At 41.3% G+C, this 57,671-nt stretch carries 48 protein-coding genes (1 of these 48 running past the window's edge); 19 read left to right on the top strand and 29 right to left on the bottom strand.

Translation table 11 applies throughout. The annotated features are described in order from the left end of the window. The 5 genes from ACM2FC_RS13530 to nspC all read left to right on the top strand — a co-directional run. A protein-coding gene (locus tag ACM2FC_RS13530; protein ID WP_498481468.1) for an ABC transporter permease crosses the window boundary here: on the top strand, positions 1-1,648 show its 3' portion. Its footprint begins 806 nt before the window's first position; the window shows 1,648 of its 2,454 coding nt (coding positions 807-2,454); its start codon lies off the left edge, out of view; the stop codon is at positions 1,646-1,648. A 355-nt stretch (positions 1,649-2,003) separates the two neighbouring features. Then, entirely contained in the window at positions 2,004-3,176 is a 1,173-nt protein-coding gene (nhaA, locus tag ACM2FC_RS13525) for a Na+/H+ antiporter NhaA (RefSeq protein WP_498481467.1), read from the top strand. 518 nt (positions 3,177-3,694) lie between these two features. Continuing rightward, positions 3,695-6,577 (top strand): pyridoxal phosphate-dependent class III aminotransferase, encoded by a 2,883-nt coding sequence (locus ACM2FC_RS13520; RefSeq protein ID WP_498481466.1) that lies wholly within the window; start codon positions 3,695-3,697, stop codon positions 6,575-6,577. Positions 6,578-6,590: 13 nt separating this feature from the next. Further along, entirely contained in the window at positions 6,591-7,835 is a 1,245-nt protein-coding gene (locus ACM2FC_RS13515) for a carboxynorspermidine synthase (protein ID WP_498481465.1), read from the top strand. Positions 7,836-7,897: 62 nt separating this feature from the next. Continuing rightward, positions 7,898-9,031, top strand: a complete 1,134-nt coding sequence (gene nspC, locus ACM2FC_RS13510; RefSeq protein WP_498481464.1) for a carboxynorspermidine decarboxylase — start codon at positions 7,898-7,900, stop codon at positions 9,029-9,031. A gap of 69 nt (positions 9,032-9,100) precedes the next feature. On the opposite strand, the gene ACM2FC_RS13505 is transcribed toward nspC, so the two are convergent. After that, on the bottom strand, positions 9,101-10,000 hold the full coding sequence (locus ACM2FC_RS13505) for a DUF3943 domain-containing protein (protein ID WP_498481463.1): 900 nt from the start codon (positions 9,998-10,000) through the stop codon (positions 9,101-9,103). A gap of 268 nt (positions 10,001-10,268) precedes the next feature. Between ACM2FC_RS13505 and ACM2FC_RS13500 the strand changes: the two genes are divergently transcribed. The 3 genes from ACM2FC_RS13500 (at position 10,269) to ACM2FC_RS13490 (ending at position 13,012) form a co-directional block, all read left to right on the top strand. Beyond that, a complete protein-coding gene (locus ACM2FC_RS13500; protein WP_498481462.1) occupies positions 10,269-11,507 on the top strand; it encodes a CinA family nicotinamide mononucleotide deamidase-related protein in 1,239 nt (412 codons plus the stop codon). A 251-nt stretch (positions 11,508-11,758) separates the two neighbouring features. After that, entirely contained in the window at positions 11,759-11,995 is a 237-nt protein-coding gene (locus tag ACM2FC_RS13495) for a hypothetical protein (RefSeq protein ID WP_498481460.1), read from the top strand. 231 nt (positions 11,996-12,226) lie between these two features. Next, a complete protein-coding gene (locus tag ACM2FC_RS13490) occupies positions 12,227-13,012 on the top strand; it encodes a substrate-binding periplasmic protein (RefSeq protein ID WP_498481459.1) in 786 nt (261 codons plus the stop codon). Positions 13,013-13,042: 30 nt separating this feature from the next. Here the strand turns inward: ACM2FC_RS13490 and yfaE are convergent, their stop codons facing one another. The 4 genes from yfaE to ubiG form a co-directional block, all read right to left on the bottom strand. Continuing rightward, a complete protein-coding gene (gene yfaE / locus ACM2FC_RS13485) occupies positions 13,043-13,321 on the bottom strand; it encodes a class I ribonucleotide reductase maintenance protein YfaE (protein WP_237362230.1) in 279 nt (92 codons plus the stop codon). Further along, entirely contained in the window at positions 13,321-14,454 is a 1,134-nt protein-coding gene (gene nrdB, locus ACM2FC_RS13480) for a class Ia ribonucleoside-diphosphate reductase subunit beta (RefSeq protein ID WP_498481458.1), read from the bottom strand. Before nrdB ends, yfaE begins: the two co-directional genes overlap by 1 nt. A 77-nt stretch (positions 14,455-14,531) precedes the next feature. Then, a complete protein-coding gene (nrdA, locus tag ACM2FC_RS13475) occupies positions 14,532-16,814 on the bottom strand; it encodes a class 1a ribonucleoside-diphosphate reductase subunit alpha (RefSeq protein WP_498481457.1) in 2,283 nt (760 codons plus the stop codon). A gap of 455 nt (positions 16,815-17,269) precedes the next feature. Further along, positions 17,270-17,980 (bottom strand): bifunctional 2-polyprenyl-6-hydroxyphenol methylase/3-demethylubiquinol 3-O-methyltransferase UbiG, encoded by a 711-nt coding sequence (gene ubiG, locus ACM2FC_RS13470; RefSeq protein ID WP_498481456.1) that lies wholly within the window; start codon positions 17,978-17,980, stop codon positions 17,270-17,272. 299 nt (positions 17,981-18,279) lie between these two features. On the opposite strand from ubiG, the gene gyrA reads away from it, so the two are divergent. Then, positions 18,280-20,907, top strand: coding sequence for a DNA topoisomerase (ATP-hydrolyzing) subunit A (gene gyrA, locus ACM2FC_RS13465; RefSeq protein ID WP_498481455.1), 2,628 nt, complete (start codon positions 18,280-18,282; stop codon positions 20,905-20,907). Between the two features lie 251 nt (positions 20,908-21,158). Here gyrA and ACM2FC_RS13460 read toward each other — a convergent pair whose 3' ends face one another. The 6 genes from ACM2FC_RS13460 to ACM2FC_RS13435 all read right to left on the bottom strand — a co-directional run bounded on the left by ACM2FC_RS13460 (position 21,159) and on the right by ACM2FC_RS13435 (position 26,539). Then, a complete protein-coding gene (locus tag ACM2FC_RS13460) occupies positions 21,159-22,262 on the bottom strand; it encodes a phosphoribosylaminoimidazolesuccinocarboxamide synthase (RefSeq protein ID WP_498481454.1) in 1,104 nt (367 codons plus the stop codon). Positions 22,263-22,561: 299 nt separating this feature from the next. Beyond that, entirely contained in the window at positions 22,562-22,921 is a 360-nt protein-coding gene (locus ACM2FC_RS13455) for a SulA-like leucine-rich domain-containing protein (RefSeq protein WP_498481453.1), read from the bottom strand. Between the two features lie 405 nt (positions 22,922-23,326). Further along, positions 23,327-23,518 (bottom strand): hypothetical protein, encoded by a 192-nt coding sequence (locus ACM2FC_RS13450; RefSeq protein ID WP_498481452.1) that lies wholly within the window; start codon positions 23,516-23,518, stop codon positions 23,327-23,329. Positions 23,519-23,712: 194 nt separating this feature from the next. Continuing rightward, entirely contained in the window at positions 23,713-24,771 is a 1,059-nt protein-coding gene (locus ACM2FC_RS13445) for a J domain-containing protein (protein ID WP_498481451.1), read from the bottom strand. A gap of 220 nt (positions 24,772-24,991) precedes the next feature. Further along, complete coding sequence (locus ACM2FC_RS13440) at positions 24,992-25,675, bottom strand: DUF2786 domain-containing protein (protein WP_498481450.1); 684 nt, start codon at positions 25,673-25,675, stop codon at positions 24,992-24,994. A gap of 174 nt (positions 25,676-25,849) precedes the next feature. Beyond that, entirely contained in the window at positions 25,850-26,539 is a 690-nt protein-coding gene (locus ACM2FC_RS13435) for a DUF3334 family protein (protein WP_498481449.1), read from the bottom strand. 212 nt (positions 26,540-26,751) lie between these two features. On the opposite strand from ACM2FC_RS13435, the gene ydiJ reads away from it, so the two are divergent. Both ydiJ and ACM2FC_RS13425 read left to right on the top strand, forming a co-directional pair. After that, positions 26,752-29,787, top strand: coding sequence for a D-2-hydroxyglutarate dehydrogenase YdiJ (gene ydiJ, locus ACM2FC_RS13430; protein ID WP_498481448.1), 3,036 nt, complete (start codon positions 26,752-26,754; stop codon positions 29,785-29,787). A gap of 47 nt (positions 29,788-29,834) precedes the next feature. Beyond that, positions 29,835-30,386: a nucleotidyltransferase family protein gene (locus ACM2FC_RS13425; protein WP_498481446.1), complete on the top strand. Its 552-nt coding sequence runs from the start codon at positions 29,835-29,837 to the stop codon at positions 30,384-30,386. Between the two features lie 526 nt (positions 30,387-30,912). On the opposite strand, the gene ACM2FC_RS13420 is transcribed toward ACM2FC_RS13425, so the two are convergent. The 6 genes from ACM2FC_RS13420 to hutC all read right to left on the bottom strand — a co-directional run bounded on the left by ACM2FC_RS13420 (position 30,913) and on the right by hutC (position 38,180). Next, on the bottom strand, positions 30,913-31,635 hold the full coding sequence (locus ACM2FC_RS13420) for a DUF3581 domain-containing protein (RefSeq protein ID WP_498481445.1): 723 nt from the start codon (positions 31,633-31,635) through the stop codon (positions 30,913-30,915). Positions 31,636-31,810: 175 nt separating this feature from the next. Next, entirely contained in the window at positions 31,811-33,343 is a 1,533-nt protein-coding gene (gene hutH, locus ACM2FC_RS13415) for a histidine ammonia-lyase (RefSeq protein ID WP_498481444.1), read from the bottom strand. 10 nt (positions 33,344-33,353) lie between these two features. After that, positions 33,354-35,051 (bottom strand): urocanate hydratase, encoded by a 1,698-nt coding sequence (hutU, locus tag ACM2FC_RS13410; RefSeq protein ID WP_498481443.1) that lies wholly within the window; start codon positions 35,049-35,051, stop codon positions 33,354-33,356. A gap of 70 nt (positions 35,052-35,121) precedes the next feature. Next, positions 35,122-36,153: a formimidoylglutamase gene (gene hutG, locus ACM2FC_RS13405; protein WP_498481442.1), complete on the bottom strand. Its 1,032-nt coding sequence runs from the start codon at positions 36,151-36,153 to the stop codon at positions 35,122-35,124. Next, positions 36,146-37,363, bottom strand: coding sequence for an imidazolonepropionase (gene hutI / locus ACM2FC_RS13400; RefSeq protein WP_498481441.1), 1,218 nt, complete (start codon positions 37,361-37,363; stop codon positions 36,146-36,148). The genes hutG and hutI overlap by 8 nt, the downstream gene beginning before the upstream one ends. 103 nt (positions 37,364-37,466) lie before the next feature. Further along, a complete protein-coding gene (hutC, locus tag ACM2FC_RS13395; RefSeq protein ID WP_498481440.1) occupies positions 37,467-38,180 on the bottom strand; it encodes a histidine utilization transcriptional repressor HutC in 714 nt (237 codons plus the stop codon). Positions 38,181-38,400: 220 nt separating this feature from the next. On the opposite strand from hutC, the gene ACM2FC_RS13390 reads away from it, so the two are divergent. Continuing rightward, complete coding sequence (locus ACM2FC_RS13390; RefSeq protein ID WP_498481439.1) at positions 38,401-38,715, top strand: hypothetical protein; 315 nt, start codon at positions 38,401-38,403, stop codon at positions 38,713-38,715. Positions 38,716-38,759: 44 nt separating this feature from the next. Here the strand turns inward: ACM2FC_RS13390 and ACM2FC_RS13385 are convergent, their stop codons facing one another. The 3 genes from ACM2FC_RS13385 to ACM2FC_RS13375 form a co-directional block, all read right to left on the bottom strand. Then, a complete protein-coding gene (locus tag ACM2FC_RS13385; RefSeq protein WP_498481438.1) occupies positions 38,760-39,599 on the bottom strand; it encodes a CsgG/HfaB family protein in 840 nt (279 codons plus the stop codon). Positions 39,600-39,695: 96 nt separating this feature from the next. Next, on the bottom strand, positions 39,696-40,106 hold the full coding sequence (locus ACM2FC_RS13380) for a curli assembly protein CsgF (protein ID WP_498481437.1): 411 nt from the start codon (positions 40,104-40,106) through the stop codon (positions 39,696-39,698). A 95-nt stretch (positions 40,107-40,201) separates the two neighbouring features. Next, the gene (locus ACM2FC_RS13375; protein WP_498481436.1) at positions 40,202-40,705 is read right to left on the bottom strand and encodes a CsgE family curli-type amyloid fiber assembly protein; all 504 of its coding nucleotides are present in this window, start codon (positions 40,703-40,705) and stop codon (positions 40,202-40,204) included. Positions 40,706-41,255: 550 nt separating this feature from the next. Here ACM2FC_RS13375 and ACM2FC_RS13370 point away from each other — a divergent pair. The 3 genes from ACM2FC_RS13370 to ACM2FC_RS13360 are packed head-to-tail and all read left to right on the top strand — an operon-like array spanning position 41,256 to position 43,109. Further along, the gene (locus tag ACM2FC_RS13370) at positions 41,256-41,885 is read left to right on the top strand and encodes a curlin subunit CsgB (RefSeq protein WP_498481435.1); all 630 of its coding nucleotides are present in this window, start codon (positions 41,256-41,258) and stop codon (positions 41,883-41,885) included. 48 nt (positions 41,886-41,933) lie between these two features. Further along, a complete protein-coding gene (locus tag ACM2FC_RS13365) occupies positions 41,934-42,794 on the top strand; it encodes a hypothetical protein (RefSeq protein ID WP_498481434.1) in 861 nt (286 codons plus the stop codon). Between the two features lie 3 nt (positions 42,795-42,797). Continuing rightward, entirely contained in the window at positions 42,798-43,109 is a 312-nt protein-coding gene (locus ACM2FC_RS13360; protein WP_498481433.1) for a hypothetical protein, read from the top strand. A gap of 130 nt (positions 43,110-43,239) precedes the next feature. Here the strand turns inward: ACM2FC_RS13360 and ACM2FC_RS13355 are convergent, their stop codons facing one another. The 6 genes from ACM2FC_RS13355 to ACM2FC_RS13330 all read right to left on the bottom strand — a co-directional run bounded on the left by ACM2FC_RS13355 (position 43,240) and on the right by ACM2FC_RS13330 (position 47,892). Then, positions 43,240-43,908 (bottom strand): LuxR C-terminal-related transcriptional regulator, encoded by a 669-nt coding sequence (locus ACM2FC_RS13355; protein WP_498481431.1) that lies wholly within the window; start codon positions 43,906-43,908, stop codon positions 43,240-43,242. A 203-nt stretch (positions 43,909-44,111) separates the two neighbouring features. Continuing rightward, positions 44,112-44,660 carry an RNA polymerase sigma factor SigZ gene (gene sigZ / locus ACM2FC_RS13350; RefSeq protein ID WP_498481430.1) on the bottom strand — a complete coding sequence of 183 codons (549 nt, stop codon included), beginning with the start codon at positions 44,658-44,660 and terminating at the stop codon, positions 44,112-44,114. 29 nt (positions 44,661-44,689) lie between these two features. After that, positions 44,690-45,382: a glutathione S-transferase family protein gene (locus ACM2FC_RS13345; protein WP_498481429.1), complete on the bottom strand. Its 693-nt coding sequence runs from the start codon at positions 45,380-45,382 to the stop codon at positions 44,690-44,692. Between the two features lie 216 nt (positions 45,383-45,598). Beyond that, positions 45,599-45,919, bottom strand: coding sequence for an HI1450 family dsDNA-mimic protein (locus ACM2FC_RS13340; protein ID WP_498481428.1), 321 nt, complete (start codon positions 45,917-45,919; stop codon positions 45,599-45,601). 4 nt (positions 45,920-45,923) lie between these two features. Further along, complete coding sequence (efpL, locus tag ACM2FC_RS13335; RefSeq protein ID WP_498481427.1) at positions 45,924-46,490, bottom strand: elongation factor P-like protein EfpL; 567 nt, start codon at positions 46,488-46,490, stop codon at positions 45,924-45,926. A gap of 22 nt (positions 46,491-46,512) precedes the next feature. After that, on the bottom strand, positions 46,513-47,892 hold the full coding sequence (locus ACM2FC_RS13330; RefSeq protein ID WP_498481426.1) for a D-alanyl-D-alanine carboxypeptidase family protein: 1,380 nt from the start codon (positions 47,890-47,892) through the stop codon (positions 46,513-46,515). 358 nt (positions 47,893-48,250) lie between these two features. On the opposite strand from ACM2FC_RS13330, the gene ACM2FC_RS13325 reads away from it, so the two are divergent. After that, complete coding sequence (locus ACM2FC_RS13325) at positions 48,251-49,018, top strand: nucleotidyltransferase domain-containing protein (protein WP_498481425.1); 768 nt, start codon at positions 48,251-48,253, stop codon at positions 49,016-49,018. Here the strand turns inward: ACM2FC_RS13325 and ACM2FC_RS13320 are convergent. The 3 genes from ACM2FC_RS13320 to ACM2FC_RS13310 all read right to left on the bottom strand — a co-directional run bounded on the left by ACM2FC_RS13320 (position 49,015) and on the right by ACM2FC_RS13310 (position 53,938). Next, a complete protein-coding gene (locus ACM2FC_RS13320; RefSeq protein WP_498481424.1) occupies positions 49,015-51,378 on the bottom strand; it encodes a DNA polymerase II in 2,364 nt (787 codons plus the stop codon). The genes ACM2FC_RS13325 and ACM2FC_RS13320 overlap by 4 nt on opposite strands. Before the next feature lie 70 nt (positions 51,379-51,448). Further along, complete coding sequence (locus tag ACM2FC_RS13315) at positions 51,449-53,302, bottom strand: Lnb N-terminal periplasmic domain-containing protein (RefSeq protein ID WP_498481423.1); 1,854 nt, start codon at positions 53,300-53,302, stop codon at positions 51,449-51,451. Positions 53,303-53,452: 150 nt separating this feature from the next. Then, entirely contained in the window at positions 53,453-53,938 is a 486-nt protein-coding gene (locus ACM2FC_RS13310) for a DUF3015 domain-containing protein (RefSeq protein WP_498481422.1), read from the bottom strand. 363 nt (positions 53,939-54,301) lie between these two features. Between ACM2FC_RS13310 and uvrY the strand changes: the two genes are divergently transcribed. Genes uvrY through pgsA form a run of 3 tightly spaced genes read left to right on the top strand, consistent with a single transcriptional unit; the run spans position 54,302 to position 57,403 of the window. After that, on the top strand, positions 54,302-54,946 hold the full coding sequence (uvrY, locus tag ACM2FC_RS13305) for a UvrY/SirA/GacA family response regulator transcription factor (RefSeq protein ID WP_498481421.1): 645 nt from the start codon (positions 54,302-54,304) through the stop codon (positions 54,944-54,946). Between the two features lie 18 nt (positions 54,947-54,964). Further along, entirely contained in the window at positions 54,965-56,797 is a 1,833-nt protein-coding gene (gene uvrC, locus ACM2FC_RS13300; RefSeq protein ID WP_498481420.1) for an excinuclease ABC subunit UvrC, read from the top strand. 48 nt (positions 56,798-56,845) lie between these two features. Next, positions 56,846-57,403 (top strand): CDP-diacylglycerol--glycerol-3-phosphate 3-phosphatidyltransferase, encoded by a 558-nt coding sequence (gene pgsA, locus ACM2FC_RS13295; RefSeq protein WP_498481419.1) that lies wholly within the window; start codon positions 56,846-56,848, stop codon positions 57,401-57,403. Positions 57,404-57,671: the final 268 nt, after the last annotated feature.

The following is a 57,671-nucleotide window of genomic DNA, read 5'->3' as shown; positions in this document are numbered from 1 at the left end:
TCTTGTTGGCATACTTAGGCAAACAGGTGTTTCAGGGTGGCAGCTTGTTCAAGCACTTCTTCTAGAGCTATTTGCATTAATACTTATCAGTTGGATTTGCGGTAATCTACTAGGCATGTTCCTTTCTTACTACATGATTCCAGCGGTATCTCAAAATATCGGTTTTATTTATAGTGGCAGTGATACCCTCGCGAATGGATGGAGTTGGCAAGCGAGTTGTGTCAGCTTATATATGACGGTTGTTGGCGCATTGCTTGCGTGTATTTGGCCTGCAGTACGTTTGCTTAGAGCTCAGCCAATTCGGTTAGCGAAAAGGTTATCCCTTGTACGATTTGCAAGTGTAGAGTTTGCTATTCAAACACTACTTGCCATTATGTTCGCGTTAATTGCTTTTGTGTTGTACAAAGCGCCTAAAACGGAGCATACAGGGCTTGCGATCATAGTGCTGACTTTGCTCAGTGTTGCACTGTTCACACCATTTGTAATTTGGAAGCTGTTTACTTATCTGTCAAAAACACTAAGTTCTGTGAAAATTCGTTGGTTCTTTTCTGATGCTGCTGCAAGCATGAGTTATCGTGGAATTGCTACGATGGCCTTTATGCTGGCTGTGGCCGCTAATGTAGGTGTTGAAACTACAGTAGGTAGTTTCCGTCATACAACAGACAATTGGTTGTCACAACGATTGGCAGCCGATCTTTACGTTTATCCCGATACTTCGAAAGTAGACTCTATGACCACTTGGCTGGAAAAGCAGCCAGAGGTTTCAGAGGTCTGGCAAAGGTGGGAAAAAGAAATTTTAACGCCTACCGGTCCACTACAGGTTATTAGTACTGGCTTTTCTGCAGGGGAGCTTAAATCCATCCCTCTTAAAGACACCTTACCTAACTTTTGGCATAGTCTAAAAGCGACGAAATCAATATTGATTAGTGAGTCCATGGCCAACAAGTTAGATATTGAGCCCGGTGAAACTGTAGATTTACGAGGTAGCTTAGGTAATAGTTGGCAAGTGGTAGGGGTTTACTACGACTATGGCAACCCATACAACCAAGTCATTATTTCTAAGAGCAATTGGTTGAAGGCTTTCTCGGGAACAGGCAGTGTTTCATTGGGATTGAAGCTACCACAGTGGGTTAATCCAACTATTGTTGAAAAAAATATCGAGGCTAAGTATCACTTTAGTAACGGTCGCGTTTTTGACAATAAGAGTATCCATAAAAAGGCGATGAGCTTATTTGATAGAACGTTTGAAGTTGCCGATACGCTGGGACACATTACGTTGGTGATAGCTATATTTGGTATTTTCTTTGCCACGTTAGCTGGAGAGGTTTCTAGGCAAAGGCACATTTCATTGTTGCGGTGCTTCGGTGTTTCTGGACGAGAAATTATCCTGATTGGTGGATTGCAGCTGCTTTGTTTTGGCCTATTATCCATTATTATCGCAATGCCATTAGGGTTACTTTTGGCAAACTTCATCGTAAATATTGTTATTGAACAATCATTTGGCTGGACTATGCAGCTTCAGTTTATACCATCTCAATATTTTATTACTGTCGTAACAGTTATGCTGGCTTTGATGGTAGCTGGAGCAATTCCAGTGCTGAGAATGATACGTAATACCCCGATGAAGCTTCTTAAAGACGCAATCTAGCATACAAACTGACAACTTTTGAATAGAATCAAACAGGCCCTAGTTTCCCACTAGGGCCTGTCGCTTTTCTACTGAGATCATACAAATTTATCAAAATAAATTACATATTTAGGCTTTTTGAATGGATCAACTATATTTTCTATATGTAGCACGATAAATTATTCAAATTCAATTGGATAATGTGCTCAGATATATGCTATTAATTTAGTATTGAGGTTTGCTTGAGAATGCTGCTTTTATCGGAAAAACCTACAATAATTATCATTAGAAGCGATTTTTCCTTGGTATTGGATGGTATTACACTCGAATGTATTCTTTATTAGGTTGGTTTAGACAATTAGGACAAGGGTTATATATGAGCGAAATGATTCGTGACTTCTTTAAAATGGAATCTGCTGGAGGCATTTTACTTGTCATTGCCGCAGCAATAGCTATGACTGTGGCTAACTCTCCCCTCAACGCTGAATATCAAGGTTTCTTAAACACTTACGTATTTGGTATGTCACTTTCTCATTGGATCAATGATGGTCTGATGGCAGTGTTCTTCCTTTTAATTGGCTTAGAAGTAAAGCGTGAGCTTTTGGAAGGCGCGCTTAAATCAAAAGAAACGGCTATTTTCCCTGCAATTGCAGCAGTCGGTGGTATGGTCGCACCGGCACTGATTTATGTTCTTTTTAACCTAGGTAATCCAGCAGCGATTCAAGGGTGGGCGATCCCAGCAGCAACTGATATTGCTTTTGCCTTAGGTATCATGGCGCTATTAGGCAGCCGAGTCCCAGTTAGCTTAAAAGTGTTTTTGCTGGCCTTAGCAATAATTGATGACTTAGGTGTTGTTGTGATAATTGCTTTGTTCTACAGCAGCGACTTATCTACATTAGCGTTGGTCGTTGGTTTTGTGATGACCGGCGTGCTGTTTTATCTCAATCATAAAAATGTCACTAAATTAACGCCATATATGATAGTTGGGCTTATTTTATGGGCTGCGGTGTTGAAATCAGGTGTTCATGCAACGTTAGCTGGTGTTGTTATCGGATTCGCGATTCCACTAAAAGGCCCTAAAAGTGATTATTCGCCGTTAAAACATATGGAACACTCATTACACAAATATGTGGCATTTGGTATCTTACCTCTGTTCGCATTCGCCAATGCGGGGATCTCTTTGCAAGGTGTCGATATGGCAGGGCTTACATCGATGTTACCTTTGGGTGTGGCGTTAGGATTATTAGTCGGTAAGCCATTGGGTGTCTTTAGCTTTAGCTACGCGGCAGTGAAATTTGGTTATGCTAAATTGCCAGAAGGCATTAACTTCAAACAAATTTTCGCGGTATCAGTACTTTGTGGTATAGGATTTACCATGTCGATATTTATCTCATCTTTAGCGTTTGGTCCAGCAAATGCAGAGTTTGATACTTATGCTCGACTTGGAATACTAATGGGCTCAACAACAGCGGCAGTATTAGGCTATGTATTATTGAGTACCTCGTTACCCAAGAAATTGAAAACACGAGAGCAGCCACAAGAAAATTGATGCATATTCTCAGATTTACAAGGGCAAGCGTAATGCTTGCCCTTTGCTTTTTTGCTAGGGAGAAAAGTGAAATTGGCAGCTAAAAAGTATTGCCATCTAGATCAATTTTATGATAATTTCTCGCGCAATCTCGGAGACTACAAATAACAAGTTTTTCTGGGGGATACGCGTAGTGACCATTCATGCTGATTGTGACACTGCGTAGGGTAGGTATCGTCAAACCTTTAGGCGATAGACGGGATACTATACGTCGCACGAAGCGGCACGTAAATGGGAAACCCAACAGTGAAACATTTTAACTTACACACAATAATCAGCGTCCTACTTCCTCGATGTCCTGTACATCAAACCAGTAGCATTACTGAACCTTGAAACTAAAACTTCTTTAAATCGCCTGTAAAAGGTGATCGATTCCAGATGCATTCTGTATCTCGGAAGTTTTTGCGTTTTCCACACTTAATTACCGTCAATTAACGTGTGTAAGTAAATTAATTATTTGATTTATCAAGGTATTCAAAATGAGCACAGTTTTTGAAGTTGAACAAAACAATATCTCAGCCAATTTCTCTACTGATGTGCCAGTCGTAGAAGGTCTTTACGACTTAACGCCAGATCAAACACTATTGGACCAAGCTGAGCATGAATCCGAAGTCCGTTCTTATCCACGTCGCTTACCAATTGCGATAAAGCGAGCCTATGGCGCTTTGGTAGAAGACACACGTGGCCAAATATTTTTAGATTGCTTAGCTGGGGCAGGTACGCTCGCTCTTGGCTATAATCATCCAGAAATTAATCAAGCGTTAAAAGATCAATTAGATTCAGGTCTTCCATATCAAACTCTTGATATTACGACGAAAGCAAAAGACAAGTTTATTAAGAGTGTTAAAGCTTTTTTACCCGAAGAATTTGCAAACAATTCTGCAATTCAGTTTTGTGGTCCTTCAGGTGCAGATGCCGTAGAAGCAGCAATCAAGCTGGCAAAACAAACCAAAGGCCGTAATACCATGTTCGCTTTTCGCGGTGCGTACCATGGTATGACTAACGGAACTATGGGGATGATGGGTAACCTTGGAACGAAAGAGCGTCGTACAGGGTTGATGTCTGATGTGCATTTCATGCCGTTCCCATACAGCTTGCGCTGTCCGTTTGGTTTAGGCGGTGAAGCCGGAGCAAAAGCGAACATCCGTTATATTGAGCGCCTTTTAGCTGACGATGAAGCGGGCGTTATGAAGCCTGCCGCAATGATCGTGGAACCAGTGCAAGGTGAAGGTGGTGTGATCCCAGCTCCGGTATCTTGGTTGAAAGAACTACGTCGAATCTGCGATGAACACGATATTCTACTTATTTTTGATGAAATCCAGTGTGGTGTAGGTAAAACAGGTTACCGTTTTGCATTTGAAGAAGCTGGCGTGTCTCCAGATATTTTATGCCTTTCAAAAGCTATTGGTGGCGGTATGCCAATGTCACTGCTGGTATTTAAAAAAGATATCGATACTTGGAAAGCAGGGGAACACACTGGAACTTTCCGTGGTAACCAATTAGCGATGGTTTCTGGCGCAAAAGCGTTAGAAATTATTCAACGTGATGAGTTAGTTGATCGAGCAAAAATTGCCGGCCAGTATTTGAGACTTGGCCTAGAGCGTATTCAAGAGCGCGTTAACTGTATTGCGGAAGTACGCGGTAAAGGCTTAATGCTTGGCGTTGAAATTTGTGACCCATCTGGAAAGCGCAATAAATTCGGTGAGCCACACGCTGATGGAGAGTTAACCTTAGCAATTCAGCGAGCGGCTCTAGAGCGCGGTCTGATGGTTGAAAAGGGTGGCAGAGACGGCTCAGTGATTCGTTTTCTACCACCACTTATTATCTCTTTCGAGCAGATTGACTTTGCACTTAAGGTGCTTGAAGAGGCGATGATTTCTGTTGGTGGTGGTGTCAAAGCCCAGCCAAGCGATAACGATAAGTGGCGAAAGCACTTCATTCATACTGGTGAATTTGGTAGTGATGAATTTTCATTAGTAATGAACCGAACCACGGCTGCACTTAAGGAAGTGTTTGAGAGCACGAACTCTCCATATTCTGGATTGAACCCTAAGCAGTTAGAGCATGCGATCAATGCTGTTAATTTGGATAATCGCAATGCGCCGTTGGAAGACATTGTTGGTGAGACAGCAGAGCTTGTCGCTAAAAACTCAATCATCGTTCAACATCCAGATTGTATTGCGCATCTACACACACCGCCGTTAATGCCAGCGGTGGCCGCTGAGGCAATGATTGCAGCGCTAAATCAATCCATGGATTCTTGGGATCAAGCATCAGCAGCAACTTACGTTGAACAGAAAGTTATCAACTGGCTTTGTGGCAAGTACGAACTTGGACAAAATGCAGATGGCATTTTTACTAGTGGCGGGACGCAAAGTAACCAAATGGGTTTGATGCTAGCAAGAGATTGGATAGCTGATAAGTTAAGTAACCATTCTGTACAAAAGCTTGGCTTACCTGACTATGCTGACAAGCTTCGCATTATATGTTCTTCGAACTCACACTTTACGGTTCAGAAGTCCGCTTCATGGATGGGACTTGGTGAGAAAGCGATCATCAGTGTCGACTGCCATTCAGATGGTACGATGGACGTGGACAAGCTGGAGAGCGTCATTGCTGATGCGCAGGCGCAAGGCTTAATACCATTTGCAATTGTTGGTACTGCGGGTACTACCGATCACGGTGCAATAGACGACCTAAGTAGCATTGCAGATGTTGCTGAGAAAAATGACTTATGGATGCATGTTGATGGAGCATACGGCGGCGCATTGATCTTGAGTAGCCACAAGAAGAGATTGAAAGGCATCGAGAAAGCAAGCTCAGTAAGTGTCGATTTCCACAAGTTATTCTATCAAACAATCAGTTGTGGTTCTTTGCTTGTCAAAGACAAAGCAAACTTTAAATTCCTGCTGCATCACGCTGACTACTTAAACCGTGAACACGATGAATTGCCAAACTTGGTGGATAAATCTATTGCGACAACCAAGCGTTTTGATGCATTAAAAGTCTTTATGAGTATGCAGACTGTTGGGCCAGAAGCTTTGGGTGATATGTACGATCATCTTATCCAGCAGACTCTGGAAGTTGCCCAATTAGTTGAAAAGCAAGATAACTTTGAGTTATTGGCTCAGCCTTCACTCTCAACAGTATTGTTTAGAGTGGTTGGCGAAGGTGATATCTGTAAGTTAAACCAAAGAGTTCGAATTGAGGCTTTAACTCGCGGTATCGCTGTGCTCGGAGAGACGGTTGTAGATGGAAAATCTGCGTTAAAACTAACGATATTAAATCCTTGTCTGAAAATTTCAGACTTTGAATCTCTACTATCAAAAATTAATACGCTAGCTTCTGAACTAGCTCAGTAAAGGAATTAGAACAATGGCAATTTTACAAATTGGTGCTGGTGGTGTTGGCTGGGTTGTGGCACACAAAGCGGCTCAGAATAACGATGTATTAGGTGATATTACTTTAGCCTCACGCACAATCAGCAAGTGCGAGAAGATCATTGAATCAATAAAAGGCCGTAATAACCTTAAAGATCCTGCGAAAAAATTAGAAGCTCGTGCGGTCAATGCAGATGATGTGGATGCGCTTGTTGCTCTAATTAACGAAGTAAAACCTGACTTAGTGATTAATGCTGGTCCTCCATGGGTTAATATCAGCATCATGGAAGCTTGCTACCAAGCAAAAGTATCTTACCTAGATACTTCCGTAGCTGTCGATTTGTGTTCTGAAGGTCAGCAAGTACCCCAAGCTTATGATTGGCAATGGGGCTACCGAGAAAAATTCACTGAAGCAGGCATTACAGGTATTTTGGGCGCAGGTTTTGATCCTGGTGTAGTGAGTGTTTTTGCTGCTTATGCTGTGAAACATCTATTTGATGAGATTGATACAATCGACGTGATGGATGTGAATGCAGGTGATCACGGTAAGAAATTCGCAACGAACTTTGACCCAGAAACAAACATGTTGGAAATCCAAGGTGATTCTTTCTACTGGGAAAATGAAGAGTGGAAGCAAGTGCCATGTCACTCGCGCATGCTTGAGTTCGATTTCCCATTGGTGGGCAAGCATAAAGTTTACTCTATGGCTCACGACGAAGTGCGTTCGATGCAAGAGTTTATTCCAGCAAAACGTATCGAGTTTTGGATGGGCTTTGGTGACAAGTACCTAAACTACTTTAACTGTATGAGAGACATTGGCCTATTAAGCCCAGATCCACTCACTCTGCATGATGGAACTGTGGTTCAGCCTCTACATGTTCTAAAAGCTTTGCTACCTGATCCAACTTCTCTAGCGCCAGGCTATACAGGTAAAACCTGTATCGGTACTTGGGTTCAAGGTAAGAAAGAGGGTAAAGAGCGTAGCGTATTTATCTACAATAACGCAGATCACGAAGTCGCTTACGAAGATGTTGAGCATCAAGCTATCTCCTACACTACAGGTGTTCCAGCAATTACCGCTGCGCTGCAATACTTTAGGGGTAAGTGGGCAGAAGCTGGTGTGTTTAATATGGAACAGCTTGACCCAGATCCGTTCTTAGAAACTATGCCCGAGATTGGCCTTGACTGGCATGTGCAAGAGCTGGAAGTCGGCCAACCAGATATAAAAATCTTGAAATAAGATAAACTTCAAAAGGCCGATGTATTATTCATCGGCTTTGTTGTATTTATAGAGTAAATAGAATGCAAGATAGTGCCCTTAAAACCCCATACTTCATGATTGATGAAGTGAAGTTGGTGGAAAACTTAGAGAAAGCCAAACGACTAAAAGAGATTTCTGGTGTCAAACTAGTGCTCGCACTTAAGTGTTTTTCAACGTGGGGTGTGTTTGACATCATAAAGCCTTACTTGGATGGCACGACAAGTAGTGGCCCCTATGAAGTAAAACTAGGCCATGAAACTTTTGGCGGTGAAACTCATGCTTATAGCGTCGGCTACGGTGAAGAAGACGTTGTCGAGGTTGCTGATATTTGCGACAAGATGATTTTTAATTCGCAATCCCAGCTTCAAGCGTATCGTCATCTCGTTGAAGGGAAAGCATCGTTTGGTCTGAGGTTGAACCCGGGTGTAAGCTGTGCTGGTCAAGATTTGGCAGATCCCGCAAGGAAATTTTCTCGTTTAGGAGTTCACGCTGACAAAATTCAGCCGGAGCTGATGGAGCAGATCGAAGGCGTGATGTTCCATATGAATTGTGAAAATAAGTGCGTGGACTCTTTTGTCAGATTGCTTGATGATATCTCAGTTCAATTTGGTGCCTACTTAGACAAAATGGAATGGGTGAGCTTAGGTGGCGGTGTGTTCTTTACGTGGCCGGGGTATGAACTTGAAAGGTTAGGTGAGGCACTTAAAGCATTTTCTGAAAAGCATTCGGTTCAATTATATCTTGAGCCAGGCGAGGCGATCATCACCAAGACAACAGATCTCGTCGTCACAGTGGTTGATATTGTTGAGAATGAAAAGAAGACGGCCATCGTTGATTCAGCTACTGAAGCGCACCGCTTAGATACGCTGATCTATGACGAGCCGGCTTCGATACTAGAAGCATCCGAACAAGGTGAACATGAGTATGTGATTGGTTCGTGTTCTTGCTTAGCTGGCGATCAGTTCTGTGTAGCGAATTTCGATAAGCCCTTGCAAATTGGTCAGCGCCTGCATGTATTGGACAGCGCTGGTTATACTATGGTCAAGCTAAACTGGTTTAACGGTTTAAAGATGCCTTCGATTTACTGCCGCCGTAAAAATGGCGAGGTGCAGAAACTAAATGAATTCGATTATTCGGATTTTAAGCGTTCGCTTTCTCAGTGGAGTGTGAGTTAGTATTTTCTTTACGCCGAATATTTCAATGCCCAAGCATACAACTTGGGCATTTTTCTATTTTTAATGAGTCTAAAAAGTGAATTTTATTTTTCCACCGTAGTAAACGCTATCTGGATGAGCGCCGGCGTTCATTGCATAGACTTTGGCGTCATCGTAGCCATCCCATGTAGAGCTGGTAAATTGAAACTCTGCGTGACCATTCCACATTTGTGACGCCCAAGCATCGATGTGACCGATTGGGTTCAACAAGAACAGTGTTACGTCCCCCATTGTTTTTGACCCCCAAACTTCACCACCTTCAGCGACGATTTCCTGCTCTTTTTCGAACATGTATTCACCTGCGACGGCACCAAAAAAAGGCGTGACGAATAAATCTTGCCAAGACGGAACTTCAGCAAACGCTTCTACGCCATATTCCCAGAAGAAAGTGGAAAGAAATGCAGAGTAGAGAAATGATTGAAATTCGTTATAGCCTGCGTGTCTAGCCGCTGTATAGTAAACGCCACCGAAATAAGGGTGCATAATGTAGTTTAAGTAATGTTCATCCCGGTCCCAAGTAGGTCCAGAAGACACGTTGTCTTTCCACTTGTTGCCCAGTTGGCTGATATCACGACTATCTTCATCCCATTTTGTAATCGAAGATGGGAGGAGGGTCATCAAACCTACGGTCACGACACTTAAACCAAGAGTGGTGTAGGTTTGGGATTTTAGATATTCCCAATCTGGCTCTGTCGATATTCTGAGGTACTTCGGCAAATTTTGCTCACCTTGGTTCTCATTTTCTTTGAGAGCTAACGAATATACGTTGCTTGTTGAATAACTCTCAGGGAAAGCATCAAATTGATCGTCGTTGTAGTTGATAGTGTATAGGTTAGAATTGAAATCGGTACGGCCGATGGAGTTAACATCGTACGCGTTTGCTACAGCTGAAAAAGAAAGCAACAACGCTGCTATGTTTTTCTTAAGCACACAAAACTCCATTTATTATTTCTAGTCCGTTAGAGTCGATGATTGTCTAATAAAATCAGAACAATGGAAACAAGAAAATGAATAATTTGTTGGAGCTAATGAACTTATGAGCTTCAAAATTGAAAAATGATACCTATGTCAGAAAAATTTGTGGAGCATCAACCTAGATAGCCCTGATAATTATATGGAATTCCAATGTTAATTTAGGTATATGATTACTATGACATGTCCCCAAAGCTTGAATTGATCCATGTAAGGAATAGAAACGATGATAAAAATAGCAATGTTAAGTACTGGTGAAGAAGTGTTACATGGAGACATTGTTGATACTAACGCTGCATGGTTATCAAGTACCTTTTTTGAAAATGGTTTTTCGCTTTGTAAGCGCTCAACGGTAGGCGATGGTTTATCGGTGATGACTGAAGAACTATTAATGCTCAGCTTTAATTATGATGTAGTTGTTGTTAATGGTGGTCTAGGGCCAACTAGTGATGATTTAAGTGCACAAGCGGCAGCAAAAGCTGCCAACGAAGAGCTGACATTATTTGATGCGTGGTTAGACAAGCTAAGAGCTTTCTTTAAGCAGCGTGGTATTGAAATGCCAGATAGCAATGTAAAGCAGGCTATGTTGCCGGAGAGTTCTGAAATAATCGATAACCCAGTTGGTACGGCTTGTGGTTTCCAAATGAAAATTAATCAGTGCTTGTTCTTCTTCACACCTGGAGTTCCAAGTGAGTTTAAGTTAATGATCGAAAGTCAGATTTTGCCAATTCTAAAGCGGGAGTATCCCGATGTTGCTGGCTATCACTGCAGTAAGTTACACACTTTTGGCTCATCAGAATCTGGATTATCTGATATTTTGGATAGGATTCAATTACCGGAAGGGTATTACCTAGGTTACCGTTCTTACTTGCCTTATATTGAAGTTAAGCTCTTTAGTCCACAAGGTGATGAAGATACACGAATTAAATTGCTTCAATTGGTTTACGACAACATCAAGCATTGCGTTGTAAGCGTTGATGAGTCAATGCTTACGAATATTGGTCACTTGGCTTCTGAGAAGAAAGTTTCAGTAGCAGTATCTGAGCAATCGACCCAAGGCTGGCTGATAAACTGGCTTCAAGGTGATGAAAACATGCAGAAGCAGTGTAGTCATGGCTGGGTGTTAAGTGACAACCTTACGGTTGGTCATGTTGAACAAGATGAATTGGCTGCGACTTTTGCTTTAGCTGGAGCTACTCGAGAAAAATGCGCTAGCGACATCGCGATTGTTACTGGAAAGTTAATCGACAATCAATTTTATATCGCCCTGTCTAGCAAACAAGGAGAATGGGGACAAAGGTTGGAGTTTAATCGCAAGTATCGCCATCAAGATCAGAAAACGATAATAGGGACTCTTGCTGGTGATATGCTAAGACGTTATTTATCTGGATTACCAATGTTTGCAAGCTACAGCTCAGTTAATACAATCAAAGAGATGCATATTCCGAACAGTGCTTTAGAGTAGCTCCAGAGATCAAAGTCTGGGTATGAAGATTTGTCAAGGCTGTGACTTTGTACCCAGAAAACTAACTGCATGAATGAATTGGCTTATTACATTTTATTAACAAATTTTATTTTTTATAGCATATTAATCTATAAACTAAGCCAATGATTTTCAATAACCCATACCTTGTGTCTTAAATTTAAGGCTTCCGTTCTGTATTTTTGTACGTACACTGAATACTCACTCTTGGAATTTTCGTGGAGGTCGGAATAATGTTACGTCAATCTAAATTGCTTGTTTGGTACAAAGTTGCCAGTCAAAAAGTTGTTTTAGGAGAGACAGTTAGTAGTGGTGACCAGGACGTTGTTTCGATGTGGCATCAAGTGCCATTTGACAGTAATACAGCCAATTTTAATGGCTATCGTTTATCTTTATTCGACGATGACGGTAGGGAGATCGCAGACAAACCTATTTCAGTTCTAACTGCCGATGAGTTTTTGCAAGGCTAGTTGAATCGGCTGGAAATACGGTTGTTGCTATCATTTAACACTACGTTTTTTCATTTTCTAGTGCGCTCAGGCGCACTTTTTTATGAGCTGAGAGCAATGGGTTTTGTTAAGTTCTTAACGTAAATACTGGAATAAAAGCTATCATTAGAAAAATTAATTTTAATTTATTTTGAAGTGTTTTAGGGAGCAACCCAAAAATCACTTCAATTGCGAGCCAACAAAGGAGCTAGGTTGCTTAGACTGTCGAAGTTTCTGTTCATTATTCTTATAAGCTACAGTATTCAAGCTTTAGCCTCACCAGAGCTCAGAATTGTTCGTGGCAATGAAAACTACTCACCTTATGAAATGAATAACCAAAACGGCGAATTGTACGGCCTCCATATTGATTTGATTAGGTTGGCTGCTAAACACGCTGGATATGAGGTTTCTTTTAGCAGCATGCCATGGAAGAGGGCAATTAGAGACGTACAAACAGGTATGGCTGACGCGATTATTTACATCAGTAGAAATCCTGAACGCGAGAAATATTTATATTTCCTAGATGGAAACCAGCTTTCAGAAGTGAGGTTCCATTTCTTGATCAATGTGAAAGATCAACAAGATATACTGTTTTCTGGTGATATTGATAAGGTATTAAAAGGCAGAACATTGCTTGTCCAGCGTGGCTTTTCATATGGCTCAATAGTAGATAAGCCTGAGTATGATAAGCATGAGGTTACCACTGCGGATCAGTTGGTTCATATGATTTCTAGAGAAAGAGCTAAATTAGGAATTATGAATATCTATGGCTTTAACTACATATATCGTAAGCAAGATAAAGTTATCGCATTACCAATACCGGTGAAAACAAATAAAATTTATATTGCGTTTTCCAAGAAAAGTAGCTCACTTGAGATTGCTAAAAACTTTGCACAAGCTCTAACTTCGTTGAGAGGTACAGAAGAGTATAATGCGATATTAACTCGCTACTTAGGTGAAGTTACTGCTGCAAGTGGTAATAACAAAGGCGCTAAATAGCGCCTTTATTCTGAGCCCCTAAAGAAGAGCTTAAGCTTGCTTTTCCTTAAGGCGATAGTTCACGTTTGATAGTTCAACATCGCCTTTTGCTCTGCATATGCAGGGCAACACACTGTTTTCTGGCGTATAGGCCATAGCAAAGCCAACATACTCAACTTCACCAGAGACTAATTCGCAGCGGCATGCACCACAATGCCCATCACGACAGTTATATTCAGGCTCAAGGCCCGCGTTTTCCATCGTTTCAAGCAAAGTATTTGATGGATTCGATTTAATGTAAGTAGCGTTATTGATTCGAATCGTTGCCATTATAGCTCGAAGCCCTCAAAGTCATCTTCACTTACTTCATTATCAATTTGTCCAACCAAATAAGAACTGATTTCAGCTTCTTGTGGTGCTACTTGCACGTTGTCAGAAGAAAGCCAAGCGTTGATCCAAGGTATTGGGTTTGATGTCGCTTCCGGGTAGGCGGCAGGCAAACCAACAGCTTGCATGCGTACGTTAGTAATGTATTCAACATACTGACATAAAATATCTTCGTTGAGGCCAATCATTGAGCCATCTTTAAATAGGTAACCTGCCCATTCTTTTTCTTGCTCTGCTGCTTCTTTGAATAGCTCAAAACACTCTTCTTTGCATTCTTCAGCAATTTGAATAAAGCTAAAGTCGTCTTGGCCGTTGCGTAGCAGATTAAGCATATGCTGTGTGCCAGTTAAGTGTAGAGCTTCATCACGCGCAATTAGCTTGATAATTTTCGCATTACCTTCCATTAGTTCGCGTTCAGCGAAAGCGAATGAACACGCGAAGCTGACATAAAAGCGGATCGCTTCTAAAGCGTTAACAGACATCAAACATAGATAAAGCTTTTTCTTCAGCTCATTGAGACTGATCGTGACACTTTCACCTTGTATCTCGTGCGTACCTTCACCATATCGATGGTAATCGTTGGTCAGTTGAATAAGATCATCGTAGTAGTGCGCGATATCTTTCGCACGTTTCAGAATGTGCTCATTTTCGACGATGTCGTCAAACACGATTGCTGGGTCATTCACAATATTACGAATGATGTGTGTGTATGAGCGTGAGTGAATGGTTTCTGAGAACGACCAAGTTTCAATCCAAGTTTCTACTTCAGGCAGTGAAACCAGTGGCAACAAAGCTACGTTTGGGCTGCGACCTTGGATAGAATCAAGCAAAGTTTGATACTTCAGGTTTGAAATGAAGATATGCTTTTCATGCTCTGGTAACTTGTTGTAATCGATACGATCGCTGGATACATCCACTTCTTCAGGACGCCAGAAAAACGACAGCTGCTTTTCAATCAGCTTTTCAAATATTTCGAATTTTTGCTGATCATAGCGAGCAACGTTAACAGATTGACCAAAGAACATTGGTTCTTTGAGCTGATTATTCTTGTTTTGAGAAAATGTACTGTAAGCCATGTTCGTCTCAATTCCTTTTTGCCCTTCAATTAGAAGGGCGTTCAAATTCGTATATCAATAAGTGTTGTGTCTATCTGTTAGATTTTACAACCGCCGCCTTCACAATCTTCTTCTGGAGCTTGAACTCCGTCACTTTGTTCATCTTTCGCTCCGTCGCGAGTGTTATGATAGTAAAGTGTTTTCACACCATACTTATAGGCTGTAAGAAGGTCTTGAATCAGCTTCTTCATTGGTACTTTGCCACTCTCATAGACACTTGGGTCGTAGTTGGTGTTGGCAGAGATAGCTTGGTCGACGAATTTTTGCATAATACCGACTAGGTGCAAGTAACCATCGTTTGAGCCAATATCCCAAAGGAGTTCGTAGTTCTCTTTTAGTTCAGTAAACTCCGGCACTACCTGCTTCAAGATACCATCTTTTGAAGCTTTGACAGAAACGTAGCCGCGAGGTGGTTCAATACCGTTAGTCGCGTTAGAGATCTGTGATGAAGTCTCTGATGGCATCAATGCTGTTAGTGTTGAATTACGCAGGCCGTGAGTCACAATTTCTTCGCGCAACCCGTCCCAATCGTAATGCAGTTCTTCATCGCAAACCAAGTCGACATCATTTTTATAAGTGTCGATTGGTAGTAGGCCCTTAGCGTAATTAGTCTCGTTAAATGCAGGACACTTGCCTTGCTCTTTTGCTAGATTCACTGATGCTTTGAGCAAGTAATACTGCATTGCTTCGAAAGTTCGGTGCGTTAAGTTGTTTGCGCTGCCGTCTGAGTATTTCTTACCGTTCTTCGCTAAGTAGTAGGCAAAGTTAATCACACCCACACCCAGCGTTCGACGGTTCATAGTCGAGCGATAAGCCGCTGGTAGTGGATAATCTTGATAATCGAGCAAGGCATCTAACGCACGAACGACCAAGTCTGATAAATCTTCGAAATCATCCAGCGCGTTGATTGCACCTAAGTTAAATGCAGACAGTGTGCAAAGTGCTATCTCACCTTGATCATCTTCAACGTTAGTCAGCGGCTTAGTTGGTAGCGCTATTTCAAGGCACAAGTTTGATTGTCTAACTGGCGCAACTTCAGCGTCAAACGGACTGTGAGTATTGCAGTGATCGACGTTTTGAATATAAATACGACCAGTCGAAGCGCGTTCTTGCATCAATAGCGTGAACACTTCTAGTGCTTTGACCGTTTCTTTCTTAATTGACGGATCGTTTTCATACTTAACATACAGTCTTTCGAATTCGTCTTGATCTTGGAAGAATGCGTCGTATAGGCCTGGAACATCAGAAGGGGAGAATAGAGTGATATTTCCACCTTGTACCAAGCGTGAATACATAAGCTTGTTAAGCTGAACGCCATAATCCATATGACGAACACGGTTCTCTTCGACACCACGGTTGTTCTTTAGAACAAGTAAAGATTGAACTTCGCCGTGCCAAAGTGGGTAGAATACGGTTGCTGCGCCGCCACGTACACCACCTTGAGAACAACATTTCACAGCTGTTTGGAAGTACTTATAGAAAGGGATACAGCCCGTGTGGAATGCTTCACCTTTACGAATTTCAGAGCCTAGTGCGCGGATTCGACCTGCATTGACACCTATACCTGCTCGTTGAGAGACGTAGCGTACAATAGAGCTTGCTGTTGCGTTGATGGAATCAAGACTGTCACCACATTCAATCAAAACGCAGGAGCTAAATTGACGAGTAGGAGTTCGCACGCCCGCCATAATCGGTGTAGGTAACGAAATTTTGAATGTAGAAGTCGCATCATAAAAACGCTTAACATAATCTAACCGTGTTGCTTTTGGATATTTTGCAAATAGACATGCAGCAACAAGGATGTATAAAAACTGAGCACTTTCATAAATCTGGCCAGATACTCGGTTTTGAACGAAGTACTTTCCTTCTAACTGTTTTACTGCAGCATAGGAAAAATTAAGATCGCGGCGATGATCAATATAGGCATCCAGTTCGTCTAATTCTGCTCGAGTATAATCTTCGACCAAATGTTTGTCGTATTTACCCATTTCAACGAGGTGGGAAATATGGTCGTAAAGCTTAGGTGGTTCATACTGTCCGTAAGCTTTTTTGCGCAAATGGAAAACAGCTAACCTAGCAGCCAAATATTGGTAATCAGGCGTTTCTTCTGAAATTAAATCTGCGGCTGATTTTATGATGGTTTCGTGAATGTCTGAGGTGGTAATTCCGTCATAAAATTGTATATGAGCTTTGAGTTCCACTTGTGAAACTGAGACGTTGTTTAGACCTTCTGCAGCCCAAGTGATCACTCGGTGTATCTTATCTAGGTCAATACTTTCTTTGCGTCCATCACGCTTAGTGACAGTAAGTTTTTGGTTCATTATGCTTTATTTCCCTAATAAAACTTCTGTAAGTCGTATTTTTGTATAAGTTTTATAATTTTGCTGCCGACTTTGTAATCAATCTCTATCTATATATTGTAGTGTAGACACAATATATAGGGGTACATCAATGTTCGACTTACAAGATAGTGCTATCACGAGATCTTTTCAAGGAACAGCTTTTGAATGAGTTGTGGATAACTCACAAATTTAAAAAAAACAGTAAGTGAATACTAACTTGTGATTCTAGAACATAGTTGAACGGAAAAAATCGCAATTTCAAATACGCTCTTTAACTAACCAAGAACAAAAATATTTTTCTTGAAATTTAGCTGAATTTGATCCCGAAAAGAAATGGTTTAAACTTGGATATTGTGCACACAATTTGTTTAAAAAAGCGGTAACTTTGTGCTACCGCCTTTGAAGTGCTTTAAACAACAAGTTTCACTTGAGACTTAGGGCAACTTAGTTGTGTGGACGATGTAATTCACATCAACGTTTTTGCCGAGCTTGTAATGGCCAGTTAGAGGGTTGTAGTGCAAACCTGTTATGCCCATATCTTTGAGCTCGGTTTTGTCGATCATCTTAAGCATTTCGGAAGGGCGAATGAACTTTTCGTGGTCGTGGGTGCCCTCAGGAACAATTTTTAGTAGCTTCTCTGCACCTACTATTGCAAATAGATAGGATTTTAAGTTGCGATTTAAAGTAGAGAAAAATACTTGTCCACCAGGCTTTACTAGCTTTGCGCATGACTGAATGACTGATTGAGGGTCGGGGACATGTTCAAGCATTTCCATGCAGGTCACAACATCGTACAAGCCAGCATTTTGATCGGCATGATCTTCGACAGTGCTTTGGATATAGTTGACCGTAGTATTGGTTTCAAGTGCATGTAGCCTAGCGACTTCTAAGGGCTCCTTACCCATATCAAGGCCAGTGACTTCTGCCCCTTGCTTAGCCATACTTTCAGCTAAGATACCCCCGCCACAGCCGACATCTAATACTTTTTTACCGAAAATTCCGTCAGATTTGTCCATGACGTAATTCAGTCTTAGTGGGTTAATTTGATGAAGTGGTTTGAACTCGCCTTCTAAGTCCCACCAACGGGAAGCCATGTCTTCGAATTTTTTAATTTCACTTGGATCGACGTTTTGCGTGTTATTCATTCCGATACACTCATTAACAATAATTCTATGGGCCTTCCGACCTTATTTATGAGTGAATTATACCTCTAACACATGGAGAGTTATACAAGCTATTTTGGGGTAGTGGATAGCTTAAAAAAACGCCACTTTGATATGTATAGATTTAACGTGGTTCAATTTATCAACAATTGCACCTTAACCATCTTCACAAGTTGGTAAATGCTCAGGGAAAGTGATGCCGAATAGGATTATTCTGTGTTATATTTTCACACCTTATACGTATCAAATATACGATCAAACTGTAGAGGGACAACTGCTCTATGAGCGATCTAGCGAAAGAGATCACACCCGTAAATATTGAAGATGAGCTACGAGGTTCATACCTAGACTATGCGATGTCAGTTATCGTTGGTCGAGCTCTTCCAGATGTGCGTGATGGCCTTAAGCCTGTGCATCGTCGTGTTTTATTTGCGATGAATGTTCTAGGTAATGATTGGAACAAACCATATAAAAAATCTGCCCGTGTTGTTGGCGACGTAATTGGTAAGTATCACCCACATGGTGATAGCGCGGTGTATGACACTATAGTGCGTATGGCTCAGCCATTCTCACTTCGTTATATGTTGGTCGATGGTCAAGGAAACTTTGGCTCTATTGATGGCGACTCCGCTGCGGCAATGCGTTATACCGAAGTACGCATGGCCAAAATTGCTCATGAGTTACTGGCAGATCTTGATAAAGAAACTGTGGATTATGTACCAAACTACGATGGTACAGAGCAAATTCCAGCAGTTTTACCGACTAAAGTTCCGAATCTACTCGTCAATGGCGCTTCAGGTATTGCGGTGGGTATGGCGACGAACATTCCGCCTCATAACCTAACAGAAGTGATCGATGGTTGCTTAGCTTATATCGAAAACGAAGCTATCACGATTGATGAGCTGATGGACTTCATTCCAGGCCCTGATTTTCCTACTGCAGCGTTAATCAGCGGGCGCAAAGGCATTGTCGACGCATACAAAACAGGGCGTGGCAAAATCTATATGCGCTCTAAAGCCGATATCGAAGCTGACAAGAATGGCAAAGAGACTATTGTTGTCACAGAGATCCCTTATCAAGTCAACAAAGCTCGCTTAATTGAAAAAATTGCAGAGCTAGTTAAAGACAAAAAGGTTGAAGGCATTAGTGCACTGCGCGATGAGTCTGATAAAGATGGCATGCGTATTGTTATCGAATGTAAGCGTGACGCTGTAGGCGAGGTAGTTTTAAACAACCTTTACGCACAGACTCAACTGCAAACGACATTTGGTATCAACATGGTTGCGCTGAACAATGGTCAACCGCAATTGTTCAACCTTAAGGATATGTTGAAGTGCTTCGTTGATCACCGCCGCGAAGTAGTAACACGTCGTACTATCTATGAACTAAGAAAAGCGCGTGATCGTGCTCATATCTTAGAAGGCTTAGCGTTAGCACTTGCCAATATTGATGAAATTATTGAATTAATTCGTCACGCTGCGACACCTGCAATCGCAAAAGAAGGGTTAACTTCACGCGGTTGGGATCTTGGCAATGTTTCTGCAATGCTTGAGCGTGCTGGAACTAACGCAGCAAGACCTGACTGGCTAGAAGAGCAATATGGTATCCGCGATGGCCAATATTTCTTAACTGAGCAGCAAGCCCAAGCAATTCTAGATCTACGTTTGCAAAAACTAACTGGTCTAGAGCACGAGAAAATCTTAGACGAGTACAAAGCACTTCTTGAAGAAATTGCAGAGTTAATGCATATCCTAGCGAGCACTGAGCGCTTAATGGAAGTGATTCGTGAAGAACTAGAAGCTGTTAGAGATGGTTTTGGCGATGAACGCAGAACAGAAATTACTGCTGCTAGCCATGATATCGACATGGAAGAGCTAATTGCTCGTGAAGATGTAGTAGTGACACTGTCACATGAAGGTTATGTTAAGTATCAAATCCTGAGTGATTATGAAGCGCAACGTCGTGGTGGTAAAGGTAAGAGTGCCACCAAGATGAAAGAAGAAGACTATATAGAAAGGCTATTGGTGGCAAATACCCACGATAACATTCTATGCTTCTCAACTCGTGGTAAGACTTATCGCTTGAAGGTTTATCAATTGCCGCTTGCGAGTAGAACTGCTCGAGGCAAACCGATTGTTAATATTCTTCCTCTAGAAGAAAACGAGCGTATTACCGCAATTCTTCCGGTATCGGAGTTTAGTGAAGATAAATACATCTTCATGGCGACGGGTGATGGTACAGTTAAGAAGACCTCTCTGGATCAGTTCGCTAATGTTCGTTCAAACGGTCTAATTGCTGTTAACTTACGCGATGATGACTCTCTAATTGGTGTTGATATCACTGATGGCGATAGCGATATCATGTTGTTCTCTAAAGCGGGTAAAGTGGTTCGCTTTAAAGAAGACAAAGTAAGACCAATGGGACGTACCGCAGCGGGTGTTCGTGGTATGAAGCTGGTCGAAGAGGGTGATCAAGTTGTTTCACTAATCGTACCTTCAAACGAAGGCGACATCTTAACAGTAACGCTCAACGGTTTTGGTAAACGAACAACTTTAGAAGAGTACCCAACTAAAGGTCGAGCGACTCAAGGTGTTGTATCAATTAAGGTTTCTGATCGAAATGGACCGGTTGTCGGCGCAATCCAAGTCGAGGAAGGCGACGAGATGATGATGATCACTGATGCGGGAACTTTGGTTCGTACTCGAGTGGCGGAAGTGAGTCAGGTTGGACGTAATACTCAAGGTGTGACCTTAATTCGAACTGCTGAAGATGAACACGTTGTTGGCTTGCAGCGTATCGACGAAGTTGAAGAAGCTGAGCTATCTGAAGAAGAGTTACAAGAAGGAGCCGTGGCTACTTCTGGTGAAGAAAACTCTGAACAACCTACAGATGGTAGCGATACAGAGTAAACTCTAATCGAGTAAAGAAAAATGCCGAGCTTATATGCTCGGCATTTTTTTATGTGCTGTACTGAAACATATCATACCAGTCTTGGAAAAACATTGGCCTGCGAAGTGAAATGAGCTGGAACAAACGTACATGGGCATGGATGCCCATGTTTAAGCGCACAGGATGTCTTGAGCGGTTTGTGGAAGCTTAATTCACTTCGATCATATTCTTACTTAGAATCGTATAAGTGCAGCAGTGAAAAGGAATATTGTTAATCAACTAGCCCATAATCACGTTTAAGAACGTCAATGATTTCTTGCTTTGGGTTTTGGCTTAATTCAATTTTCTGTCCGGTAATCTTTTCTGCAATGTTGATGTAAGTGCGAGAAAGATCCATTAGAGATTCGGTAGGTAACTCATTGTTACGAGCGAGCGCTTCACGCTCATCCATGCGATTTTTGTTGAGTAAGATATCAGGATCTGGGAAGTGGTTTAACAAGAATTGACGGAAGCCTTCTTTTGAGTTTTCTACGATATTGCCTTGTAAATACTGCTCTTTATCCCAAATTCTTGATGAGTCTGGAGTGCCGACTTCATCCATATAAATAAGTTTTTCGTTTCCTTGAGCATCTTCTACATAGCCAAACTCGAACTTAGTATCCACGAAGATTTGATCAATTTCAGATAGCGATTGACTAATAAGCTCGAAACCTTGCTTGAGATACTTTTCGTACAGGTTGATATCCTCAACTGAAGAGAAATTAAATGCAGCGAAATTGTCTTCAATGTTTTTGCGGCTGATATTAACGTCATCTGCTTCAGGAACACCAGGTATACCTTTTAGGATGCCTTTTGTTGAAGGAGTAATCAGTAGTTCAGGCAGTGTTTTGTCTTTGCCAAGCCCTTCAGGAAGTTCAATACCGCAGAATTCGCGTTCACTTTTTTCATAAGCACGCCACATAGAACCTGTTAAATATTGGCGGCAAATAGCTTCAATTTTCACCGGCTTAGCTTTTTGAACGATCCAAACAAATGGATGAGGGATATCTAATATATGGCTGTCGGCTAGACCATTTTCTTTAAAAAGGTTAAACCAATGGTTTGAGATAGCATTGAGTGCCGCGCCTTTGCCTGGAACACCTTTCAAACCACCTTTTGCATGCCAAATACAATCGAAAGCTGAAATTCGGTCACTAATAACCATAATTGCCAAAGGTGCATCAGAGGCCACGTCATAACCTTTTTCTCGAATTAGGCGTTGACTGTCTTCTTCGGTTAACCAGTATACAGAGCGTACTTTGCCACTGTGTACTGGTTTGTCTGTCCGAATTGGGAGGTCATTATTAACAGCAAGAACTTGATCAGCAAGATTCATCGACATAATCCTATCGTAATATCAATGTTACATTTAATAGGCCAAATGGCTGAGCATATTGGCGTTACATATGCGTGGCATGATACCAGAACTATTTTATGTCGCTAGTAAAAAAGCAAACGTTTGCCTGAAAACTGTTTCGCTAGGGGGTCTGAGTAAAAAAGTTGATTCCAAGCCTTTTACTTAACGTATGCATGCTTTCCACTCAGGGGGAAGTTTCATCACTTGCACTGCAAGTAAAAGACTAGGAATCGGAACCATTAAAATGAAAATATAAAAAGGCAATACGATATAACTCACTATAGAAAAAACACTTCACATTGATGTTTCAGAGCAAGCTGCTTGAGTAAATTTTGATTCACCAGATCAATATTCATTGAGGCGACAATAGCACTTGCATTACCCGCTTTTATCGCTCGAACAACGATTTGAAGTTCTGACTGGGTATGGGAAGGTTTCATCTGTATGATTTTTTGAGAATTAATTTGAGAGGAGGTGATATCTAAGGAGCTAATTTTGGGACATTCAGCTGTAAATAGTATCCACTGTTGCTGCTGAGAAAGTACTTCTAGTTTGGCAAAAAAATCTTCGTCAAACGATTGCTGAATTGCAGGATGTACTACATTTGAATAGTGGTTATGTGAATGTGTTTGATACATATTTACTGTCCTTATATACATACTGTACAAATAAACAGTAATCTCTTTGCCTTAGATAATCAAGATGAATTTGAGTTGGAAGATCATAACAATACACCGCTTGGAATTTAATCTATTGAAAAAACAGTATTTATCCGTATTCATTATATTTGACTAATTTGATCAAGTGTTAACTCTATCACGTAGTAGATATATTGAATGTGCGTATGCATTTCTGCTTATTGCCTGTGTAAACATGGCATCGTTGAGGTATATAAAAGGAATGGAGTATGGTTAATGAAGGTTAAAGGTTTATAAAGTCGCGCTTTATAAAAGCTATATGGTCTTAATTTACTCGTTGAGAATTCAATGCAACTAAAAAGCGCCACTAATAAGCGGCGCTACATTGGGCATCAAGTGCCAAGATTACATGTTTAGAGATTGGTCTTCTTCACGCTTTCTTTGCTCCAGCTCACCAAGGTTAAACTGTCTGACATCTAGTGTCGCAAGCTCATAACATTCTTTGCATGATAAATTTGACTTGCCATCGAGGTAGTCGTGTTTAACCAGTAAGCTAGGCTTTTTGCACCAATCACAAATGCCTTCTATCGTGAACATATTTTCCCCTTCACATAACGATTTCCCATTGCTCTAGTTTGTGGCTATCTATTGATAGAGCTTGTATTGGGGACTTTATTTTCGCACCGGATTATGACATATATAAGTGCTTTCGGTTAATCATTTATGATGGCAACTGAGAAGGAGATCGATTACGTGAAAACTACTTGGAAACACTGAGTTTTATTATGTAACTATTTGTTAGTTCGGGTTAATATTATCTTAAGGGCAGCGTTTAGTCGTTTCATTTCATCTTCACTTCCATTGACATCGGGATGATAAATCTTAGATAGTTGCTTAAATCTCAATTTAACCTTTTTATCATCCGGTATTTTGTTTACTCTAAAGCCAAATAGGGTGCAGGCCAGTTGTAATTGATTGGGGGCTTGAGAGTTGCTTTTGTCTTTATTTGACTCTGCATTTTCATGACCGCTCTTTTTAGTGTGGTTCTGCTGCTTCTTTAATTCTCTATACAGAATGCCAAGTTGTTTTTTTTGCTGGTTAATTACTTGTAGTTGGTTCTCAAGAGCTTTGTCCTTGTCTTGGCTTTCATTGCTCTCTTTTATTTCCCTTTTTTCCCTTCGTTGCCGCCGCCTTCTGAATACAATTATGAATGTTGAAGCAGTTGCGACAATAACCATGGTCGTTAAATATTCTACGATAGATAGTATTTCTATGTTTTCTGGAGGAGAAGTAGGAGAGGCTGGGGATAGCGACTCTTCTGGAAATACAGAGTTCAGTTGCTCAATATAGGACATCTGTTTTGCTCGTCGAGCGTTGTACTTATTTTCTAGGAGCTTTGAGTAAGCTTCCTCTGCGGCAGAGCTTTGGCCAGAAGCTATTTGATACCACACCTCAGCCATGTCGATAGGGTTAGGGGGCTGCTTTAGATTTTGGTAGATCTTGCCAAGCGTTAGCTGTGCATCCACATTCCCTTTTAACGATAAATTAATTAGCCAGAATAGCCCTTGGGGGATATTTTTTTTTGTTCCTATACCATTTATATAGGCTTTAGAAAGTTGAAATTTCGCAGGATCGTAGCCATTTTGGGCAGATTGTTGATACCAATAAAAAGCCGCTTTGCTATCTTGCTGGACTTGTTTACCCAATTCATATAGTTTCGCTAATTCATACTGAGACTTAGCGTCATTTTGCTCGGCAGCTTCAGTTAGAGATTGGATGGACTCAGCAAATGCAACTGGGGCATTGATAAAAATAGCGATTAGAAGAATCTGTGGGAAAATTTGTCGCAAGATATCACCACCAAACTATAACATCCATGTACCCGATACCAATTCCAGTAACTGCTTGCGCACTGAATTACTGGTATTGGTATTACCTCATCAATCAGGCTTCCTACATGCTTAGGAATGGTCAAACAAACTAAGTTTAGCATGTTAGGTAATAGAGAGTAGTGGTGAATTTTAAATTAGTTCAATGAATTAAGGATTCATCAGATTCAATCACAAGTGATTACCGCAACATTTTGGGAGCTTGAGCGCCATCGATAGGGCGACTTACCGAGACTTTTCGGCCTTTCTTTAAGCCAACTTCGTAATCTGCAGTGATATTTTTCATCGCTTCCTTCAGCTGTTGCTTAAAGGTTTCTCTATCGATATTTTTAAATTCTTTATCAATATAGTTATTGATTTTATTTGCTGACTCATCATCTGGGGCAATAACTGGTAGCTTTTCTAAAGCGCCTTCGACCCAGCCTGAGACAAACGAATTTACTCTACGTGTAACTTCAGTTGTTGATGTACCAGAGCCAGCGAAACTGTTTCTAAACTTGCCCGTGTGTTCATTTAATTCGCGGTAGATAATGTCAAAAGCAAACGCAGCAAAAATTGCTCTATCAGCTTCACCAATAAATTCAACTCTTTTTAAGCCTTTGTGATTGAGCAAAACAGCTTCAACACCAAATTTTGTATTGATACCACGTATTACTCGCAGCAGCGTGGAGCTGATATTTGCAGGTAATAAATGAGTGGATTGTGTTTTGCCCATCTTGATAAATTCGATGTCGTCTTTATCAAGTCCGTACTTCAGCATGAGGCGATGCGCCATTTTTATGGCATTGGCTGCTTCATTGACGTTTGCTGAGTTACCTAACTCTAGGCACTTGGCTATCTTCTTTAGAGCTTTTTGTTTATCCATTGATGAGGAATGGCCTGACAATAATAAAGTCGACCATTTTAACGTTTTTAGATCATAAGTGAAAGAGGGCGAATATAGTGAAGTAAGCTAATTAAGCCTTTTGTATTTGATTTAAAAAATATTTTTGTCGAGTGATTAGAGGAGTTCACTATCACTCGACCTATTGAGCTGCTGCTAAATGCCTAATTCATCAAGCAGATCATCTGAGATATCAGGCTGGCTTTCGGTAGATAAATCGGATGATTGAGAATTTCGGCTTTTTTGAGCTTGTTCCAAGATGCTATCTGGGCAATCATCGTCATCGGATACCTCGAACTCTTCTAGTTGGATGAACTCGGTTTTATCCATTGCCAATTCCAAATAGAAAATATTATTTCCCTCTGTTGAGAAAGTCACTCTTCTTACCTGAGGCCTATCTAGGTTGGTGTCGACAGATAGTACCACTTGTTTATTCAGAGAAAGCATCTTTGGTTGGTTTTGGGTAATGTCGGTTCTTAGCTCTTTGCGTATTCGATTAGTAAAGTCACCGACTAATTGATTCATCAGTTCCCCAAGGACGTCACCAACCTCATCAGAAGTATGGACTATTGCCAGTTCTTCTTCTGGAATACCCATATTTCTCATGTAATTGGTGTAGATCTCCAGTGCGGCCTTAGCGGTAAAGTTAATCACCACTAAACCAGAGAATCCGCCGTCAAAAAGAACAAAGCAGCCATAATCCGGTTTCAAGCTTGTTTTGGTGATCTTTTGTACCATTGCTGAGTAAGCAACGTTTGAGCCAGTGGCAGAAGTTAAAACGCCTGATACAGATTGGCATAGCTTTAACAAGATATCTTCGGTAGTGACAATCTTACTTTTTTTCATTGTTAGCCTATTTTAAATCACTGCATTACTATCTAAATAAATTCGCTACTTAACCAGCATGAGTAGTTTAGCAAGCATATGTTTTATTGTGGCACTCAGATTCTGTTTTGATCACCTTTTCAAATGTTGTAAAGTGACCAAAATCAAAAGATTAATATCAAAATAACTAAAACCCGATACTGAAAGGCTCAGTATTGTTGGGCAGGAAGCAAATGTTACCAAGATTACAAACACAATCTGATGTCGATTCTACTGTTCAGGAATTCTTAAATGACCTGAAAAAAGTAGGTTTTAGCGGCGACATCGAAACTCAATATTCAAGCCGACTCGCAGTTGCAACAGATAATAGCGTTTACCAACAGCTGCCACAGGCTGTGGTGCATCCAAAAACAACACAAGATGTTTCCTTACTTACTAAGGTTAGTTCAAAACCGGGCTATGCGAGAGTGACTTTTTCTCCAAGGGGTGGGGGAACCGGCACAAATGGGCAGTCTCTGACGACTGGAGTTGTGGTTGATTTATCTAGGTACATGAATCAAGTTCTTGAAATCAATAAGCAAGAAGGATGGGTTAGGGTTCAATCAGGTGTTATAAAGGATCAGTTAAACCAAGCAGTTAGGCCATACGGGTATTTTTTCTCTCCTGATTTATCGACCAGTAACCGCGCGACATTGGGCGGAATGATTAATACCGATGCTTCTGGCCAAGGCTCTCTGAAGTACGGTAAAACTTCAGATCATGTTTTATCATTGCAAGCTGTGTTTGCGGATGGTTCCGTCTTTGAAACTGATGGTTCAAAGGGGGAGCCTGAGCTTAACTCTTTCGCTTATCAAGCCGTTGAAGTTAGTGAAAAAGTATGCACTGAAAATAGGCAGGATATATTAGATAAATTCCCACCATTAAATCGTTTCCTAACAGGGTATGATCTGAAAAATGCGCTAGCTAGCAACACCAACCAGTTTGATTTAGCTCGCATATTATGTGGTTCAGAAGGTTCACTGGCGTTCATCACTGAAGCAAAATTGAATCTAACACCTATACCAAAAGTAAGAACATTAGTTAACGTCAAATACAATAGCTTTGATGCTGCTCTGAGAAATGCCCCATTCATGGTAGAAGCCAACGCGTTATCAGTTGAAACGGTAGACTCAAATGTTTTGAACTTGGCCAAGCAGGACATTGTCTGGCACTCCGTTAGCGATTTATTGACAGAAGTGCCCGATAAGGAAATGTTGGGCATCAACATTGTCGAATTTGCAGGACAAGATGAAGCTGAAGTCGAGGCGCAAGTTAGCCAATTAGCAGCTAAGCTCGATGAAATGCTAGAATCTCAGCAAGCGGGAATCATTGGTTATCAAATATGTAGTGACTTAGACAGCATCAATCGTATTTATAACATGCGGAAAAAAGCGGTTGGGCTCCTTGGTGCTGCCAAAGGAAGAGCTAAGCCTGTCGCATTTGCTGAAGATACCTGTGTACCACCAGAAAATTTGGCTGATTTCATCTCCGAGTTCAGAGAGTTATTAGATGGTAAGCAGCTTAAATATGGCATGTTTGGTCACGTTGATGCTGGTGTTCTACATGTCAGACCCGCTTTAGATCTGTGCGATCCAAAGCAAGAAAGCTTGATGCATGAAATCTCTGATGAAGTGGTTAAGTTGGTCTCGAAGTATGGCGGATTAATGTGGGGCGAACACGGCAAAGGGTTTCGCTCAGAATACGGGCCAGAGTTTTTTGGAGAAAAGTTATTTGATGAGCTGCGCCGAGTAAAAACCGCATTTGACCCTCTAAATAAAATGAACCCAGGAAAAATCTGCACACCTCTTGACAGTGATGCAGAGCTGGTGAAAGTGACGGATACGAAAAGAGGTTATTACGATCGACAAATAGATATTGAAGTAAGAGACAGCTTCAAGCAAGCGATGGAGTGTAATGGCAACGGCTTGTGTTTTAATTACGACACTTCATCACCTATGTGCCCGTCTATGAAAGTGACCTACGATCGCCGCCACTCTCCGAAGGGAAGAGCGGGGTTAGTGAGAGAGTGGTTGCGTCAGCTCAGCGAGCAAAATATCAACATATTGGACTTTGAACATCAAAGCTTGAATGCTTCCTCATCAGTTAAAGCTCTTGTTGATAGACTTCGACATACCGCCAATAAACGCCACGAGTACGACTTCTCTCATGAAGTGTACGAGGCTATGAATGGTTGTTTGGCATGTAAAGCTTGTGCGACACACTGCCCAATTAAAGTTGACGTACCGAGTTTTAGAGCGCGCTTTTTAAACCTTTATCACACACGATATCAAAGACCCGTTAAGGACTATTTAGTTTCAAATATTGAAACGATGCTGCCTTGGATGGCAAAAATGCCGAAGGTGGTGAACGTTGTAATAAATAACTCTATTGTAAAGAAGGCTACCGCTTCGACGATTGGGTATGTGGATACGCCACAGTTATCTATACCAACTTTAGAAAAGCGTGAAGTCATTTCAACAGATTTTGATATGGAAATGTTGGTAAATGTGCCAGAGCAAGAACGCGACGAATACGTTCTCATTGTGCAAGATCCATTTACCAGCTATTACGATGCGCAAGTGGTCGAAGACTTTACTCGGCTAGCTGTTAAGTTAGGTAAGAAACCTGTTTTACTCCCATTTAAGCCAAATGGTAAAGCGCAGCATATTAAAGGTTTCCTTGCTAAGTTTGCGGACACGGCGAGAAGTACCGCAGAGTTTCTATCCCAAGTTGCTGCTTTGAATATTCCAATGGTAGGAGTCGACCCTGCTATGGTGCTTTGCTATCGAGATGAGTATCAAGAGATACTGGGTGAAAGTCGAGGAAAGTTCCAAGTGCTAAATGTACATGAGTGGCTGCTTCCTCGATTGAATGAGTTTAGTTCTTTCGATAGCAGCGACCAAAACCCTTGGTATTTGCTAGCTCACTGTACTGAAAAGACCAAGATGCCAAACAGTGAAAAGGAGTGGGGTGCAGTATTTACCCACTTTGGTGCGAAGATGCAATCAGTGCCAGTTGGTTGCTGCGGCATGGCAGGTACATTTGGTCATGAAGTCGATAAGCTTGAAATGTCGAGAGATATTTATGGGTTAAGTTGGAAACCAAATTTAGAAAAATTACCAAAAAACAGATGTATGGCAACAGGGTACTCCTGTCGAAGCCAAGTAAAAAGATTCGAGAAAGAAGTGCTACTTCATCCTTTGCAAGCTCTGTTAACTGCAATTTCATAAACAGCAAGTATTCTCGCTTAAATGCGAGAATACATCTAACTATCCAGATGATCCTACACCATAAAATCGAACAGCTGATTTTAAATGATTCAACTCGAGTTGAAGCTCTTACACATGTTCGTGGTCTGAATCTACCAGATTGTTACATTGCCGCAGGCTTTGTACGAAATTTGATTTGGGATAATATTCATAACTATGTGTCAGCAACTCCTCTCAACGATGTCGATGTTCTCTATTTTGATCCCACTAACTCATCGATCCAGCAGGATATACATTACGAACAAGTGCTAACCGCGCTCATGCCGACGCTAAACTGGCAAGTTAGAAATCAGGCCATTATGCATGAGCGCAACAATGATAAGCCTTACAAAAACTCATTGGATGCCATGAGATATTGGCCAGAAAAGGAAACCGCGGTTGCGGTTAGGATGTTAGAAAGCAACCAAATAGAATGTATTAGTGCTTTTGGGCTGGAATCCAATTTTGAAGGAAAAATCACTTTTAATCCTAATCGCGATATAGAAATATTTAAGCGTAGAGTAGCGAGTAAGGCTTGGTTGGCGATATGGCAAAGGTTAGTGGTTGTAATTGGAGATTAACCATATCGATGTACGAGCTACAGCCAACTGGTTTTTACCTGCTTTATTACCTTGTTAGGTTTATATTTCTGAAAGGTATAAAGCTATAAGTTCGAGTGACCAGTAACTTATCAACAAACCGATTTTAAACTTGAGATGTAAACTAGAATAAAGCCAAATTTTCTCTGGCTCGACAAATGGTTGATTTTCGTGATGCCTTTTTAGTGCACCAAAAACTGAGTACGCAATTGCAACAGGTAGAGGTAAGAGCATTAGTAAAATTGATGTATACCAATACCCTATCAACGGGACTCCAATTAGAAACCAATCACCAAAAGAAATCATGGGGTATTTAGATCTAGTCTACATCAATATTCCTTTAAATAAACTTACGATTTTAATCGTCCGTTAGCTTGTTTATACCGCCGAACAGAATCGTTCTCTAACCAGCACTGACCTATTTCATTTTTGTCCTACCACGTGCCCAAAGTGATCAAAAAAACCTCCGAAAAGGAGGTTTTCTATTTTTGAATGCTTAAAGTTAGAATTAAGCTGCTTCAGTGATATCAGCGAGAAAGCTTTCTTTACGAGCATTAAAGCGTTTTACTAGATCGTCAACAGATTCGTGCTCGTAGGGTTTTAGGCCACTCGCGACCATTCTTTTTACGCCGTTACCAACGATTTGGCCATTTTCCATGAAAGCAAAGTTGAGAGTAACCACTCCACGCTTGCCATCCACGTCGAAAGTGGCACCTGTGAAGTCTACTTCAGGCTTTACAAGGTCCAGTCTCTTGAACTCCACTTCCATGCTTTCATATATAACCAACGGGCGTTGGCAATTGATCATCATTTTCTCTTGTTCCATAAGTGGAACCATGATGTGAGGGAAGTTCATACCAGAAAACTGGACATAATTTGTCACGACATGCTCGATAAACTCGGCATCAGTATTGACATCGCCTTCGCGTTGTACAGTGAGGTATTGCTTACCATTTTGGTCTACAACGACACTTTCATTCGCGTTATTCTGAATACTAAGCTCGATACCGTCGGTTACCATGCCTGAAAAATCAAAGCGCATTTTTTGGCTAATACCTTGTTTCTGCAGTAACACCGCAAACAAAAGATCGCCAGGCACACAAAAGCGTTTATTGTCTTCGTCGTGAATCGGGTTGTAGTCGCCCGCTACTTTTTTGGCGAAGTGGCTAGCTTGTTGACGTGTGAATTGGAATTGATCGTCTTTTGTTGAAAAATAGGGTGTTAGGAACATAACTCGTGACAAATAGCAAAAATTGTAGGGGATTATATATCAGATTTGACCTTCAATGGTCCATCCAGTGTAAATTTCTAGTGTTAAGTCATTAAAACTACATAAAGATTTAGTTTTCGATACGGTAAAAAGCCTAGTCTTTCACTAGGCTCTGTGAGGGGGTATCGGCCAACTACTAAAAACTTAACGCTAAGCTTGAAGGCATTAAGTCATTGTGTATTGCGAGTTTTAGTAGACTATTGGCATTTTCGATATCAGGAGCGAAATATCGGTCCTTGTCATAAAATGCGACTGTCTCACGTAACCTATGCTTCGCTTCTTCGATACGTGGTGAAGATACACTTGGTGCCCTAAAGTCTAACCCTTGTGCTGAGGCCAAATACTCGACGGCCAATATGCCCCGGGTATTATCCCCCATGTCTTTAAGCCTTCTCGCTGCATAGGTGGCCATGGAAACATGATCTTCTTGATTCGCAGACGTTGGTAAGCTGTCCACTGAGCTCGGGTGGGCTAGGGCTTTGTTCTCACTGGCGAGCGCGGCTGAAGTTACTTGAGCAATCATAAATCCAGAGTTCACTCCACCGTTATCAACCAAGAAAGGGGGGAGTTTGCTTAGTGCACTATCAATGAGAAGCGCCATTCTTCGCTCAGACAAGCTACCGATTTCCGCAATCGCTAAGGCAAGGTTGTCAGCAGCCATCGCGACCGGCTCTGCGTGGAAGTTCCCCCCAGATACGATGTCACCGTCTTCGGCAAAAACCAATGGATTATCGGATACGGAGTTCGCTTCAACCTCCAACGTGCTGGCTGCATTTCTAATTTGTTGCAGGCAAGCGCCCATAACTTGTGGTTGGCAGCGCAGTGAATAAGGGTCTTGAACCTTTTCACAATTGGTGTGTGAATCACCAATATCACTTCGAGCGTCCAGTAAGTGGCGATAAGCATCAGCCGCATCCATTTGGCTGCGGTGTCCTCTGACTCTATGAATTCGGGGATCGAAAGGTTTTCTGCTGCCTAACGCTGCTTCTACCGACATTGCTCCGCATACGGTAGCGGAAGCGTAAAGGTCTTCTGCGACAAAGAGACCTTCTAGGGCGAAAGCAGTGGATGCTTGAGTACCGTTAAGAAGAGCTAGACCTTCTTTCGGCGCAAGTGTAATCGGTTCTAGTCCAGCAATTTTCAGTCCTTCAAGTCCAGATATAATTTTGCCGTTGTGCCTTGCTTGGCCTTCACCAAGTAAAACGGTACTCATGTGCGCGAGAGGAGCAAGGTCGCCGGACGCCCCAACGGAACCTTTTTGTGGTACGCAAGGGTAGACATTGGCATTGACTAACGTGATCAAAGCGTTGATAACAGACAGACGAATCCCAGAGAAACCCCGAGCAAGGCTGTTAATTTTTAACACCATCATTAATCGAACAGTTTCGTCCGACATTAATTCGCCGATACCAGCCGCGTGGGATAGAACAATACTTTTTTGCAAAGTTTGCAAGTCTTCAGGAGCAATACGAGTATTGGCTAACAAACCAAAGCCGGTATTGATGCCATAAACGGTTCTATCTTCCTCAATCACTTGGTCGACAATATTGGTGCTGGCTTCGATATCGGGGATGGCACGTTCATCCAGCTCTATGCGAACGGGATGACGACTCACTTGACGAAGCTCCTTTAAACTGATGCAACCAGGCTTAAGCGTAAAATCCAACATTTTCACTTCCTTACTTCAGCTTGCTCAGTTCTTCATTTAGCATTGGCAAGTCTAAACCTTGCTCCGCTGCACACGTTTTAGCGATGTCGTAACCTGCGTCTGCGTGACGCATTACACCTGTTGCTGGGTCGTTGTGTAATACTCGTGCAATTCGCTCAGACGCGTCTTGGCTACCATCGCAGCAGATGACCATTCCTGAATGCTGTGAGAAGCCCATACCAACGCCACCTCCATGGTGTAGGGATACCCAAGTTGCACCGCCGGCAGTGTTTAATAGTGCGTTAAGCAGTGGCCAGTCAGAGATAGCATCGGAGCCATCCATCATGCCTTCTGTTTCTCGGTTTGGGCTGGCAACAGAACCTGAGTCCAAATGGTCACGGCCGATGACAACCGGAGCTTTGAGCTCACCATTTTTTACCATTTCATTAAATGCTTGACCTAGGCGTTCTCTGTCTTTTAGCCCAACCCAGCATATACGTGATGGCAGGCCTTGAAATTGGATACGCTCACGAGCCATATCTAGCCAGTTGTGTAGGTGTGGGTTATCTGGAATGAGTTCTTTAACTTTTTGATCCGTTTTATAAATATCCTCAGGATCACCAGAAAGTGCTGCCCAACGAAATGGACCGATACCTTCGCAGAAGAGAGGGCGAATATAAGCCGGAACAAAGCCCGGGAAGTCGAACGCGTTCTTAACGCCTTCTTCCAGCGCCATCTGGCGAATATTGTTGCCGTAATCAAGTGTTGCGGCACCACGAGATTGAAGATCTAGCATAGCTTTCACCTGAATCGCCATAGAAGCTTTAGCTTCTTTGATTACCTTAGCTTCGTCCTTTTTACGCATTTCAGCGGCATGTTCAAGACTCCAACCTTGAGGTAGGTAACCATTGAGAGGATCGTGTGCAGAGGTTTGGTCAGTCACCACGTCTGGTGTGATATTGCGTTCTACAAGCTCAGGGAATATATCTGCGGCATTGCCAAGCAAACCAACTGAGACTGGCTGATCTGATTCATAAATGATCGCCAGAGCTTCATCTAAAGAAGTGGCTTTTTTGTCAACGTAACCAGTTCTTAAACGGTAATCAATTCGTGACTCATCGCATTCAACAGCGATCATTGAATAACCAGCCATTGTAGCTGCAAGAGGCTGAGCGCCACCCATGCCACCAAGTCCACCAGTTAAAATCCAACGCTTACTTGCATCGCCAACAAAGTGCTTTTTGGCCACAGAAACGAAGGTTTCATATGTACCTTGAACAATGCCTTGGGATCCAATGTAAATCCAGCTACCTGCTGTCATTTGGCCGTACATCATGAGGCCTTTTTTATCTAGTTCGTTGAAGTGTTCCCAGTTGCCCCAATGTGGCACCAAGTTAGAGTTTGCAATAAGTACACGAGGCGCATTTTTGTGGGTTGGGAAAACGCCTACTGGTTTACCTGATTGCACCAATAAGGTTTGATCGTCTTCCAGTCTTTCTAGGGTTTCAACAATCTTGTCGTAACACTCCCAGTTTCTTGCTGCTCGGCCGATTCCACCATACACCACCAAAGCATGCGGATGCTCGGCTACTTCGGGATCTAGGTTGTTCATCAACATTCTCAATGGCGCTTCTGTTAACCAAGATTTGGCACGTAGTTTTGTACCATGAGGAGCGCGAATTGTACGGCTAGTATCTAAACGTTGATCTTCGGTGTTATTTGAAGTCATGGCTGAATCCTTTAATTTAATAGATGTACTGTCGTTGTTATTGGAATATGAAAGTAGTTATTACATAGGGTTAAACGGGTAGGTCTTCTTCTGGCAGCACTTTATCTGCCATCGCATTGGCTATTTCCCAACAAAGCCGCGCAGCTAACCTCGCAGTTTGGCTATCAACGTCGTAGGTTGGGTTGTATTCTGCAATGTCAGCAAGCATTAGCTTTTTCGGATAATTTAAAATTCTTCTTAAATAGGGGGAAAGAGACTCGTAACTCACACCCGGTGCAGCGGGTGCACTGACTCCCGGGGCGACTGCGGCAGGGAAGACGTCTAAGTCAATCGTGAGATAGATGTAATCGCAGTTATCGATAAAGTGCTGGAGCTGGGTGAGGTGGTAGATATGGTTCATAAAACAGAGTTTGAAATCTTCTACATACCATACGTTCAGTTCTTTTGCTTTTTGGAACAACGCTGCAGTGTTGCTGGCACGGCTGATCCCTAGGCAAGCATAATGAAAGTCCCAATCATTTTGTTGGCAAAAATGATGAATTTGACTGAATGGGGTGCCTGAGCTGGGCCTAACGTCTGTCTGAGGGCTATTGAAGGTCCTCAAGTCAAAGTGTGCGTCGAAATTAATAATGCCAATCTTCGGTTTGCTATGTGGAAAATGTTGCTGGAAGTAGCCTGCTAAACCTTGGAAAGAGGCCCAAGCCACTTCATGGCCACCGCCTAGTGTGACAACTGGCGTGTAGGGGAGAGCTCCCGCTATGACATGACCACATAGACTTTGGCTTGTTTCAAGTTGGTCGTCTTCACACGTGACGTTACCTAAATCAATAATGGATACATCTTTATGCCATGCCATGTTTGCTAACGCTCTGCGTATTAAATCTGGCGCTTTTTTTGCGCCTATACGACCTTTGTTTCTTGCAACACCTGCGTCGCTCGCAAATCCGAGTAAGCTGACAGCTTTGGTGGATTCGTTAAGTTCAGATGACTGCTTTTGCTTGACGGCATGATGTATTCTTTGACCTAAGTCACCGTCTTCAGCATCATGGCGACCCTGCCAGTGAAACTGCTGGCTGGTTACAGTTTGAGTAGTGTCAGTCATGGCACAGTTCTCCATCGACAATACGAGCGACGAGGCGAGGAACACCCACTTGGTAGCTTAGCTCTGCCGGATGTTCGATGTTCCAAATGGCCAAGTCTGCTTCATAGCCTTGTTTTATTTGCCCTCTAGATGAGCTCAACCCAAGCGCTTTTGCTGCGTGACACGTCACTCCACGTAGTGCTTCTTCTGGTGTTAAGCCAAATAGAGTGCACCCCATATTCATCATCATAGTCAAATCTGCAAAGGGTGACGTGCCGGGGTTAAAATCAGTGGCGATAGCCATTGGAACGTTTTGTATACGCAATTCTGCAATAGGGGGTAACTGAGACTCTTTTAAAAAGTAAAATGCGCCCGGTAACAGGGTTGCCACACTACCTGAGTTTGCCAAAGAGTGAACGCCTTGTTTAGTTAGATACTCAATATGATCTGCGGATAAACCTTGATATTTCGCCACTAGCTGAGCTCCGCCTAAGTCAGAAAGTTGCTCGACGTGGCCTTTAATGTTTAAACCGAATTTTTTTGCTGTATTAAACACTCGCTCGGTTTGTTCTAAGTTAAAACCTATGGATTCGCAAAAAACATCAACTGCATCCGCAAGCTGCATTTCTGCTACTGCTGGAATAATCTCTTGGCATATAAGGTCAATATACGAATCTGAGTCATTTTTAAATTCAGGTGGAGCTGTGTGGGCTGCTAATAAAGTGGTCGATACTTTTATACGGCGATGATTCTCGAGAGCTTTGGCTGCGCGCAACATTTTTAATTCATCTTGCAGCGTTAAACCATAGCCTGATTTTACCTCTACGCTGGTCACCCCTGAACGGAGAAGGCCATCTAGAATCGGTAAAGTATTCTCAACTAGTTGATCTTTCGATGCTTTTCGTGTCGCTTTAACCGTAGATAATATGCCTCCACCATTGCAGGCAATCTGTTCGTAGCTCACCCCTTTAATTCGTTGTTCAAATTCTTGTGCTCGGTTTCCAGCAAACACTAGGTGTGTATGACTGTCTATCAAACCAGGGGTAACCAGCTTATTTTTGCAATCGAAGACGTGAGATTCACTAGAGAGTTGTGTGGTGTTGGAAATCGTGTGTATTCGTCCATTTTGTATCGCGAGGTTTTTGGGTTCACTTACTGTATAACCAATTTCACCCGCTTCCATTGATACTAATCGAGCATTGGTTAGAACAAGATCATGTTCGTTACACATTACAATTTCCCAGTTAGATATGTAAATGTATATACAATTAATATCTCAAATTGTTTAGATATTCAACTGGTTTGTTGCGATAGTGTGAAAAGGTCGGCACGCTCTAGTTAAAAGTGACCTTTGAGCTGAGTTTGTACTTAGAGCCTGGGTGGAATAGCAGCGCTGAACTGATCAGTTTATCCTGGCTCCATGTTCGTCTGTCTAATAGCAAACATGGTTCGTTGTTTGGTAACGATAGTAGTTGTTGAATATGTTTGTCAGGAAGTATCGCTTCAACAGTATGTTCGATAGCACTGAGAGGACAGTTTTCAGAAAGGTATTGGTGTGGGGTAATTTGGGAAAAATCTTGTTTTAGATAATTTGGCACATAGTCAGGATTGACCCATCTTAATTCGATTTGGATAGGAGACTTGTCTTCAAAGTGTATGATTTCACAATAGAACACAACATTTCCAATCATGACGCCTAACTTTGTTGCGATGTCACTATCTGCAACAATTGAACATAGCTTTTGCACTTCGCTGTGATATTGATTACCTCTCTGTTCTACTTCTCGGGCAATGTTAGTGGTCTCGAGCAACGGGGATTCCAGTTTGTCTTTTTGAGCACAGACAAATGTTCCAGCTCTTGGTTTACGTACAAGTTTTCCTTCATTGACGAGGTCGCGAATCGCTTTATTCACGGTCATTCTACTAACATTAAATTGAGAAGCTAGCTCAATTTCAGTGGTGATTTTTTTACCTACTTCCCATGTTCCAGAATCAATATTCTGTGAGATAAAATCTCTAATTTGAATGTATAGCGGAGCTTCAGACATAGCCTTCCAGATATGTTTAATTGAATATACAAATTAAAGTATAACCTCGAGCATTTTATCAAGAGTTATTTTAAGAATTTGAAGACATAAGCGAAAATTAAAACTGATTAACTCTACCGCTTCAAGCGTCTGCCGTTAGCCTTAAGTCTTATTGATATTTGTCACACCCGACGTAGTATTGTAGCAACAAGATGTTGGATTCAATACTCAAGGAAGACGTATGATTCTAAGTAAAGCCAAGGTGGCCTTGCTGGCAATTTGTTTTACTCCCTTTTCGTTTGCAGAGAACTGTTCTTCTGACTATGTTAACCATTCGCAAAACGTTATGGACTTACTTAGCTCTTCCAATAGTGCACAACAGGCGTTAGGTTTCGCTGAGCGGGATTGTTTAGCGTTAGAGCTATTGGAAGCAGAATCAATGTGCCCTGCATTCCGCCATTTTCAGAAGAGTTTTATGTCTTTAACTAGTGAAAAACAGATAGAAAAAGGTGAAGAGTGCTTAAAACAATTGATTAGTTTGGCGAGTAGCTCTTAACAAGAGTAAAAGAGAATAGCCCTCGCAGGGCTATTTTGCAGGTCTTATAACACTTCAACCTTCTCGTTGGTATAGCGTCTAATTAATGAACTGTCAGCTTGTTTTGGATCAAGTGGTTCCCATAAACCAAGGCGAATACCTTTCACTATCAGATGAATGACAGCCGAGTCGATAGCTGAAGCGACGGCCACATTAACAGGCTCGTTGTTGGTGTAACCCATTTCAACTTCAAGCAAATCTTTGTAGTCGATATACCTAAAAGCACCAGTAGTTAACTCATGAGAAAAAATGGTTTTGCTGGTGGTTACGCTGAGTAATATACGACCTGTTCTTACATCTACTGCCCGAATGTTAACAGTGACTTGATCAGAGCGATATTGGCCTGAAGCGCCTATACCCAAGTAACGAACTCCAGCACCACCTGTTTTGATGTTTGAGTCGTAGGCAATGATGCCGCCTTCAATCATTACATTTGCTGAGCTAAGCGAAGTTAGATCAACGCCATTACCGTTTCCATTACCGTTGGCTTTTTTCTGAGCAGCACGAATGATTTTTCGCTCGGTTAGTAGGTTTTGCAATCCTTCACGCTCTAAAGGGATGAACCACCGAGAGTCTAGAAGTGACATTGTGAGCAATGAGGTCGCACCCTGAGAGACCGCTGTGGAAAAGTTACTATTTGGTTGCGCTTTGTATTGCCCCGTTTGATCACGAAAATCATAGACAGAAACCAGAATCTTTCCTTTTGGCAACGGTAAACGGATTAGATCGCTATAGGTTGCCCCACGTGGCATTAACTTCGGGCTTTCATCTGCATCTGGAATAGAGAGAGAATTTGAGCAACCTGCCAAAATTGTGACTAACAAGCCAAGGATAATACTTTTCATGCTTTACACCCTAGTAAGTTTTGGTGCCTGGGGTGAGTCCTTTTACTCCCTAGATCAGTAATAAATTTATTTAGGGCCAACATGCCCCTAACGAACCTAATTGTTTGGGTTTAATCCAGAAACACTTATTTCTGTCGACTCGCCTGTTGCTTTATCGACGATTTGAATCAAGAGGTTTCCGTTGTCATCAACAATATTTAAAAAGAAATCATCAGTTTCTAGCTGACCAGTATTACCATTGCCCACGTCGGCAAGTAGTTGACTTATCAGGCGAGATTCGAGGCTAGAGGCTAAGCGATCCAGTGCAGATTGCTCTTCAAAACCAAAATCGTCGTCGTCGGGAGTGTAGTCGTTTATTGCGTTTGCAACGCCAAGTAGATAACCACTATTAAGCGGGTCGCCTCCGAAGCCTGGGTTTACTGGTGTATAGACCAGTTCACTTGCAGCCACAGAATACGACAGCGCTAAAGGTAAGATTGTAAAAAGTTTTACTGCTGAAATTTTCATAACTAGTCCTCTGAAGACTTCACAACTAGTCCTTTAAACTCATTCCTAAAATATTATTCGGAAAGCATTTGTCATGTTTACGAGAAACAAATGCTTTATAGCTCGCTACTATCTAGATCAAATCTATCTTGAAATAATCGTTGCACTTCCCAGCTAGATATATAAGAGCTCACAACACGTGTTGCTTGCTCAGCTCGTTCCGCAGCTTGCTTTCGGGCTGGAGATAAAGCGGTTTTATATATTGGTTTTCCTAAGTGAAAGATGGTTATGATGCTTCCTGACAAAGCGGTGGGGCGCTCTTTAACCGTTATGTTCTCTTTTAAATTTTCATGCCTATCATTGACCAACTGGGAAAAAGACGAATAAAAGTTAGCTCCCAGTCGAGTCATGGTTCTATCAATAATAAGGCCGTTAACTTCTTCTAAATTATTGGAAAAATTATTTTTGTCTTCCAATCTAGAGTTGTCCTCAAGAGCAGGACCATTTTCAAGTTTTTTCTCCGCTAACACGCTTGTTGAGACAGCTAACATAGATAAAATAGCAGCGCGCATTACTAGCTTAATATTTAGTAACTGAATTGCTTTTTTAATCTGTCTCATTATGCACTTTAGCCCTTATTAAAACCTATCGAATCGAGAATGATGTTGTATTAATGTTACGAGACTATAACATTTATCTATTAATTTTTAATAATGGTTATTTCGTTATAAATTATCTTTTCTCATAATTGAGACTGCTTATAGATGCTCAGTTGAATATGAGTTTCTAAATTCAGTTTTAATGAAAAAATAAAGTGATTGAGATTACTTAAACAAAACAAAAAATTAGAAGGTTAACTGGCAGTATTAAACGCTATGAATCGTAAACTCAAATAACGACTTCTTAACCGAGAAACTAAGTAATTAAACAAGCTCATCCTTAATAGACTTAAGTATTGTAGATGTTAACAAAAATATAACCAATTAATACTTTATAACTAGTTTTTTCAGAAGGCTTCTTAACTATTTTCCTGAAGGTTTACTACGGTTAATAACTTTTATCGCAAATACAGGAAAAATATTTTCGAAACAAAGTTCATTGTTAATAAATCGTAGCGTTGCATAATTATTACGAGTCTTGATTACCATTTCGGGTTAATAGGAGGCTAAGGTGAAAAAGCTTTATAACTACATAATTAAACTAGGTGCAATATTATCCTTAATTATGTCGAGCTTTTCATATGGGTACTTCGAATATTCTGAGGATTTACCACAGAAATTTGGTGAATTTGAAGGAAGCGTGCTTTTTGATGAATTAGAAGATCATCAAGTGACCTCAGGAAACTATGCAGAAGTTATTATCAGCCACTCAACAGGATCTGAAGTTGTTATAAAGCAGAAAAATACGGGTTCAGGAGCAAACAAAGCAAAGGTTGTTCAGAAAAATACCACCGATTCGAAAGCTTTAATATCCCAAAAGGGATCTGGGAACACAGCTTTAATTGAGCAAGCTGATGGAAGTAACAATTATGCCAGGATCAACCAAGCAGGTGTGGGACATAAAGGTTATATCAATCAAGTGGGAAGTAACAATATCGCTGTAATTAATCAGTGTGCTTATAATCCGCTTGGTTGCAGTTATACCAATAATAGTAGTGAGTTAGGCATCCATCAGTATGGTGATGATAATCTCGCGGCTATTTATGACTCCGGTCGATCTAGCTACAGCGTAACGCAATCTGGAGGTGACAAGATACTAGTTGTTAGTGACATGAATCGTGGCATTTATATAAAGCAATGATGCCATAAAAGAAAGTCTTATAAAGCTTAGAAACTTGAGGATAATTCTATGAAAAAGTTAGTGATTGCTATTTCAACTCTTCTTGCAGCTGGAACAGCTTACGCTGGAAATACAGCAACAACAATTTACTATGAATCTGAGAATGATAGTTCGAACATTACGCAACATAGTGAAAATGGGCAAAGTCAAAATGCTGATGTACTCTTTAAATACACGGAAGATAGTGACGTCGTGATTCTTCAAAAAAATGACAGCAATAACTCGGACGTTAATATTCAGGGTAGCGGTACAAGTAGCACCTCAGATGGTAACAGCGTTCAAATTACACAGGGGGCTAGCCCTTGGTGGGTGTTTGGTAAAGGTGGTAACGACGCCGATGTCGATATTCGTAACAGTCACACCAATGATATCACTATAGATCAAGCGCGTAACAACGAAGCGACCGTTCGTGTTGATGGGTATGGGCGCGGTGGAAACATAATTGAAGTTGATCAAAAGAAAGGAAATACAGCTGATGTTTATGTGAAACAGGGCAACAGAAATAACATTACTGTCGATCAGTATAGCAGTAATGACGCCGATATCGATGTTGTAAATAAAAGTGATGACAATGAAATTACTCTAGATCAAGAGGTGTCAAACTACGCAAAAGTGCGTCTAGATGGCAGTAGTGATTTCAATACAATCGAAATTAGTCAATTCCTTGATAATGATGCTGTTGTAACACTTAATGACGAGTCTGACTACAATACAATATATGTTGATCAGGATAGTCACAGCTCTCTAGCAACAGTGACACTAACTCGCTCAAGTCACAACTATGTTGATGTCTATCAAACTTGGAATGATACCGCCACAGTGACTATGACTAATGCAAACAACTCTTCTTCAGTCATTTATCAGCATTAGTCTATGGTTAGTTTATTAGTTAAAAAAGCGGCTCTTGTAGCCGCTTTATTTTTAATCTCTAGCTCTGTCATGTCTCAGGAATTATTGATCAAGGAGCAAGGCGTCAAGCTAATGTGTAGGCAGACTTTAGAGGATACAGTTCTGATACGCGTTAAAGTATTAGGGCAAGTTAAAGGAAGCCAAGGGATATCTATTAAAGTCTATACAAAAAGTCGCAGCAGTATTAATTACTCGGTGACAGGTAACTCTAATCTAGCCATGTCTTACTCACGCAATCAGATGCCAATTGAGCTAGTTTCGCATCGCAGTAACTGATGAATGCAAAATTATTCATCATCCATGAACTGGGTTTTATAGATAAGCGAAGGTTTATATTTTTTTGAATCAATAGGAATGGGTAATAAAATGGCGCTTATTAGAAAATAAAACGCCAAATACTTATAGATTAAATTTTTTCTTCAATACCAATATTATTATTTGCCCAAAGCAAAGCTTGGACTCTATTCTTAGCATTGATTTTTTTGAATATATTGTGTAGGTGAGTTTTTACTGTGTTTTCACTAACAAAAAGCTCATCTGCAATCTGTACATTTGATGATCCATTGGTCAGTAAATGGATAATTTGCTTTTCTCGTTTGGTCAACTTCGTATAAGCTCGAGAAGTGTTAATTGCATTACAGCTACGGAAGTATTGAATATACTCCTGAGCAATTTTTCTCGACAGCCACATTTCTCCCTGTAAAACCTTACTTACTCCTTTGACTAACGAATGAACGCTATTATCGACATAAAATACGGCAGATAAATTATGCCACTTGAAGAGATCCGAAGAGTGGATATCTGTAGGGCAGTTAATAAGTATCTCTTTCCATGGAGATTCACAACTAGACTGAAGTTCGCAATAGTCTAGAAAAGTATCCTCATCCATTTTGGGATAATCAACAATAACAACATCGCAACACCTTTTGCTTTGACTGTTAACTGGTATAAATTTACTAAAAGGTAGGATATCGAGTGTAACGTCCAGGTTTGATTCCAAAGACTCTTTCAGTAAGTTGGATTGCATGCTTATTTCAGATAGTAGCGTGATAGAAATACGATCCGCACTTTTCATGATGTTCCTCCGCAAAAGCACAACTTAGTGAGTACAAGTAAAACTACGGATTAGTAAAAAGAAGTCAATGGTCTAAACTTATTGGCTACATAAATATCGTGATTAAATATAAATTAAATACAGTAATATCAATTAACTACAAAGTTGTCTTATAAATGAGAAAGAATGCCGTTTATTAATGTCGTTTCAAAAATCGATGCATCTTAGCATTTTGAACATACCTTTTTCTTATTTTGGTAGCTGATAATATTACCTTTTCTATCAACTTCAAAATCGCAGCAGTTTTGAAACAGCCTGTGCAGCAACCTGCGGCTTTTTTGTACTCTCGACTTTATAGTCGAGTAGTTGACGCCAGACTGTTTGGCATACTCTTTTTGAGACTTTCCTTCTAACTCAATGGCATTTAGGAGCTTAGCGTTCTCATCGGGTAAGCTATTTATAAAAGGAGCAATGCACTTAGCTAGCTCTGAATTGAGTTCGTTCTCTTTAGAATCGGTGACCAAGTCCCAAGCTTCTATATCGGCTTTTAACAGCTTTTTACTACTTCGATAAAAATCTGTCACTGTATTATTAGCGATCTGAAATAGCCAAGATTTGAGTTTTTTATGATCCTTTAACGTGGGTAAATTCCTGTGGGACTTAATCAGTATCTCTTGAAGCAAATCGTCAACATCACTTGGGTTAGATAAGTGGTGTTGTAGAAATGTTCGAAGGTTACTTTGGTATTCTGACCAAATTAATTCAATATTCATAGAAAACTATCTTGGCTTTTATTTTATGGCTATTCGCAGCAGCTCTCACTGCAACAGTCGGAATCTTGGTTTGCTTCACACCCAGAAATATAGGTGTTAGTTAAATAAAAATCTTTAAACCTACTTAGAAAATTTTCGGATACGGATTTCTCACCAATTCCTGTGGAAAGTAGTGACTCTTTCCAGGCTTGCACGTTAGGAAAATCATGCAGAAAATCATATTGAGTGAACTTTTGGATGATATCAGCTCGATATAGGAGTGGTAGCCATGCGATATCAACATTACCTATCTTATCGGATGAAAAGTACTTGGTGTCTCCAGACAGTTGAATTTCCACTTTGGAGAATGCCCTGGATAAAGTTTTGAAACGCTGTTGAAAGCTTTTCTCGTCTTTAGAACTCATCATTCCACATTGAATCAAATAGTGCTTTGAACCCTGATAGCTCCATGCTCTTTCTATCGCTTTTTGTTCGTGGGTTAATTGGGTTAGGGGGCCGTATTCATCTTCAATAAACTCAACGATCGCTTCTGACTCAAATAGTGCTGTGTTGTTTTCCGTGATCAGTAGTGGGACTTGAGCATTCGGAGAAATCTCTAAGAACCAGTCTGGTTTATCTCTAAGACTGATGTACTTCAGTTGATACTGGATGCGCCTTGCTTCAAGGGCAGCAGTGACTCGTTGAACAAAAGGGCATAGTTCAAAGCTAACAACGGTTAACATTTTTTCATCTCCTGTTATACCAGCTCCAGCAACTTTCTCATCGTGTAATTACTGGTTTTGGTGTTGATTTTAGTCTTCGTTTATTAAGACGACGAAAAACAAAAAAAGACGAAAATTTTTTATCGAAAAGATAAGGGTTATTCAGAGCATAAAAAATGCCAGTCGCTTGTGACTGGCATTTTTGAGGGGAAACGAATTGACTAGAAGGAGGGTAAATTAGTCTCTTTTCCAAAGAATATGGCAAAACTTGTTTTCTGGATCTCTACTGACAAGAAGTCGAGCAAAAATATCGTCTAAAACGTCATCTTCCTCATTGACTAACCCCACTCGAACTTCAGCATATGTTTCCTTATCAACTTCAAAGCCAACATGTTCGGCCCAATCATTACCTGTTTCGACTAATTCTGCAGCACCTCGTTCTTCAAACTGTGCAGTGAATATTAGTACGTCAGCGGCTTCTAGATTGTCAGGAGCCATTTCTAAGAAGATGTCATATGCTGTTTCGATGGCATCATCGTAAGAGATAAGTTCTGTCATGTTATTACGCTCGGTTCATGTATTTTCGTTCAGCAGTGTTGATGACAACACGATCACCAGTAGCAATGTATTCTGGTACTTGCACGGTTAAGCCAGTAGCAAAGCGAGCCGGTTTTGTTCTCGCAGAAGCCGATGCACCTTTTATTGAAGGATCTGTTTCTTCAATAACAAGCTCTACTGAAGCTGGCAACTCTAGCGCAGCTGCTTTGTCATTAACCAAAACGACTTGCAGACCTTGAGTTTCTTCACTGATGAAAAGTAACTCTTCAGTGATTTCTTCCTGCTTAAAGGTGTATTGAGAATAATCTTCATTATCCATGAATATATACTCATCACCATCAATGTAAGAAAACGCCACTTTACGTTTATACATTTCTACAGTGTCTAGCATGTCGTCTGACTTAAAGCGCTCGTCAACTTTGCCGCCTGTTGCGAGATCAGTAAAACGAAAACGATAAATAGTTGAAGCGCCTCTCGCACTTGGTTTGGTCACTTCGATATCTTTGACCATTAAGATTTTGCCGTTGAGCTCAACGGCAAATCCTTTTTTAATTTCACTAGCCTTGGGCATTAATTAAATCCTAAGTATTTGATTACAGGTGATATGATGCAAATAACTTATGGAAATATAACGTAATGCTAGCGATGATGCGAGTAAACCAGCTACCTTCATCCACTTTATTTAATGCGACCAGTGGCTCGGTTTTAATGACTTTACCTTGGTAAGTAACTGTCATTTCGCCCAGTTTCTCACCTTTTTGAACAGGAGCTTTGATGTCGCTATCGTATTTAATCGAGCTTTCAAGCTGCTTTTCATTAACACTTGTAGGTAGAACCAGCGTCAGCGGGTTGCCTAAGCCTACAGAAACATTATCTTGTTGGCCGCCCCAAACTTTTTGATCAGAGATTTTCTGGTTAGCTTGGTACATTGTGTCTTGCTTAAAGAATCTGAAGCCATAAGTCAACAGAGCTTTACTTTCAGCTGCAACGTCATTGAGTGACTTCGTACCTAAAACTACGGCTACTAACTTCATTGGGTTCCCAGGCATCGCTGCCGAGCTCACAAGCGAGTATCCAGCTGCTTTCGTGCTACCAGTCTTCATACCAGTAGCGTATTTGTATGTAAATAGCAGACGGTTAAAGTTTGGCTGACGAATGTGGTTGTACTCGTACTCTTTTTGGCTGTACCAATGGAAATACTGAGGGAAGTCATTCATTACGTGTTGACCAAGAATTCCTAGGTCGTAAGCAGTGGAGAAGTGTGCTGGAGCAGGAAGTCCCATTACTGTCGTAAAGTGAGTGTTGTGCATTTTTAGTTGCACAGCGGTTGCGTTCATCATTGAAACGAATGACGATTGAGAGCCCGCTACATAGTTGGCTAGTGTTACAGCAGCATCGTTACCTGATTCTACAATCACACCTTGAATTAGGTCTTTAACTGAAACATATGAACCTGGCTTCAAGAACATTCTTGAGCCGCCTGTGTGCCAAGCCACTTCAGGAACTTCAACTTTTGAATCTAGTGAGATTGAACCATCGGCCAGTTTTTGCTCAACTATATAAAGCAGCATCAATTTGGTTGTACTTGCTGGAGCCATGCGTTTGTTTGCGTCGTGTGACGCTAAAACCTGACCAGTGCTAGCATCAATGAGAATGTATGATTCAGCTTTAATATTTGGTAAGAATGTGCCTTCTTGAGTCCACTTCTTCGCAGCCGCTTCTGGTACGCCATTTATTCCGCCTGCTTCAGCAGGTGCTTCTGGTACTTGAATGCGTTCTGGAATATTTTTTTGAACATCAATCGCGCCGTAGCCGTTTAATGGCGCTTTCGCATCTTTGTATTGGGTTGCCGCGTAGTAGTTACTGTCTGGCAAGTTTTGGTCTGCTGTATTTGCTGGAGCCGCCATGACAGCGTTGGTCGAAAATAATGCTGCTAGTGCTGCAGCTAAAGAGAGCTGTTTTATTTTAATCATACGAGTTTCAAATTTACAGTTGTTGGCTAGGTCAACAGACCTGAGTTTTTACGAGCTAGAGTCACTCACACTGAGCCTACGCTCGGTGCGATCCACGTTTTCGCAATCTATCCGGCGGGAATGCTACTCTATTCTGACAGAGAACACTATTTTCATTCATACCTTAACGGGTATGCATCTTAGTAACAAAAACTACAATTCTCATATATAACAATGTGTTACAAATTTTTTGAAATTTGTAAATTGACACACATTTAACAGAGGAATTTGTCCTTATTTAAGGATTTTCTTGAATCATGGCGAAGTCTAAGCGAATATTTGTAAAGTGTCTTGAATATCAAATAACTAGCTGCCATCGATGTCACTTTCCACTATAGAGCCATATGAATCGTATCAACAACAATATCATCCTGCGGTTGAAGACCTGAGAAAATGCATAGTCAGTGGGATCGGGACAAATCTTCACAGCATCTATTTATACGGCAGTGTGGCTAAGAAAACTGCACGCCCGAATCACTCAGATATGAACTTGATCATTGTGACTAAGGAGCCTGTTGGGGAAAACTGGTCCACGTTGTTTAATACCATCAAGTGGAGATTTCAGAAAGAATTTCCGTTTATTACGGAAGTGAGCATTAAGAAAGCAATTGTGGGCGATGTTGCTAGCTTAGATAGTTTGTTTTCTTGGGGTTTTATGCTGAAGCATTTGTCAGTTTGTATACATGGTGACGATTTATCTGAGTGTTTTGGGGAATACGTTCCTAGTTGGGAAATAGCCAAATATTGGAATATGGATGTGGATGAGTGGGTGTCGTTATATCGGCATCGAATTGCTAAAGCGAATGATAAGGAGGCACTCGTCAAAGCTCAGAAAACCATAGCGAAGAAGCTGCTCAGAGCAAGTTATACCTTAATTATGCACAAAGATAAGCAATGGTTTGATGATCCGATAGAGTGTGGAGAACACTTCCTTCACTATCATCCAGATAAAAAAGTGGACATAGAGCGTCTCGGTATTTTGTTATCAGGCCGATTAATCCCCAAACGATCTGTTGTCGGTATTTTAGACAGCTATGGTGATTGGTTGGCTAAGCAATACAAGAAAACGGAGTTTAAGATTGGTTAGAATAGCCCCATTTGAGGAGCGCACAAGCTATCAAAATCGAGTCCAATAAAGGGTAATATTGCATCCCCAACAGGCTTTAGCTGCTTGTCTATATAGTGTTGGTAGTCAATAGGACTTTTTAAGTATTCTTTGGGCTCAGGACCATTTAAGGTAACAACGTACTCGATCAAGCCTTTGTTCTGAAATTGCAAAGGTCTTCCCAATTGGGCATTTATCTCATCAGCCATTCTCGCTGCACGTACTTGAGGTGGGACGTTCTTCTGATACTCATGCAACTTTCGTCGAAGTCTCTTGCGATAGGTCAGTTTATCGTCGAACTCACCAGCTTTCGTTTTTTCAACAAAATTCAGAACGTACTTCGCGGGAGATTTATCGTGAAAAACTAAGTCGTACAAGTGCTGCTGAAACTCTTGGGATAAAGGAGTCCAATCCGTTCGCGCACTCTCTAGGCCTTTAAATATGATTTTTTCGTTTTCTCCGTCACCAACAAGTCCGGCATACCGTTTTTTTGAACCAGTGACCGCGCCGCGAATGGTGGGCATCAAAAACTTTTTGTAGTGTGTCTCGTATTCAAGTTCTAAAAAGGAGCTTAAACCATACTCTGTCGACAGGTGTTCACGCCACCACTGATTAATGTATTCAACCAACTCAGAACCAATTTTATCGGCGTTATGTTTGGAGTAGCTGCCGTTAAGAGAGACAAATGTTGAGTCTGTATCCCCATAGATAACTTGATAACCTTTACTTTCGACTAGCGCTTTCGTTTGTTTCATAATTTCATGCCCGCGCATTGTGATACTTGATGCTAAGCGTGTATCAAAAAAGCGGCATCCCGAAGAGCCTAGAACCCCATAAAAGGAGTTCATGATAATTTTTATTGCCTGAGAAAATGCGTGCTCGTTATTCTTCTTAGCAACATCTCGTGCAGACCACAATTTCTCAATCATTTCCGGTAGAAAGTGTTTTTCTCTATGGAATTGCCCACCGCGAAATCCTGATATGGCCTTATCGCTATCTTTGCCAACCTCAAGTTTTAAGCCTTCAATCATTCCCATCGGATCTATCAAGAAAGTTCTGATGATCGATGGATAAAGGCTTTTGAAATCCAAAACAAGGACCGAATCGTAAAGATCCGGAATCGAGTCCATGACATAGCCACCAGGGCTGGCAATCCAGTTTTCTGAATGCAGGTTTGGTGCTATGTAACCTGCTCGGTGGAGTTGTGGAAGATATAGGTTAGTAAAAGCCGCCACTGAACCACCAATACGATCGATGGCGAGCCCTGTTAAACGAGAGCGTTCGATGAGAAAGTCTAGTAGATGGGTGTGGGCAAATATTCTATTCACCAGTACGCAATCTTGAAGGTTATATTTTGCGAGAGCAGGTTTATCCTTTTTAAACATGTAGTTTATTTCGTCCATACGGCTATGAACATTATGAATGGCTTTCCCTTCGCCAAGAAGCTCTCTTGAAACAGATTCTAACGACCAAGATCTAAAGTTATAAGTGGCGGTTTTTAACCCATCGATCCCATCAATTACGACACGTCCAGGAATATTGACAAAGCTTTGTTGAGACTGCTTGAATGTTCGAAAGCTACTGGTTCTTCCTCCGCGCCCAATTCGAAGTGGAAGCTTATGGAACTCCGCTCGCTTATGTAACAGTTTGAAGTCAAAATCAATGACACTCCAACCTACGATAACATCTGGATCATACAGCTCGAACCAATTACACATGGCTTTCAGTAATTCGTATTCATTGTTCACCCATTCAATATCTGTTTCTGCGGGCTGCCTTTGACCGATCATGATGACTCTACTATCCATTGGGCTATCTAACCCAATTGAGTACAGGACACCTTTTTCCGAACATTCGAGATCGAGAGAAACGACTTTTAGATCTGGAATGAAACTGCCTTTTCGACATTTCACTTGAGAGTAATTTAGATAACCTCGTTGTGAAGACTCTACACCTTTGAATTCAACGCTTCCACGTATGTAGCGCTCCATTAAATAACGATCAGAGAGCTTAATATCCGATTCAAAAGTCGTAATACCTGATTCCATAAATAACTCAACAGCTCGTTGAGCGCTCTGCTGTGTATTACTGTAACAAGCAGCGACTGCTTCATCGCTGAAAGTTGTCATCTCAAGCGGAGTGATGGAAATTGAGAGGTTTGTCTTTGATTGTAACTTTTGCGCTGCTTCAATATCTTCTTGCTGAATAAAAAACACAGGTTTTTCTGCATCGATAGTAAGCAACACTGGACCATTGTTTGTTGATAGCCATATTTCTAGCTGGGTGCTGCCAGATCGATCCCTGCTGGAACAAGAGAGAATAAAACCTTGAGAGAGTGACAATGAACGTACCTATACAAAATATGGCCAACGAGATGACCTTTACTAAAATTTTAGCAAAGGTCTGAAGGCTCTAATAGTAAAAATAGGCGGTCAATTTGCCGTTGACATCTTCGTTGTGCCAATTTTGGTATTGAATTTGGCTCCGTAGTGCCCACTGGCGATTCAGTGACCAGTTCCAGCTCGCTGTGATAGCAGCATCTTGATCTGCAGTGCTGTCAATCAACGCAAGATATTGGCCCTGCAAACCTAGCCTGTGGTTGTTAGTGAGTTGATATAGTAAACCAGCTTCGAGACCTAGTCCGATGTCAAGTTGATAGTCTGTGAGTTCACCACCACTGCCTTCTGCAGACAAAAGCGAGTAGAAGTGGAGTCCATCAGACTCCCCCCACGCTTTACCGAATCCACCTTGACCGAACCAACGACCAGCTTCCTTATCGTGTTTTGGCTTTCTATCAAAGCCAGTTCGAATGTTCCAAGCAAAGCTATCGAAGGTGCGGTTACTTGGAGCTAGCGCCATAGCATCGATTAAATAGAAGCGTTCAAGCCGAGTATTTCCATCGTCGTTCGTAGTGATGCTTGTATCGAGAAAACTGATTTTCGCACCGGGTATGAAGCCTGCTTGAGAGTCCAGTAAATCGTGGTAAGCAATTCGGCTTTCTAGTCCAACTCTAGATAAATAGTGTTTTGAGTCTCTGTAACTTAAGCCCAGCCGAGCTGAGCCATGACCTTGCTCTGGAGAAACTTCGGGTTCTGGTACTGGAGTAAAAGGAGATTCAACTTTTAGTTGGCTTCGTTGATACAAAAGGCTTGTGAGCCTTTTTGCTGTTGGGTCTCTTTCTCTCCCTCCTTCGTATAACTCAAAGTTCAACCACTCGTATGCAAACTCTAACACGGCTGCATTATCAGACGGGTTCAGTTGATTGTTTAGTGGGGAGTTTTGTTCTTTTGCTGAAGAGGCGGCCAAAAACAGCTCTTGGTTAATTTCATTAGATTGATGGAGTAGACGAGTACCAAATGCTGGACGATATTTGGGTTTAGACAACAAGTCATTTTTCGCAAGAGTGGCTACTGTATCTGAAGGAATGGCGTGCAATGGGAAGTCTTTAATTAAAGAAAGATCATCGTTGGCGAGTTCGATAAGCGCAAGCAGCTGATAAGAACAGTTCTCGTCGAGGAAGTAGTAGTCAAACTCTGCATATTGCAGTTCCCATAGATGAAGCAATATTCGGTTTACTTCTTGAGGTGTCAACTTTAGCTTGTACTCCCAAATATCTCTTGATTCGATATCGTTATATTCTCGAACCTTTCGATAGTAGGGCATTAGGGTAAATCGTCCCGGATAGCTACCCATTAATCCTTTCAAAGCATAGAGTGCAGCGTTATCGTCCGTTTCTGGTTCTGCTGCAAAGTTTATGGCGAATGCGACGAGCTCTTTGTGGCGAGTCTGATCTTTCGCATCAACTCGAAGTAGGGTATGACCAAACATCGAAGATGGGTTGTTCATATAAGCCGTAGGAAAGACTAACGTCATTCCCATAGGGTCGATCACATCCCGCCACCTTTCTAGATCTGGACAATTGAGTTTAGCTTGCCTACCTTGCTTTTCTTCAAGCCAAGTATAACGGGCAGGATATCGACATTGCATCTCTCGAGCTGTTTTTTGGTCTCGATTGTACAAAGCAGAGATTGTCGCGATCAGTTCAGCTTCTGGATCAGATTTACCATTTTTCGATAGAAAAAATTCTTTTGAGACAATATTGCTTTCAAGGCCTGAAAATAGCTTGTCTTGGTAGTGGCCAAGCTTTAGCCAATATGTGTCGGAAGCGAGTTCTGAAATGTTTAAGTTTGGTTCACTAGCAGAACAAACTGGAGATAAGAACAGTTGGCCAAGCAACAGAACAACACTTACTTTTATAAACTTCATAATTATCAAAAGAGTACGACAGTGAATGTGGGACCAATATGTAATGGTAGCTAATCTAGTTTCGGGTGAACTAGAGAGTAAGACTAGTCTTACTCTCTTATTAATACTCTTAGCTGAAATGGGGATTGTATTTCGGCTAAGCGCAAGATTTTAGATAGTGTATTGAGCTAGAGTTTCGTGCTCTGCGAGTAGGGTATTTAAGTTTGCAAATACTTCACTAGAAGTAACATTTTCTGACTTAAATACCTCAGCAAAATTTTGCTGTGCAAATTGGTTGAATGTCTGTTTATCTTCGGCTGGAATGCCCCATACTTCGGACAAAGTAGCGAGTGTTTCACCTTCACCTTTTGCGATGTCACGAGCTAGGTTATCCATATTACCATCAATGAACATAGCCAACTTTTGTGACGATGTAACAGTACCACTGCCATCACAACCTAACGTACCAAAAGTTATACCAAATGTTTGGTTTCCTGATGTACCGTTAGTTGTTGCACCGAGAATCTTTGACACTTTGCCCTTCTGGCCATCAAAGACCATAGTACCTAGTCCGCAACCAATATCAGGATCGGCAAAAGCAAGGTTGGAAACGGGTAGGGCGGCAGAAAGGACGACAGTCGCCAAGACTTTTTTCATAATATTTCCTTATATTGATAGTTTAGTTACTAATAAGCCGTAAGAATTTACATCCAAACTACTAATTCCCACGAACTAAGTACTAGCTCTATTCTTCCCAATATTCAATTAAGTAGCCTGTTTTATTGATTAAAAGTGATCTGCAACGAAAAGTGTGGAAAGACAGATGAAATCTTCAAAATTGAAGATATATTCGACTAACTTACAGAAGTCGAAAATAAGTACTTGCTAAACTTTGCGTTTCGGCACATATTCAGTGTAAGTAAATTAAATTTAGATGAGTTAAACTAGCAACAATGTTGCCAGCCACCTATGTCATGCACAGGTGGGTGTTGAGCCAAACTAAAACGTGGAGATACAAGTTTGATTAGTGTTTTCCTTGTAGATGATCACGAGCTGGTTCGCACAGGGATACGACGTATTATTGAAGACGTCCGTGGAATGAACGTAGCAGAGGAAGCTGAAAGCGGTGAAGAAGCTGTAAAATGGTGTCGAAATAACCATGTAGACGTCATTTTAATGGATATGAATATGCCGGGAATCGGTGGATTGGAAGCCACTAAAAAAATCTTGCGATTTAATCCAGATGTTAAAATCATCGTTTTAACTGTTCATACGGAGAATCCGTTTCCAACTAAAGTGATGCAAGCTGGTGCTGCCGGCTATCTAACGAAAGGTGCAGGGCCAGATGAAATGGTCAATGCAATTCGTGTAGTACACAGTGGCCAGAGATACATTTCGCCAGAAATTGCGCAGCAAATGGCGTTAAGCCAATTCAGCTCGTCTGCTGAAAATCCGTTTGCTGATTTATCTGAGCGTGAATTGCAGATAATGATGATGATAACAAAAGGGCAGAAGGTGACGGATATCTCCGAGCAGCTAAATTTAAGCCCGAAAACCGTCAACAGTTATCGCTACAGACTGTTTAATAAACTCGATATCAGTGGTGACGTAGAGCTAACCCATCTAGCAATACGCCATGGCATGCTTGATACAGAGTCGCTGTAGTGAAGCGAAAAAGCGTTAGTGAATAAACCTTTCGATTCTACCTCTTTTTTAAAATCCGTTACCAGTCAGCCAGGCGTATATCGAATGTATAACGCTGAGGCTGACGTTATTTATGTTGGGAAAGCAAAAGATTTAAAAAAGAGGCTATCCAGTTATTTTCGCAGTAAAGTGGACAGCGAAAAGACACGAGCGTTGGTCAGCAACATAGATAAAATTGATGTTACTGTGACCCATACTGAAACAGAAGCTCTGATTCTTGAACATAACTATATTAAGCAGTATCTGCCCAAATATAATGTCTTGTTGCGAGACGACAAATCTTATCCTTACATTTTCCTCAGTAATCACAAGCACCCACGTTTGTCATTGCATCGCGGATCCAAAAAACGCAAAGGGCAATATTATGGTCCTTACCCCGATTCTGGGGCGGTACGTGAAACACTGCATTTGTTGCAAAAAATCTTTCCAGTCAGACAATGTGAAGATACGGTCTATAGCAATAGAACACGGCCTTGCTTGATGTATCAAATTGGTAGGTGTGCTGGTCCATGTGCGCCAAACATTGTTTCAAATGAGGAATACCAAGAACTTGTTGAATTGGTTCGATTGTTTTTGCAAGGAAAAGACAGTCAGGTGCTTGAGTCACTGGTAGAAAAAATGGAGCGTGCGAGCTCAGAGCTTAAGTTTGAAAACGCAGCTAAATTTCGTGATCAAATTCAAGCCATACGACGAGTCCAGGAGCAGCAGTTTGTTTCTGATGACAGCGCAGAAGATATGGATGTGCTTGGTTTCTCGCAAGAAAATGGCGTGGCATGTATTCATATTCTGATGATTCGACAAGGCAAAGTGTTAGGCAGTCGTAGCCACTTTCCCAAAGTGCCACGTAATACAAGTCGCGAAGAGGTATTTTATAGTTTTTTAAGTCAATACTATTTAAACCATCAGGAAGGGAGAACCATTCCTACGCGGGTTATTCTCAATCGAGAATTAGTAGACGACATATTGCCTATTCAGGAGGCGTTGTCGCAAATAGCGGGCCGAGTGGTGCGCTTCCATCTTGATCCTAAAGGAACAAGAGGTCGGTATTTAAAGCTGTCAAATACGAATGCGTTAACGGCTGTGACAACGAAGATCAATCATCGAATGACAATTGCTCAGAGGGTAAAAGAGCTTCGTAGCACGTTAGGTATTGACAGCATCGATCGAATGGAATGTTTCGATATTTCTCATACTATGGGGGAAAGTACCATAGCTTCGTGTGTCGTGTTCAATCATGAAGGACCTGTTAAGCAAGAGTATCGGCGCTACAATATCTCTGGCATTACAAAGGGCGATGATTATGCGGCAATGGCTCAAGTGCTCGACAGGCGTTATTCAAAGCAACTTGATGTAGATAAAATCCCAGATATCATCTTTATCGACGGTGGGAAAGGGCAACTAAATCGCGCAATTGACGTTATTTCTGAGCACTGGTTAGATTGGCCAAAGCGTCCTCGATTAGTTGGTATCGCAAAAGGTGTCACTCGAAAGCCTGGACTTGAAACGTTAATCACCCAAGAGGGTCAAGAGTTTAGCTTGCCAAGTGATGCTCCTGCGTTGCACCTTATCCAGCATATTCGAGATGAAAGTCACAACCATGCGATTTCTGGCCATCGAGCAAAACGAGCTAAAATAAGAAAAACGAGTGCCTTAGAGGGTATTGAAGGTATAGGTCCTAAAAGGCGTCAAGCTTTGCTGAAATACATGGGGGGGCTTCAAGAATTGAAACGTGCCTCTGTAGATGAAATAACCAAAGTGCCTGGAATCAGTCGTTCTTTGGCGGAAAATATATATCAAGCATTGAAACAATAAGTAAAATGCCTCAACATTAACGCGCAATCTATAAGAGCTTAAAAAAATATGCGTCTCAATATTCCTAACATTCTATCTTTACTCCGTCTTTTTTTGATTCCCGTTTTTGTTGTCGCTTTCTATCTACCCTACAGTTGGGGGCCATTTCTTGCGGCGATGATTTTCTGGGTAGCAGGCTTTACTGATTGGCTTGATGGAATGTTGGCACGTAAACTCGGTCAAATGTCGCGGTTCGGTGCGTTTATCGACCCTGTGGCGGATAAAGTATTGGTTGCCTCCGCATTAATTTTAATCACAGAGCACTATCACACTATTTGGGTCACCATTCCTGCAGTCACTATGATCGCCAGAGAAATCATAATCTCAGCCTTGCGAGAGTGGATGGCGGAGATTGGTAAACGGGCAAGTGTCGCAGTTTCTTGGATAGGCAAATGGAAAACGTTAAGCCAAATGTTCGCAATATGGGTTTTGGTTTGGCGATATGATGATTGGATGATTTGGCTTGGCTATGCGGCTTTATATCTGGCTACCGTGTTAACCTATTGGTCTATGGCGCAATATCTCATGGCTGCAAAATCTGACTTACTCAGTGAAGAGCACCAATAGACAAAGATTTAATTTCGTATAATACAAAGTTATTTAGTCGAATTTGCAAGATTTTTTGCTAGAAAAATACGCAATTTATTTGTTATTGAGTGTAAAGTAGTCAAACGATTCAAAAAATTAAAAATACTGTTGACTCGAAGGGATGAATCCGTAGAATGCAATCCCGTACTCAAGAGGGACGCGCCAATAAGGCAGTCAGGAAATCTCGAAAGTAAAGGCGCGTTGGCAGAGTGGCTATGCAGCGGATTGCAAATCCGTGGACCTCGGT

The sequence above is a fragment of the Vibrio sp. A37 genome, from assembly GCF_059777565.1.
Note: the sequence above shows the minus strand (reverse complement) of the source record. Positions and strands in the feature narration are given on the sequence as shown.

Bases quoted from the DNA above. Each gene is read 5' to 3' on its own strand.
- nhaA (WP_498481467.1), top strand. From the start codon at position 2,004: ATGAGCGAAATGATTCGTGACTTCTTTAAAATGGAATCTGCTGGAGGC.
- ACM2FC_RS13520 (WP_498481466.1), top strand. From the start codon at position 3,695: ATGAGCACAGTTTTTGAAGTTGAACAAAACAATATCTCAGCCAATTTC.
- ACM2FC_RS13515 (WP_498481465.1), top strand. From the start codon at position 6,591: ATGGCAATTTTACAAATTGGTGCTGGTGGTGTTGGCTGGGTTGTGGCA.
- nspC (WP_498481464.1), top strand. From the start codon at position 7,898: ATGCAAGATAGTGCCCTTAAAACCCCATACTTCATGATTGATGAAGTG.
- ACM2FC_RS13500 (WP_498481462.1), top strand. From the start codon at position 10,269: ATGATAAAAATAGCAATGTTAAGTACTGGTGAAGAAGTGTTACATGGA.
- ACM2FC_RS13495 (WP_498481460.1), top strand. From the start codon at position 11,759: ATGTTACGTCAATCTAAATTGCTTGTTTGGTACAAAGTTGCCAGTCAA.
- yfaE (WP_237362230.1), bottom strand. From the start codon at position 13,321: ATGGCAACGATTCGAATCAATAACGCTACTTACATTAAATCGAATCCA.
- nrdB (WP_498481458.1), bottom strand. From the start codon at position 14,454: ATGGCTTACAGTACATTTTCTCAAAACAAGAATAATCAGCTCAAAGAA.
- nrdA (WP_498481457.1), bottom strand. From the start codon at position 16,814: ATGAACCAAAAACTTACTGTCACTAAGCGTGATGGACGCAAAGAAAGT.
- ubiG (WP_498481456.1), bottom strand. From the start codon at position 17,980: ATGAATAACACGCAAAACGTCGATCCAAGTGAAATTAAAAAATTCGAA.
- gyrA (WP_498481455.1), top strand. From the start codon at position 18,280: ATGAGCGATCTAGCGAAAGAGATCACACCCGTAAATATTGAAGATGAG.
- ACM2FC_RS13460 (WP_498481454.1), bottom strand. From the start codon at position 22,262: ATGAATCTTGCTGATCAAGTTCTTGCTGTTAATAATGACCTCCCAATT.
- ACM2FC_RS13455 (WP_498481453.1), bottom strand. From the start codon at position 22,921: ATGTATCAAACACATTCACATAACCACTATTCAAATGTAGTACATCCT.
- ACM2FC_RS13450 (WP_498481452.1), bottom strand. From the start codon at position 23,518: ATGTTCACGATAGAAGGCATTTGTGATTGGTGCAAAAAGCCTAGCTTA.
- ACM2FC_RS13440 (WP_498481450.1), bottom strand. From the start codon at position 25,675: ATGGATAAACAAAAAGCTCTAAAGAAGATAGCCAAGTGCCTAGAGTTA.
- ACM2FC_RS13435 (WP_498481449.1), bottom strand. From the start codon at position 26,539: ATGAAAAAAAGTAAGATTGTCACTACCGAAGATATCTTGTTAAAGCTA.
- ydiJ (WP_498481448.1), top strand. From the start codon at position 26,752: ATGTTACCAAGATTACAAACACAATCTGATGTCGATTCTACTGTTCAG.
- ACM2FC_RS13425 (WP_498481446.1), top strand. From the start codon at position 29,835: ATGATCCTACACCATAAAATCGAACAGCTGATTTTAAATGATTCAACT.
- ACM2FC_RS13420 (WP_498481445.1), bottom strand. From the start codon at position 31,635: ATGTTCCTAACACCCTATTTTTCAACAAAAGACGATCAATTCCAATTC.
- hutH (WP_498481444.1), bottom strand. From the start codon at position 33,343: ATGTTGGATTTTACGCTTAAGCCTGGTTGCATCAGTTTAAAGGAGCTT.
- hutU (WP_498481443.1), bottom strand. From the start codon at position 35,051: ATGACTTCAAATAACACCGAAGATCAACGTTTAGATACTAGCCGTACA.
- hutG (WP_498481442.1), bottom strand. From the start codon at position 36,153: ATGACTGACACTACTCAAACTGTAACCAGCCAGCAGTTTCACTGGCAG.
- hutI (WP_498481441.1), bottom strand. From the start codon at position 37,363: ATGTGTAACGAACATGATCTTGTTCTAACCAATGCTCGATTAGTATCA.
- hutC (WP_498481440.1), bottom strand. From the start codon at position 38,180: ATGTCTGAAGCTCCGCTATACATTCAAATTAGAGATTTTATCTCACAG.
- ACM2FC_RS13390 (WP_498481439.1), top strand. From the start codon at position 38,401: ATGATTCTAAGTAAAGCCAAGGTGGCCTTGCTGGCAATTTGTTTTACT.
- ACM2FC_RS13385 (WP_498481438.1), bottom strand. From the start codon at position 39,599: ATGAAAAGTATTATCCTTGGCTTGTTAGTCACAATTTTGGCAGGTTGC.
- ACM2FC_RS13380 (WP_498481437.1), bottom strand. From the start codon at position 40,106: ATGAAAATTTCAGCAGTAAAACTTTTTACAATCTTACCTTTAGCGCTG.
- ACM2FC_RS13375 (WP_498481436.1), bottom strand. From the start codon at position 40,705: ATGAGACAGATTAAAAAAGCAATTCAGTTACTAAATATTAAGCTAGTA.
- ACM2FC_RS13365 (WP_498481434.1), top strand. From the start codon at position 41,934: ATGAAAAAGTTAGTGATTGCTATTTCAACTCTTCTTGCAGCTGGAACA.
- ACM2FC_RS13360 (WP_498481433.1), top strand. From the start codon at position 42,798: ATGGTTAGTTTATTAGTTAAAAAAGCGGCTCTTGTAGCCGCTTTATTT.
- ACM2FC_RS13355 (WP_498481431.1), bottom strand. From the start codon at position 43,908: ATGAAAAGTGCGGATCGTATTTCTATCACGCTACTATCTGAAATAAGC.
- sigZ (WP_498481430.1), bottom strand. From the start codon at position 44,660: ATGAATATTGAATTAATTTGGTCAGAATACCAAAGTAACCTTCGAACA.
- ACM2FC_RS13345 (WP_498481429.1), bottom strand. From the start codon at position 45,382: ATGTTAACCGTTGTTAGCTTTGAACTATGCCCTTTTGTTCAACGAGTC.
- ACM2FC_RS13340 (WP_498481428.1), bottom strand. From the start codon at position 45,919: ATGACAGAACTTATCTCTTACGATGATGCCATCGAAACAGCATATGAC.
- efpL (WP_498481427.1), bottom strand. From the start codon at position 46,490: ATGCCCAAGGCTAGTGAAATTAAAAAAGGATTTGCCGTTGAGCTCAAC.
- ACM2FC_RS13330 (WP_498481426.1), bottom strand. From the start codon at position 47,892: ATGATTAAAATAAAACAGCTCTCTTTAGCTGCAGCACTAGCAGCATTA.
- ACM2FC_RS13325 (WP_498481425.1), top strand. From the start codon at position 48,251: ATGTCACTTTCCACTATAGAGCCATATGAATCGTATCAACAACAATAT.
- ACM2FC_RS13315 (WP_498481423.1), bottom strand. From the start codon at position 53,302: ATGAAGTTTATAAAAGTAAGTGTTGTTCTGTTGCTTGGCCAACTGTTC.
- ACM2FC_RS13310 (WP_498481422.1), bottom strand. From the start codon at position 53,938: ATGAAAAAAGTCTTGGCGACTGTCGTCCTTTCTGCCGCCCTACCCGTT.
- pgsA (WP_498481419.1), top strand. From the start codon at position 56,846: ATGCGTCTCAATATTCCTAACATTCTATCTTTACTCCGTCTTTTTTTG.